The 43,731-nt window shown below is 52.0% G+C and carries 44 protein-coding genes and 1 riboswitch; of the genes, 7 read left to right on the forward strand and 37 right to left on the reverse strand.

Translation table 11 applies throughout. The features are described from left to right. Together HYT77_06815 and HYT77_06820 are read right to left on the reverse strand one after the other, a co-directional pair. Positions 1–824: M48 family metallopeptidase (locus HYT77_06815; GenBank protein MBI2067705.1), on the reverse strand; the 824-nt coding region annotated here is incomplete at its 3' end. A gap of 19 nt (positions 825–843) precedes the next feature. After that, positions 844–1,398: a LemA family protein gene (locus HYT77_06820; GenBank protein ID MBI2067706.1), complete on the reverse strand. Its 555-nt coding sequence runs from the start codon at positions 1,396–1,398 to the stop codon at positions 844–846. 127 nt (positions 1,399–1,525) lie between these two features. On the opposite strand from HYT77_06820, the gene HYT77_06825 reads away from it, so the two are divergent. From HYT77_06825 to HYT77_06835, 3 genes are read left to right on the forward strand one after another with little or no spacing between them, the layout of a single operon-like run. Continuing rightward, on the forward strand, positions 1,526–2,122 hold the full coding sequence (locus tag HYT77_06825; protein ID MBI2067707.1) for a DUF4412 domain-containing protein: 597 nt from the start codon (positions 1,526–1,528) through the stop codon (positions 2,120–2,122). 21 nt (positions 2,123–2,143) lie between these two features. After that, positions 2,144–2,758, forward strand: coding sequence for a hypothetical protein (locus HYT77_06830; GenBank protein ID MBI2067708.1), 615 nt, complete (start codon positions 2,144–2,146; stop codon positions 2,756–2,758). Between the two features lie 59 nt (positions 2,759–2,817). Then, positions 2,818–3,975, forward strand: a complete 1,158-nt coding sequence (locus HYT77_06835) for an ATP-binding protein (protein MBI2067709.1) — start codon at positions 2,818–2,820, stop codon at positions 3,973–3,975. A 33-nt stretch (positions 3,976–4,008) separates the two neighbouring features. Here HYT77_06835 and HYT77_06840 read toward each other — a convergent pair whose 3' ends face one another. Both HYT77_06840 and HYT77_06845 read right to left on the reverse strand, forming a co-directional pair. Continuing rightward, a complete protein-coding gene (locus HYT77_06840) occupies positions 4,009–5,163 on the reverse strand; it encodes a hypothetical protein (protein ID MBI2067710.1) in 1,155 nt (384 codons plus the stop codon). Between the two features lie 60 nt (positions 5,164–5,223). Further along, entirely contained in the window at positions 5,224–7,116 is a 1,893-nt protein-coding gene (locus HYT77_06845; GenBank protein MBI2067711.1) for a hypothetical protein, read from the reverse strand. Between the two features lie 96 nt (positions 7,117–7,212). Between HYT77_06845 and HYT77_06850 the strand changes: the two genes are divergently transcribed. Then, positions 7,213–7,506, forward strand: coding sequence for a hypothetical protein (locus HYT77_06850; GenBank protein MBI2067712.1), 294 nt, complete (start codon positions 7,213–7,215; stop codon positions 7,504–7,506). A gap of 164 nt (positions 7,507–7,670) precedes the next feature. On the opposite strand, the gene HYT77_06855 is transcribed toward HYT77_06850, so the two are convergent. From HYT77_06855 to coxB, 16 genes are all read right to left on the reverse strand, one after another. Further along, positions 7,671–8,810 carry a c-type cytochrome gene (locus tag HYT77_06855; GenBank protein MBI2067713.1) on the reverse strand — a complete coding sequence of 380 codons (1,140 nt, stop codon included), beginning with the start codon at positions 8,808–8,810 and terminating at the stop codon, positions 7,671–7,673. After that, the gene (nrfD, locus tag HYT77_06860) at positions 8,807–10,135 is read right to left on the reverse strand and encodes a polysulfide reductase NrfD (protein ID MBI2067714.1); all 1,329 of its coding nucleotides are present in this window, start codon (positions 10,133–10,135) and stop codon (positions 8,807–8,809) included. The genes HYT77_06855 and nrfD overlap by 4 nt, the downstream gene beginning before the upstream one ends. After that, positions 10,136–10,825, reverse strand: a complete 690-nt coding sequence (locus HYT77_06865; GenBank protein MBI2067715.1) for a 4Fe-4S dicluster domain-containing protein — start codon at positions 10,823–10,825, stop codon at positions 10,136–10,138. It abuts the gene before it with no gap. A 13-nt stretch (positions 10,826–10,838) separates the two neighbouring features. Further along, positions 10,839–13,073, reverse strand: a complete 2,235-nt coding sequence (locus HYT77_06870; protein MBI2067716.1) for a molybdopterin-dependent oxidoreductase — start codon at positions 13,071–13,073, stop codon at positions 10,839–10,841. Positions 13,074–13,076: 3 nt separating this feature from the next. Beyond that, positions 13,077–13,601, reverse strand: a complete 525-nt coding sequence (locus HYT77_06875) for a cytochrome c3 family protein (protein ID MBI2067717.1) — start codon at positions 13,599–13,601, stop codon at positions 13,077–13,079. Between the two features lie 105 nt (positions 13,602–13,706). Further along, positions 13,707–14,027 carry a cytochrome c gene (locus HYT77_06880; protein ID MBI2067718.1) on the reverse strand — a complete coding sequence of 107 codons (321 nt, stop codon included), beginning with the start codon at positions 14,025–14,027 and terminating at the stop codon, positions 13,707–13,709. A 224-nt stretch (positions 14,028–14,251) separates the two neighbouring features. Further along, the gene (locus tag HYT77_06885; protein MBI2067719.1) at positions 14,252–15,307 is read right to left on the reverse strand and encodes a cytochrome bc complex cytochrome b subunit; all 1,056 of its coding nucleotides are present in this window, start codon (positions 15,305–15,307) and stop codon (positions 14,252–14,254) included. After that, on the reverse strand, positions 15,304–16,122 hold the full coding sequence (locus tag HYT77_06890) for a cytochrome c3 family protein (protein ID MBI2067720.1): 819 nt from the start codon (positions 16,120–16,122) through the stop codon (positions 15,304–15,306). Before HYT77_06890 ends, HYT77_06885 begins: the two co-directional genes overlap by 4 nt. Next, positions 16,110–16,358: a Rieske 2Fe-2S domain-containing protein gene (locus tag HYT77_06895; protein ID MBI2067721.1), complete on the reverse strand. Its 249-nt coding sequence runs from the start codon at positions 16,356–16,358 to the stop codon at positions 16,110–16,112. Before HYT77_06895 ends, HYT77_06890 begins: the two co-directional genes overlap by 13 nt. Before the next feature lie 161 nt (positions 16,359–16,519). Next, on the reverse strand, positions 16,520–17,644 hold the full coding sequence (locus tag HYT77_06900) for a hypothetical protein (GenBank protein MBI2067722.1): 1,125 nt from the start codon (positions 17,642–17,644) through the stop codon (positions 16,520–16,522). Next, the gene (locus HYT77_06905) at positions 17,641–18,384 is read right to left on the reverse strand and encodes a cytochrome c3 family protein (GenBank protein MBI2067723.1); all 744 of its coding nucleotides are present in this window, start codon (positions 18,382–18,384) and stop codon (positions 17,641–17,643) included. Before HYT77_06905 ends, HYT77_06900 begins: the two co-directional genes overlap by 4 nt. A 260-nt stretch (positions 18,385–18,644) precedes the next feature. Continuing rightward, positions 18,645–19,196: a heme-copper oxidase subunit III gene (locus HYT77_06910; protein MBI2067724.1), complete on the reverse strand. Its 552-nt coding sequence runs from the start codon at positions 19,194–19,196 to the stop codon at positions 18,645–18,647. A 17-nt stretch (positions 19,197–19,213) separates the two neighbouring features. Further along, the gene (locus HYT77_06915; protein ID MBI2067725.1) at positions 19,214–19,477 is read right to left on the reverse strand and encodes a hypothetical protein; all 264 of its coding nucleotides are present in this window, start codon (positions 19,475–19,477) and stop codon (positions 19,214–19,216) included. Further along, positions 19,474–20,061, reverse strand: a complete 588-nt coding sequence (locus HYT77_06920) for a cytochrome c oxidase subunit 3 (GenBank protein MBI2067726.1) — start codon at positions 20,059–20,061, stop codon at positions 19,474–19,476. The genes HYT77_06915 and HYT77_06920 overlap by 4 nt, the downstream gene beginning before the upstream one ends. Then, the gene (locus HYT77_06925) at positions 20,058–21,623 is read right to left on the reverse strand and encodes a cbb3-type cytochrome c oxidase subunit I (GenBank protein MBI2067727.1); all 1,566 of its coding nucleotides are present in this window, start codon (positions 21,621–21,623) and stop codon (positions 20,058–20,060) included. Before HYT77_06925 ends, HYT77_06920 begins: the two co-directional genes overlap by 4 nt. 86 nt (positions 21,624–21,709) lie before the next feature. Continuing rightward, positions 21,710–22,393 (reverse strand): cytochrome c oxidase subunit II, encoded by a 684-nt coding sequence (gene coxB / locus HYT77_06930; protein ID MBI2067728.1) that lies wholly within the window; start codon positions 22,391–22,393, stop codon positions 21,710–21,712. Between the two features lie 240 nt (positions 22,394–22,633). On the opposite strand from coxB, the gene HYT77_06935 reads away from it, so the two are divergent. Further along, positions 22,634–23,182, forward strand: a complete 549-nt coding sequence (locus HYT77_06935; protein MBI2067729.1) for a DUF4143 domain-containing protein — start codon at positions 22,634–22,636, stop codon at positions 23,180–23,182. 6 nt (positions 23,183–23,188) lie between these two features. Here the strand turns inward: HYT77_06935 and HYT77_06940 are convergent, their stop codons facing one another. From HYT77_06940 to HYT77_07015, 16 genes are all read right to left on the reverse strand, one after another. Further along, positions 23,189–24,361 carry an acyl-CoA dehydrogenase family protein gene (locus tag HYT77_06940; GenBank protein MBI2067730.1) on the reverse strand — a complete coding sequence of 391 codons (1,173 nt, stop codon included), beginning with the start codon at positions 24,359–24,361 and terminating at the stop codon, positions 23,189–23,191. Further along, positions 24,358–25,656, reverse strand: coding sequence for a 2-oxoacid:acceptor oxidoreductase family protein (locus HYT77_06945; protein MBI2067731.1), 1,299 nt, complete (start codon positions 25,654–25,656; stop codon positions 24,358–24,360). The genes HYT77_06940 and HYT77_06945 overlap by 4 nt, the downstream gene beginning before the upstream one ends. Before the next feature lie 128 nt (positions 25,657–25,784). After that, positions 25,785–26,900, reverse strand: coding sequence for a pyruvate flavodoxin/ferredoxin oxidoreductase (locus HYT77_06950; GenBank protein MBI2067732.1), 1,116 nt, complete (start codon positions 26,898–26,900; stop codon positions 25,785–25,787). Between the two features lie 59 nt (positions 26,901–26,959). Next, the gene (locus HYT77_06955; protein MBI2067733.1) at positions 26,960–27,724 is read right to left on the reverse strand and encodes a sulfite exporter TauE/SafE family protein; all 765 of its coding nucleotides are present in this window, start codon (positions 27,722–27,724) and stop codon (positions 26,960–26,962) included. Between the two features lies 1 nt (position 27,725). Further along, entirely contained in the window at positions 27,726–28,631 is a 906-nt protein-coding gene (locus HYT77_06960; GenBank protein MBI2067734.1) for a bifunctional molybdenum cofactor biosynthesis protein MoaC/MoaB, read from the reverse strand. Between the two features lie 12 nt (positions 28,632–28,643). Continuing rightward, a complete protein-coding gene (moaA, locus tag HYT77_06965) occupies positions 28,644–29,648 on the reverse strand; it encodes a GTP 3',8-cyclase MoaA (GenBank protein ID MBI2067735.1) in 1,005 nt (334 codons plus the stop codon). Beyond that, a complete protein-coding gene (locus HYT77_06970) occupies positions 29,629–30,573 on the reverse strand; it encodes a molybdenum cofactor biosynthesis protein MoaE (protein MBI2067736.1) in 945 nt (314 codons plus the stop codon). Before HYT77_06970 ends, moaA begins: the two co-directional genes overlap by 20 nt. A 1-nt stretch (position 30,574) precedes the next feature. Beyond that, positions 30,575–30,820, reverse strand: a complete 246-nt coding sequence (locus tag HYT77_06975) for a MoaD/ThiS family protein (GenBank protein ID MBI2067737.1) — start codon at positions 30,818–30,820, stop codon at positions 30,575–30,577. Next, on the reverse strand, positions 30,817–32,049 hold the full coding sequence (locus tag HYT77_06980; GenBank protein MBI2067738.1) for a molybdopterin molybdotransferase MoeA: 1,233 nt from the start codon (positions 32,047–32,049) through the stop codon (positions 30,817–30,819). The genes HYT77_06975 and HYT77_06980 overlap by 4 nt, the downstream gene beginning before the upstream one ends. Beyond that, a riboswitch (molybdenum cofactor riboswitch) is annotated at positions 32,017–32,182 on the reverse strand. (Overlaps the previous gene by 33 nt.) After that, on the reverse strand, positions 32,182–32,364 hold the full coding sequence (locus tag HYT77_06985; GenBank protein ID MBI2067739.1) for a twin-arginine translocase TatA/TatE family subunit: 183 nt from the start codon (positions 32,362–32,364) through the stop codon (positions 32,182–32,184). It overlaps the preceding riboswitch by 1 nt. Before the next feature lie 123 nt (positions 32,365–32,487). After that, the gene (locus tag HYT77_06990) at positions 32,488–32,961 is read right to left on the reverse strand and encodes a hemerythrin domain-containing protein (GenBank protein ID MBI2067740.1); all 474 of its coding nucleotides are present in this window, start codon (positions 32,959–32,961) and stop codon (positions 32,488–32,490) included. Then, positions 32,961–33,542: a molecular chaperone TorD family protein gene (locus HYT77_06995; protein ID MBI2067741.1), complete on the reverse strand. Its 582-nt coding sequence runs from the start codon at positions 33,540–33,542 to the stop codon at positions 32,961–32,963. The genes HYT77_06990 and HYT77_06995 overlap by 1 nt, the downstream gene beginning before the upstream one ends. Further along, entirely contained in the window at positions 33,539–34,906 is a 1,368-nt protein-coding gene (locus tag HYT77_07000; GenBank protein ID MBI2067742.1) for a c-type cytochrome, read from the reverse strand. The genes HYT77_06995 and HYT77_07000 overlap by 4 nt, the downstream gene beginning before the upstream one ends. Next, the gene (locus HYT77_07005) at positions 34,896–36,095 is read right to left on the reverse strand and encodes a nitrate oxidoreductase subunit beta (protein ID MBI2067743.1); all 1,200 of its coding nucleotides are present in this window, start codon (positions 36,093–36,095) and stop codon (positions 34,896–34,898) included. The genes HYT77_07000 and HYT77_07005 overlap by 11 nt, the downstream gene beginning before the upstream one ends. Continuing rightward, positions 36,088–36,342, reverse strand: coding sequence for a hypothetical protein (locus tag HYT77_07010; GenBank protein MBI2067744.1), 255 nt, complete (start codon positions 36,340–36,342; stop codon positions 36,088–36,090). Before HYT77_07010 ends, HYT77_07005 begins: the two co-directional genes overlap by 8 nt. Next, positions 36,326–39,766 (reverse strand): molybdopterin-dependent oxidoreductase, encoded by a 3,441-nt coding sequence (locus HYT77_07015; GenBank protein MBI2067745.1) that lies wholly within the window; start codon positions 39,764–39,766, stop codon positions 36,326–36,328. Before HYT77_07015 ends, HYT77_07010 begins: the two co-directional genes overlap by 17 nt. 248 nt (positions 39,767–40,014) lie before the next feature. Here HYT77_07015 and HYT77_07020 point away from each other — a divergent pair, with 248 nt between their 5' ends. Continuing rightward, on the forward strand, positions 40,015–40,431 hold the full coding sequence (locus HYT77_07020; protein MBI2067746.1) for an Rrf2 family transcriptional regulator: 417 nt from the start codon (positions 40,015–40,017) through the stop codon (positions 40,429–40,431). A 3-nt stretch (positions 40,432–40,434) separates the two neighbouring features. Here HYT77_07020 and HYT77_07025 read toward each other — a convergent pair whose 3' ends face one another. After that, positions 40,435–41,721, reverse strand: coding sequence for an alginate export family protein (locus tag HYT77_07025; protein MBI2067747.1), 1,287 nt, complete (start codon positions 41,719–41,721; stop codon positions 40,435–40,437). Between the two features lie 168 nt (positions 41,722–41,889). On the opposite strand from HYT77_07025, the gene HYT77_07030 reads away from it, so the two are divergent. Beyond that, entirely contained in the window at positions 41,890–43,629 is a 1,740-nt protein-coding gene (locus HYT77_07030; protein MBI2067748.1) for an FAD-dependent oxidoreductase, read from the forward strand. The last annotated feature ends 102 nt before the right edge of the window (positions 43,630–43,731 follow it).

Raw genomic sequence — 43,731 nt, forward strand, 5'->3', positions numbered from 1 at the left:
GCCCGGAGCGGATTGACAATAAAAAGGTGCTGGGTTCCACGATTGGCGAGTTGCAACTCATCCGGATCGGTCGCAATCTTTTCGAGCGCATTGGCCAGAGCATTTGGGTTTCGTGTGAGCTCAACCGCCGTATTATCTGCCAACAATTCTCGATGACGCGACATCGCAAACTGGATCATCTTGGCAACAAGCGGCGCCAGAATCGCCAAGACAACAGCGAGGAGGATCATCACAATCTGCAACTGCCCACCCCCCTGCCCTCTCCTTCTCCCACCAAACCTCATCTGCCTCATCACCATGTCGCAAATCATCGCGACCGCCCCGACCAAAACCGCCATGAGGATGGCAAAGCGGGTATCAAAATTTTTAATATGCCCCATCTCATGCCCGATCACCGCCTGCAGCTCCTCACGATTCAGTCTCTCCATCAACCCGGTTGTAATCGCAATCGACGCCTTGTCGGGAGATCGCCCCGTTGCAAAGGCGTTGGAGGCAGGGGAGTGAATGACAAAAACCTTCGGTGGTTTTAAACCCGCGGCAATCGCCATCTCTTCCACTACATTCATCAATTGCTGGTTGGCTCCCGGTTCAGCAGGCTTCGCCCCCATCATAAAGAGGACGACCTTATCCCCCACAAAGAGAGAGAAAAGGGAGTAGACCAAAGAGCCCAAGAGCGCCGGGACAACACCAAAGAACGGATCCCCGTAAAAAAAGCGGCCGATCAGGTACCCGACAAAGACAAACAGGGCAATGACACCTAAGATAAGAAAATAGGTGTTCCGCTTGTTACGGGAGATCTGATCGTAGAGATGAGGAGCCGCCATAACGACGAGTCATCCGTTCTTAGAATTGCACCTTTACATTTTTTCGCTCTTCCGGATTCTCCACCACAAAAAACTCCTCGGCCTTAAATCCAAACATTCCCGCCAGCATATTCGCCGGAAAGGCCTGAATCTTGGTGTTGTAGGTTGCCGTGGTGTCATTATAAAACTGCCGTGCAAAGGAGAGCTTGTTTTCGGTTGAGGCGAGTTCCTCTTGCAAGCGGAGAAAGTTCTGGTTCGCCTTGAGATCAGGATAACTTTCCGTGACGGCAAACAACGTCTTGAGTGTCCCGGACAACATGTTTTCCGCCTGACTCGCCTCCTTCGGAGAGTGGGCTTGGGTCGCCATGTTTCGTGCCTGCATCACCTTCTCCAGGGTCTCCTTTTCATGCTTGGCATAACCCTTAACGGTTTCGACGAGATTAGGGATCAGATCGTAACGACGCTTGAGTTGGACATCAATCTGCGACCAGGCATTCTTGACCTGCTGCCTCCAGAAGACGAGGCGGTTATATAAAAAGATCGCGGCAACAACAGCAGCACCAATGACTAATAAAAGTATCAAACCTGTTCCCATGGTATCCCCCTTTTTCTTAAGATGAATGAGTGTAGTAAATTGTGGAAAAACCAGCAATCAAAATTCTTAAAATATTATTTCCTTCTCCCTCTAAAAGTGCTACCTTGCTCCAATCCAAGGGGGGGGTATGAAGAAACTATCTCTGATCGTTGTTTTTTTTGTGATTGGATTGCTCCGGTTGGCCTTAGCCGAGATTCCACCCCACCCTGAATACAACGCCGATATGATCTCCACGAACAAGAAGGGAAAAATCGTCAGTGAAGGAAAGATTTATATCGGAAAGGCTGCGGGGAAACTGGATATGACGATGGGGAAAAACCGTCAGATCCAGTTTTTCCGTTTCGACTCTTCAAAAATTACACACTGTATGCCGGAAAATCAATCTTGCATGGAGATGACGATGGATTTTAACGCCTTTATGAACCAAGATTGGAAGGGGTGGAATGAAAACTGCTCTGGCGAAGAGACGATTGACGGACATCCCTGCAAGGTTTGTCAGATTGAGGGAAAGTTTTTGGGGAAGACAAGGAAATCAACAATCTGGAAGGCCCAGGACCTCATGGGGACGGTTGTCAAGACGCTCGATGAAAAAGGTAATAAAATGGAACTCAAGAATGTCGCCCAAGGCCCCCAACCGGATGAACTTTTTATTCCACCCGCTGAATATAGAAAAATAGGTCTCCCGGGAGATATGGGGAAGGCCCTCAAGGGGTTGTTTCAATAGTTTAAAACGAAGGAGTCCATTATGAAGACAAGACAACTTTTGTTCGTGTTGCCTGCCACTTTTTTTCTGGGGCTCGGTTTAGTTCACGCCCAATCGGTCGCAGTCTATCCAGTCAAGACAGAAGGATTTGAGCTCAACCAGAGTGAAGTCCTGGAAATGCACCGGATTGCAATGCAGGCCTGTTATGACGCCGGCCTTAAATGCAGCGGACGTGGCCAGACAACCGCCTCCGTTCAGAGGGAACAACAGTTTACCGGTGGAGGTCAGATTGCCGGTGCCCAGTATATCTCCGAGTGTGTTTTGGTAGGAAAAACGGAAGATCGATTCAATGTCGGTCTAAAAAACAAGAGCCTCAAGGTATTGGGTGGAGGGTTTAAAAAGGTGGGAGGGATCACCCTCGGCGGAGGAACACAGCTTGAGACAAGCGGGCTTCACTTCGGCGGTGGTGGGATGAACCTCGCATGCCAGTTTTCAAGTACCGCTGACGGCACACTGGTCTATTCGGAATCGGAAGAAAAAATGGGATTCTCCGGCGCGCTTGTTCTTGCCGAAGGGAAATCCTCTAATGTAAAAAAGCTGCAAAAGTCCTTTAAAAAGATCTTCGAGCACGCCAAACCAAAACTGGCGAGTCAATGAATGGCCCCTGGTTAAAAGGCAATTGACTACACTTCAGGATTACTTTACAATCCTGAATCATGATACATAGATTATGTAGCTTGCCGAAAAAACAGTCTTTTTTCCTTTTTGGCCCTCGTCAAACCGGCAAAAGCACCTTGATTGAATCGATCTGGAGGGAACATGTCTGGCATATCGATCTCTTGCATTATGAAGAGTTCTTAAAATACTCAAAGGCCCCAGACCTTTTTCGAAGGGAAGCCATTCAAAAGATCAACAAGGAAAAAATTTCTACGATCTTCGTGGATGAAATCCAGCGAGTACCATTAATTTTAAACGAAGTTCACTCTCTCATGGAATCGGTTTCCTGTCAGTTCATCTTGAGCGGCTCCAGCGCGCGCAAACTTAAAAGAGGTGGCGCCAATCTCCTTGCAGGACGGGCTATCCAACGTTTCCTTTTTCCTTTTATTTACCAGGAAATCCATGATGAGTTCGATCTGGAGGATTGTTTACGATTTGGCTCCCTTCCAGCCATCTACAAAAAGACGGAGCGAGAAAAGATCGATATTCTCACAGCCTATACGGAAACGTATCTCAAAGAGGAGATTCAGGCAGAAGGATTAGTGCGAAATCTTGGAGGATTTTCCCGTTTTCTGGAAATAGCATCCGCCCAATCCGGAGAACTCGTTGATTTTACCGCCCTCGGAAGAGAGGCCCAGCTAACAGCACGCACTGTCCAGTCCTATTATGAAATTTTAGAAGAAACCCTGATTGGGTTGCGCCTGCCTCCCTGGAAAAAAAGTGTCCGAAAGCGCCTCACGGCTCATCCAAAATTCTATTTCTTCGATACCGGAGTCACTAATAGCCTCAATCGCCGTTTGTTGGCTCCACCCGATCCCCTTTTGCGAGGACGCCTGTTTGAACAATGGGTTATTCTCGAAACCCACCGTCTCCTTTCTTACAAGCAGAGCGAAGCCCGTTTGTTTTATTGGCGTACGAATACAGGTGCCGAGGTTGATTTGTTGATTGAAAAACATGGAAAAATCGTTGCGGCTTTTGAAATCAAGGCTTCTCGAAGCGTTAATCGTGCCGATCTTTCAGGACTGAGGTCCTTCAGTGAGGATTATTCCAGAACTAAATTTTTTGCCATTTCGAATGTCCCGAATGCCTATGAAATTGACGCTGTCCTTGTTCTTCCCTGGCAGGAATATCTTGAATCCCTCGAACAATTCCTTTGATAACGGTACCCACCGAAATTCACAGCTGGAGTATTATTCCGACAGGTTTCCAGGAACGACAAGCCGATGTAGCCCTTGACCGTAAGTTGGGATATAGAGTGTCTCATTAGAGGGATTGTAATGAAGAGTCACCACATTAAGATTTTCTTCTAAAAGCACCTCAAAGGTCTCACCCCCATTGGTCGATTGCCAAACGCGTCCCCGCATGCCGCAGGCAGGATTATCCACGCAGTTAGGGGGCATCAATTCCCCGCAGAACATCTGGGATGGATTTTGAGGATTGAGTGCTAATGTGTGGCAGAATAATTGATCTTGAATCTGCTCCCAGGTATCACCGTTATCCGTAGATTTCCAAAGACGGGGCCCTTCATCATCGGCATAAATAGTATTGTTAACGGGATCAATTTCAATGTCGGTAATATGTTTATTGTTCTCTTCAAGAAGGGTCTCCCATGTCCTCCCACCATCCCTTGATCTCAGGATGGGAGGGTGATAAGGGGCCCCTTCCAGAAGGCTTTTGGCTCCCAGTTCCACTCCTAAAAAGAAATGGCCGGATAAATTCTGGGCCACGGCCCAAACGATCCAGGTAGGATGTTCAATACCAAAGGGATAAAAGTTAAAGGAAAGTCGTCTCCATCGTGTATCCGAGACGTAAATCCCCGACTCCCCCTCATTGACCTGAGGCGCAACGAGCATGGTTCCCCGACGAAATTTAGATCGGTCGATCGCAATCGCACGGGCAAACCCCTCACTAAAGGTATAAATCAAATCCCAGGTTAACGCCCCATCGGTCGACTTGTAAAACTTTCCATCCTCACCACTCGCATAAAAATGACTCGGCATCTCTCGATCCCCTCGATGCATCGTCATCTGCAGGATATTGTCCCCCAACGTCTTTCGCCAGATACGTCCATCGTTGTCTGAGACACATACGATGTGACTCTCTCCTTCATCGATAATAGCAACCAATTTACCGGCAACCGATCGATCGATCAGAAATTCCCTGATATTGGATCGATCGGAGCAAGGACCCCTTTGAATTGGCAGATTGAGACGGGGCCGTGCCGCTTCTTGGAGTGGCGTCCTCCTGCCCTGCTGGACCTGAGGTCTTGGAAACATTTCTGTCGCATCAAGAGTTAAAGAAAAAAGAATGAGTAACAGGGACAAACGCCTCACGACAGAGATCATAACACCTTCCTGGAGGGGGTGTCCAGATTCCCAAGTGCTTGGTTCGCAAATGTCGAAGTACTAAGGTTCATAGCGAAACGTCACCAGAGGGAACGAATCGGTTATCGCACTTTTGTCATTGAGCATATTGAGGGCCAGCAGAGGGTGAATCGGAATTGGTGGCCCGCCCATTGCGCCCCGCAGAGTCAGGAAAAAGATCGCCCCCTCAACTCGAACCGGATCAGTGGAATAATCACTGAACAAGACCAATCCTGAAAAAGAGGTCCGGGCCTTCATATTATTACTATGCGCCAGATAGACACCATTGTTGCCCCGAAGATTGATCGATAAAGGGCCGATATTATCAAGCCGATGGAGACCTAAGGGGATCTTTCTTCGCTCGGAACCGTCTTGGGAGATCACCTGAACAAGTAGCTGATAGGTGTTTGGTCCATCGCCCAATACATCAAAGTATTGAACACCCTGATTTGTCTCGTAACCAGCCTTCAGATTTCGAGTAAAGCTGATTTTGGGACTTCTTAAGTCATCCTTATAGAAGTGAATTCCCCTCTCCCCCCGAATTGCAAAATTTCCGTAACAGGCTGCTGCCTTTTCTTCGGTTAAAAATCCGGCATTTTTCAATAACACAATCTTCACATAAGGAATAAGGGTTCGGTTATCGATTTCGTCGGTTGCATTTTGCATCCATTGGCAAACGAGGGGTAATCCTCTTGGTGAATACCGAGGCGCCTGAATTTGCTCCACATAGGTCGCCAGATCTTCTGCAGGAGCACTCCCCCCATAATTTCTGGCAAATCCCCCGCGAGCTGCGGCCTCATTTCCAAGCTGAGGCCAACCGTCTCCCACGTAGTCCCCTGCGACCCCAAATTGCTTTCCCTGCATCTGCATCATGGTCCACAGGCCGAGAAAGTCCTGATAAAGCCGGATCCCCAGGCGTTCGACAGTCCTCTGGGCCAGATCCCTGATCTCTGGAGGCCACTGGGCGATCGGCGATTCGTTACCCATCATTTCTCGCAGGGCGGCCTGACCGGGGTCTCTGGCTACAGAATAAAAGGTAAGCAAATGCTCATAAGCATGGGCCAGCTCATGAACCATATAGCCCTGACACCCCTGATTATCCATTTGCCACACGTTGATCAGGATAACGGAACCAACGGTTGAGGCGCACGCTCGTTCATTCGGTTTATAGTCGGCAAATCCGATTAAAGTTACGGCCGACAATGTGGGGGGAGCTGCCTCCCGCATCTGTTGTGCAATCTCTTGCACCCACTCCGAAGGGGGCGGGTCGTAAACCCTCTCGATCTTCTCCTGAAGCACCTGGGGCAACAAATTCCATGAGGCATCCTGTCCCAGAATCCTGACATGCTCGACAAATACGTTTGTTGCCTCCCCCTCCTGGGCAAAGACCTGGGGAATAATCGTTAAGAGACTGCTCTTTGTCGCCATCACGGAGGATAGCGGCGCTCCGTCTCCCAAGGTTGTTGTCTCCAAAACGACCTGACCTCTCGGACTCATAACGGTCAGTTTGTCGATCGGTTCATCAACCTTGATCCAGACATGGGTCGTTCGGTTCCCTGTGAATTTGATCGTCTGCGAAACGGGATTCCCCGCCTGATCCACCCCTTCCGAATGGATCTCGTCCGGGAAATAAAAGGGGTAGGCCGCCTTTCTTTTTTCTCCGCTCCAAACCACCACTGCAAAGTTTCCAACAGGCTGCGGTGTCAACTGAAAGGAAGAATCAACGCGCGATAATTCAACCGTACTCACTTGATCGCCGGAAAGCTTCAATACCCACTTCAAATAAACCCCCGGCACCCGCCATGATTCTGTTTTTACGGCTTTTGTCTTTGACTCTGTCTTTACTTGAGGAGACGGCTTGGAGGAACAGGCCTTACAACCGGAGATACCAAAGGCCAAGAGGGGGATGAGAAAAACGAGATACCTTGGCTGCACGGTTGTACCGTTTACCAAAATAATACCAGTTTAGCCATTTTATTTTCGACAACCCCCCCCCTCTTATGTTACACGCCCTTGAAAAAGGGGGACCCTATGGGACATTTCATGCCGTATCAGATGCATGTCGCACTGGCCTTGCAGTTCATCGCACTGGTTTCAGGAGTGCTTCTCTTGAACAAGGCGTGTGGAGACGGTTTCTTCTGCAAGAAAACCGGAAAGATCATTGGCGGATTCGTCACGATTGCCACGATCCTTTCAATTCTCTGCCTCTCCTACATCGGGATCAAACGGTGTTGCCACAAAGGTGACGCTGGCAGCTACGAAGGCTGGCATCACCCACCTGTTGAAGCGCCCGGCTTACCTGAAGCCGGAAAACCGACGAATTAACAGTACACTGATGGGTGTGTTGAAAAATGGCTTTTGGGGACTGTTCAAAAATGCCCAGCTGCAAGGCACCCCGAGGAAGCCGCGACGCAGGCGTACTTGAAGGTACGTCGAGGAGCCAGCGACGAGGGGAACGCAGCAGATGGCATTTTTCAACAGTCCCCTGATTACTTTTTAAGGGATTGGATGTACCCGAGCAGATCATTCAACTCCCCCTTCTCAAAACGGGGCCAAGGGATTTCTTTCTCCTGCATCACCGAATGCATGAAGGGGGTGTGGTTCCACATGGCGGCCACCATATCGATTGATGAGGAGGCCTTCGGACTGGCCGAAAGATCGGGACCAGCCCCCTGGATTCCTCCGCCGAGTGAGTGACAAGTATTGCACTGTTTATCGGCAAAAAGTTTTCGCCCCGCCGTTAAATCCGGCGAAGAATCAAAGTAGTTGAGAAAATAGATATAGGCGACAAGGTCGGCAATCTCCCTCTCGGAGAAGTGGGGCGCCTCCAGCCCCTGTTCACTCAATCGGGAAAACATCTGAGGGGCATGGTTCCAGAGTCGAGAGACCGTCTGCGTAAGACTCACCTGCAGGCCAAGAGCGGGGTTCGCCAGGTTCGGCTGGGAACTGTCGTTGCTACCCCCATGGCACTGGGAACATCCCTTGCTGCGATAAACCTTTCTCCCCTCATTGGGGTTTCCAGGAACTCCATACGTTGTTGCTGACTCGCTCCGTGCCGTTTCCCTCAGGTAGGCAACGAGATCCATCATCTCCACTCCCTCAAAGCGTGGCCAAGGGATACCAAGCCGTGACATTTGTGCCGACATCCGGGGGCCATGATTCCAGAGTGTCTTGGCGAGATAAATCGGTGTCATTCCTCGCGGGAAGGAAGAGGGATCGGTATGGCAGCGAATACATTGGCGCTCCTTGAAGAGCCCCTTTCCGCGTGTCGAGTTCCCCGGCTCATCAAAATAGTTTACATAATAAAGGAAGGCGATCAGATTCTCAATCTCGGCTCCGGTCAGATGGGGACGAATAATCTTCATCTCCCGCATCTTCCCCCCCATCGTTTGGGCATTGTTTAACATCGCGCTGGCGACATCAAGACGCGAGCCTTTCAGGTTGATCTTCCCGAGGTCATGACCGATACGACCCCCTTGGCCGAGGATTGAGTGGCACTTCGAACACCCCTTTTCAGAAAAGAGATGGTCGCCCTGCACGGGACTTTGCGGAAAATTTTGCTGTCCGAATCCGATGACAGGAGAAATCAAAATCGCCAACAGGAGCCAACTGACAGAAGAGATCCTCATTCCGATTTTCCTCCCATCCCTGGAAGATATCCCTTAACCCTCTCATGAACCTCTTGAAGAGAGGACTCACGCCCTTCCTCAATCTCCCAGATAGAGACGATCGGAAAGATCTTGGTAAAGATCATATAAAGCAGAATAAAGGCAGCGAAGCAGCCGGCGGTAATGGCGAATTCAACTAACGTCGGATGATAGATCCCCCTCACGTAAGGAAGACGCGGGTTGACGAGTGATGGGACGACGATCGTAAAACGCTCCAACCACATTCCGATCGTCACGGCGATTGAGGCAATGACCGTTCCACGCACCGTCCGTGTCTTGCGGTTTGCCAGGATCACAAACGGAATGACAAAGCAACAGCCGACCATCATCCAGAAATAAAAGGCGTAAGGACCGGACATCTTGGAGCGGAAAATTTCCATCTCCAGCGGTTCATTGCCATAGAAGACAGTCAGATACTCGCTGAATGTAAAATAAAACCAGAGGAGCGACATGACAAGCAGGAGAATGCCGAGATAATTAAAGTGGATCTCCTTTAAGTATTCTTCCAGGCGATAAACCTTGCGGATGATGGCCATCGCAATCATGAGGGCGGCAATCCCCGAGAAGATCGCCCCGACAACAAAGTAAGGACCAAAGATAGCGGAGTGCCACATCGGCTGGATCGTCATGGAAAAAACGTAGCTCACTACGGTGTGGACGGAGACCGCGATCGGAATCACAACGACCGCCATGATTGAAATGAGACGCTCGAGGATCCGTTTTTGTTTCGGTGTCTCTTGCCAGCCAAGCGCTAGGATCCGGTAGAACCGTTGCCATTTGACGCCGCGATCACGAAGGCGGGCGATATCCGGGATCAGGGGCAGATACAGGTAGATCGAAGAGGCGGTGAGATAACAGGTAATGCTCGTGACATCCCAGAGAAGCGGCGAGGTAAAATGGGGGTGTTTGATCACATTCAGCATCCGATCCGGGCGCCCCAGATCGATCAGGATATTCCCCACACCGAAAAGGAGGACCATGACCGTGATCACCTCAGCCGATCGGGTGATCGCGCGTCTCCATTCTGCCTGGGAAATCCTTAAGATCGCCGAGATGAGTGTCCCGGCATGAGAGATGCCGATGAAAAAAACAAAATTGGTGATATAGATTCCCCAATAGGTCGGTCGGGAAAGGCCGGTGACCCCAAGACCACTGTGAAATTGCCGGAGATAGGCCAAAAATCCGATAAACCAGATGGAGAAGAGGATCGCTGCAGTAATCCAAAATCGCTTCGTGGTCTGTTCCACCGGTTTAAGGAGAATCTGGTCCTGTTCACTGACCTTCATCTAGTCACCTCCTCCTTCTGAAAGATAGATCACCTTGGGTTCCGTTCCGAGATCCTCCATGAGGCGAAACGCCCGACGACTTCGAACCAGTTTGGAGACCTCACTCTCGGGGTCATCAAGATCCCCAAAAATCATCGCTTGTGAGGGACAGACCTCCACGCAGGCGGGGATATAGTCTTCAGGGATCATCTCCCGACCCTCCACGCGGGCCTTTTCACGCCCTTTCTGGAGGCGATGGGTACAAAGGGTACATTTTTCAACGACCCCCTTGGGACGAATCGATACATCCCGATTCCGGATCGGTTTCATTTCTTCCGGCCAGACCGGTTTTTTCCAGTTAAATTCACGGACGGTATAGGGACAGGCGGTTGTGCAATACCGGCAGCCGATACAGCGCGAAAAAATCTGACCGATAATCCCTTCCTCGCTCTTGTACGTCGCACTCACGGGACAGACCTTCGTGCAAGGGGGGTTATCACAGTGGAGACACGGCAACGGAAAAAGCCTCATCCGAAAATGGGGGAAGGTCCCCTCAAAAGTTGGAAGAACACGAATCCAGTGGATGGAACGTCCTTGCTCATGGAGTTCCTGATTCGGTGGGGCCACATTATTTTCCGACTGACAGGCTACCACACAGGCCTGACAGGCGCTGCACTTGTCGAGATCAATCACCATTCCCCATCGTGTCATACTCGTATCCCTCTCATACCTTATAAACCTTTACGCGGGTCATCCGAGGCTGGGGCAATTCCGTCGATCGTGAATCCCCTTCCTCAATATCACGTGGGTTTGCCCCAATCCCCTTGGCCCACCGTCCCATCCCCTTATGACCAAACCCGACAGGAACACCGACGGCAGCCGGGTCTATCCCTTCATAAAGTCTGGCAACTCCGCGAATCCTGCCGCTTGAGGATTCAACCCAAATTTCGTCGTTCTCATCGATCTTTAACTGATGGGCCGTTATCGGGTTCAGTTCAAACCAGGTCTTCCAGCCGATTTGAAGGTGGGAGCCGGCGATATCGGCAAGCCAGGACTGATTTGCATTTCTTCCACCGGTCATCGTCATCAGAGGATAGCTGATCAGGGAAAAGGGGAAGTCCTTCTGAACGCCCGGAGGGATTGTCGGGAGATCCTTCAAGCCGGGGAATTCAAATCGTCCCAGGTTATTCCGAAAGACCCGCGCCCAGTCTTCGTAAAAATAAACCGGATCCCACCATCCTCCCTTTTCTCGAAGCATTTTTTGAAACTCATCAAGATTGCCATAGGAGGGGGAACGCCAGCCACCACGAGAGAGGAAAGAAGTCCAGGTCGCCTCAAATTCGGTTCCAAACAGATCTCCCTTTTGCGATTCGAAGAGTTGTCGCATCCTCTCCCAGAGGGCCGTCTCAAAATCCTTCCACGGGAGCGCCTTGGAGATCGGATTCCCCAAAAGGCGTGACAGTTCCAGAAGAAGATCACCGGTATGTCGTGTCTCATAGAGTGGGGGGCGCACCGGCGCTGCAAGACCGACGAGTGGAAAACCCTGTATCGTGGAGACTGGGAGATCCTGCCATCTCTCCAGATAGGTATGATCCGGCAGGACGAGATCGCAGAAGGCAGTCGTCTCATCGAGAAACGGGGAGAAACTGACGAGAAGCGGAATCTTGGCAAAAATTTCACGCAGCCTTCCCGACTGCGGATTCGAAAAAAGCGGATCGGTGTAATAAAAAAAGAGGGCCTCTAAAGGATAAGGGGTTCGGGCAGTCCATTGGAATTTCCCGTGCCCAAGTCCCTCGAGGGCAATCGCATCTCTCTCGACAGGCGGAAGTTGTCCTGTGTCGGCCTCACGCGGGATGAGGACACCACCCGGAATATTGATGCTTCCGACGAGGGCATTCAAGGTATGAATGGCGATCTGGTCTCTTGGATCGAGTCGGGCCGAAACGGCCAAGGCCGGCTTTGTGGCAGCGAACTCACGCGCCAATCGGATGATGGTGTCGATCGGGACACCGGTCAGTTCCGAAATGATCTGATGGGAGTAGTTCTCCAGGACAAGGTTTTTGAACTGACCGAACCCGGCCGTATGCTCACCCAGGTAATAGCCATCATAGAGATCCTCCTTCAGGATGACATGGATGATCCCCAAGGCGAGCCACCCCTCGGTCCCTGGATGGATCGGGACCCATTCATCCGCCTTGGCGGCAGTTGTTGAGAGACGGCTCTCGACCTGTATGACCCGTCCGCGATGTGCGACATTGCCACGTCGCAAATTCGCCCAACCTCGCAAATTTTCGACCGGCGAACTCGCCGCCTCCAGGAGCGGTGTTGAGAAGGAAAGGAGAAAGCGTGTCCTTTCCAGATCCCATTTCGGTTCGCTTCGAATACCGTGGGTCTTTTCGAGCGCCTCGATCGGCCCCTGCCATGGTGCAAAGCTGTTATCGAGATAATTGGGGGATCCATAAGCCTCTAAAAATCTTTCGAACAGGGTCCGCATCAGTCCGTGATAACGTCCTCCCATCACAGCAACCTTGTGGGTTTCTTTCGCTTCCCGAAGCCGTTTCAGCTCCTTGGAGACCGTTGCCAACGCCTCTTCCCAGGTGATCTTTTCCCATTTTCCTTCGCCTCTTTCGCCGACGCGCCGCATCGGGCCACGCAGCCGATCCGGATCATAAAAAGACAAGAGGCCGGCAACTCCCTTGGGGCAAAGGGTCTTGTGATTAATCGGATGGATCGAATTTCCCGTAATGGAAACCGGCCACGAGCCGATCATCCGAACACGAATACCGCAGGCGCCGGGACATTGCTGACAAACCGACGTGACCCAGCTCTCCTCCCCACGCGCGAATGCCTCCTCAATCCCGGCCAGTTCGGAGGCCGAGAGGAGGCCTGACTGCCAGGCAAAAAGAAGGAGAGAACCGATCCCCGCATCCTTCAAAAATTCTCTACGAGAAATCGTCATAAGTCACCGATGACACGAGATACAATCCACAGAGGCTCCTTGCCTCTGATGGCACTCAAGACAGTTTTCCATTAAAAGATCCTTTGGCGCCGTCGTCGGAGGTTTGTTCCTTTCCTCCATTTTGCCGTGACACTCCTCACAGGAGACCTTTCCAAATGTGACATGTCTTTGATGCGAAAAGTAAACATGGTCTGGCATGCGCGTGAGACGACGCCAGGGGATTTTCCCCTCTTTCTCGGCATACTCGCGCACCTTGGCCTCCTCGGGTTTTTCGGAAAGAGGTGCCGCATGACACCCGAGACAGATCTCTACAGGAGGGAGGGTTGCGAAGGCTTGGGTTTCCACCCCTGTATGACAGTGGTTACACTCCAGTTTCAGCTCCGTTACGTGAAGCCTGTGATTGAAGGCAATCGGTTGCACAACCCGTTGTTTGAATCGATGCACCCCTGCCAGAATGGCGAGAAGAGCGATCAACACAATCACCACAAGAACGATCTTCCCCTTTAATTTTCTTTGACTATCAGACATTATACTTAAAAATAGTGGGCAATGGCGGGAAACAACATGACCTCACTCATCGACCTGTATGAGAGAGATCATGCCCAATACAGCAAGTGGGTCTTTATCAACCTGTTAGAGTCCCTTGAGGTATTGGACAACCTCGGCAATCAATCCATCATCAAGTTTTCCCTTAAAGGCGGGCATTTTTCCGCCAATGCCGTCGGTAACGCTCTTGATGAGGTCAGCATCCACTTTGGCCTTGGTGTCGTCCGTAAGATCGAGTTGTTTCAGCTCCACCTTCATCCCTTTGACCATCGGGGCGCTCCCCTTGCCATCAATACCGTGACAGACCTTGCATTTGGCCTCGAAGGTTGCCTTCCCATCGGCAAAAGCCGAAGGGGTAACGGCGGTGAGGAACCAGAGAATCCCAATGATCAGTGATATCTTTTGCATGAACCCTCCTTGGTTTGTTTTCAAACCCCTTTGTCAACAGACCGCTAAATAGAGAGCTTTTCCCGTCTTTTGAATATGATCTTCCTCGCCTCAGGGGATGATTATTATCAGGAGCACCTCTGATATCAGTGATGTGTCTCAAAATAGGCGATCACGAGGAGCGATGCCAGAAAGAGGATCGAGACGATAATCATGACTCGACGTTTGGCATTGAGTGACATCATTTAAACAAGCGCCTCCCACACGGTTAAGATGATTAAGGTCACGACGGCTATCACCCCGAGCCAGATGGAAAAATCCCGGTTTGGAAATTTTTTGGCAAGACCGCTCTCAATAAATGGCCAAAAGATGAGAAGGGCGTAGGCGGCACCGGTCCCCAACACCCCAACCTGGAGCGAGGTCAGTTTCAACCACCGAAAGGTAAAATAAAAGTACCACTCCGGCTTGATATGTTCCGGCGTCAAGAAAGGATCGGCAGGCGGCCCGAGCCGCGCGGGAAAAAACACCACCAAAAAGGTAATCAGGAGCGTGAGACACATCCCGATAATCACCTCCATCAGGAAGTGATTTGGAAAGAACGGAAAGTGCCTCTCCGGCTTTCCCTTGTCCTCTTCAAACTGAAACTCGGTCACTCCCAACAAACGAATCAGCGTGATATGAACGACTAACAGAAGCGTCAGGCCGAGCGGCAAGAGCATCGTGTGAAAGACGAAAAATCGCGTCAAGGTATTCTCCTCCACACTATCTCCACCTCGCATAAAGCGAGCCAGAAAATCGCCAAGTAACGGCACATTCTGCGTGATGTTAGCCGCCACCGTTGCCCCCCAGTAAGAGAGCTGCTCGTAGATAAGGGAATAGCCGGTAAATCCAAAACCGAGCGTACAACCCAAAATCAGGCAGCCAATCATCCAGTTGAGTTCGCGCGGCTTCCGATAGGCCCCCGTAAAGAAAATACGAAAGACGTGAAGGATGACTGCAATGATCATCAGATTGGCCGCCCACTTATGGACACTCCGGATAACCCAGCCAAAGTGGATGTCGTAAGTGATCCGTTGAATGCTTGAATAGGCATGGCCCGGTTCTGGAACGTAATAGAATGTGAGCAAGATGCCTGTGACAACCTGGATCATAAAAAGGTACGCCGGCGTTCCACCGAGTGCAAACCACCAGCGCTTGAGATGGTGTGGAACCGGCTCGCTCGTCACCTTGGTAAAAAATTCACCCGGAATGGGGATCGAGACCTTCAGCCAGTCGGTTAATTTTTTGAAAATCGGTTTCACTCTTCCTCCAGTGATCGGTGAAGCTTGATCAAAAGGAGAATGAAGAGAATGAGAAAAAGTCCGACCAGCGATCCAATGGCCCATCTCTTCTTGACCTTTTTCCAAAGTGCGGCCGTCTCCTGTTTCATCACCTCGAGATTGGTGAGGACCAACTCGGTTTTTTTCTCGATCTCCATCACATCAAGCGTGTGTGTCATTTGATGGAGTGCGTTGCGCTCGGCAAACAGTTTCTCTTCAAATTTGCGGACCGGCATTCCACGACGGTCAAGCTTGTGGAACGTCGATTTCATTTTTTGAAGCTCCAGCTCGGCTGAGATAAACGCCTGTTTCATTTTTCGACCGTTCTCATACGAATGACATTGCGAACAGAGCGTCTCATCGATGAGATCAAAGGAGGCCCGTTCCACATCGTGACTCTTATGGCACGTGACACAACTTGGCCCAATCCCTCGGCGAAATGCTGAATAATGAGGGCTCTTTTTGTAGTTTTCCATGACACCGACGTGACATTTGCCACAGAAATCCGGGATTTCTTCAGGTTTTGGCGAACCGACAAATCCCTTTTCAGGATTCATCGCCAGAGCCTCGTCGTTGGGATCTCCACCATGGCACCCTTCACAGTTGTTTCCCAGCTGGGCGTGAATGCTCTTTTCCCAGAGGCTGACCGGTTGCGCCAGCTCCCCCCCCATCTCACGATGGCAGGAGAGGCAGACGCTGACTTTTGCCGGTTCTTCAGCGAAACTCAAGTTAGGCAACAGAAGCAGGAGAACGAATATCGCCCCCCTTAATTCAAGGGGAGATATCACGAGACCCATACCTCATCCTCCTTCTCTTCCAATCGAAGTCGTTCCAACCCCTTGGGCGGTGGCCCAGAGACCACGCTCCCGTTCACATCAAACCGGGCCCCATGACAGGGGCAGAGAAACTCATTTTTCACCCCTTCCCAGGTCACAAGACAACCCAAGTGGGAACAGACCAGCGAAAAAGCGGCGTACCCCTCGGTACCATGGATCACCACCGCCGGCCCTCCCCGGATATGAAATCGCTTCATCCCGCCGGGTGGGAGTTCGTTCTTGAGAATCTTAATGGTTTCACCCCCCTTCTTTTTTGAAGGAGGGATCAGATAGGAAAGAACGGGATAGAGGATACTCCCGGCAAAGATTGAACCAAGGAAACCGAGCGAGATTCCCAAAAATCGGCGGCGTGTCGGTTTCACGGTAAGATCAGGCTCCCACCCCCGAGATCGACCCTCATCTCGGTCTCCTGGATCAATCGGGGTTGATAAAGATAATAAAGTCTTGCCGAGATCTCCAAGGCTCTTTCCTGTGGAACAAAAAAGGTGAAATGTTCAATCTTTTCCTCTCCCGGTTTGAGACGGTTATCCTCCTTGACCTTAAACGCCTTGAGAAAAAGATCGGAGTCTCGCGTGATCCTGTTCCCTGCCTTGTCAACCATGATCTTCTGGTAGATTCTTTCCTCTGAAACCAATGTTGTCCCGCCGCTTGTCACCTGGAGTTGGAGGATCAGTTTTCGTGTCGGCATGCCAGTCGGAACCTTGTGCCCCGAACCGACATTCTTGAGCCTCACCACCGCATGGACCTTATCGCCCGAACGCCTTGCCTCACCGATCGTGATCTCCACCGCCTTTTTCACCTGTTCGATCGAATGCCCCCCGACCGCCTCGTGACTATTAATATAAACCTCTTTAACCGGTTTAACACGCAGAGGGACGGGTGACCCTTCAATCGCAGGCATATGACACGACTGACATTCCCTCCCCTCGCGGCCGAATGAACTCTCCCTCCATTCGGAATAGGTCTCAAAGATCGGGGCGCCGAGGTCGTTGGTGTACTCGTGGCAACCGGCGCAAAAGACAGATTTTTCGAAATGGGGAGCGCTCTCGATCGGGTGAAACGGTGAACTGATCCCTTTGAGAGGACCCCATTTCTTTTGGGTCAACTCTAAAACAAACGGATCTTTGGCACCCAAACGAACCTCTCGGACCCGGTGGCAAAAATCACAGCTGACCCCCTGTTGGATCATCGGCTCTTCGATGTCCTGACCTTTGATAAGGCGCGAAAAAGGGGCATGGCAGGAGAGGCAAAGAGAGTCACTCTTTCCCCTCGTCTCCCTCGAGGTCTCAATAAAAATAGGATAAAAGATCGGGTCCGAGACGGCGTTGGCATGCATCGATCCCTTCCATCCTTCATAGATCGCCTCATGACACTCACCGCAGACCTTGGCAGAGGTAAACCCTCTTTCCTTAAGTTTTGAAGAGCGTTCTTCCCCCCACGAGGGAATCGCGAGGAGGAGGAGTATAACGAATAGGGGTTTCATTGAATCCTCCATCGGTGTGGTGCGTGACAAGCGGTGCAACTCAGCTCCTTGGAAAAGAGGGGATGCCCTCCCTTCAGATCAGAGTGGCATGTCATGCAAAGCTCGCGATCTGGGCGGATTTTTTCATGAGGCTTATGACAGGTGGAACAGTCAAAGGTCGACATGGGGGCTTCTTCGGGAAAACTCTCTTTCCCAACCTGAATTTTTTGATGACATTCAAGGCAAGTTTTCCGATCGGGTCGGAGTTCCTCTGACTTGGCCAAAAAGTGATGACAATCGGTGCAGTGCATAAAGGCCATTTTTTTGCCAGGTCCTTCCACCTTGTCGGTGTGACAATCGATACAACGATCGGTCGGTTTAATAAAATTATGAACGCCTCCCATATGACAATCCAAACAATCAATCCCCGCCTTTTTAAAGTGAACCTGATGCCCCGCCGTTTCACCAATCAACTTCCATTGAGGATCCTGACTCAAGTGACACCGGGAGCAGACCTTATGATCGAGTTCCGGATGGCGAACAACCTCTTTGGGTTGCTGTGTAAAATAAAACCAGACTTGATGAAGACTCGCTGAAAGTGGTTGTTTGTGACATTCATGACAAGAGACAAGATGATGAGGAGAGGTGCTCCATTTTTCAAACGGCTTTTGCATGATGTGGCACGACTGGCAGAAGCGTGCATCGTGTTGAACATAATCATAGGAACGATAGATAAATAAACTCGACAGGGCGATGAACATAGCGATTCCTGCTAAAAGGATTTTTCGCATTTCACAAATTCCACAGCATTATTCATTTTGCATTATGATTGTCATCATACAATTTTTCCTTTGAGATTTCACATCCCTTTGTATGTCTGATCCACCACAGAAATGCAGCAATAAAGAACAAGGGTAACAAGGTAAGCAAAATCGTCGTGCCGTAATAGGCCATCCGCGACTCCTCTTTTGACGAGAAACAGACGGCACAGGCCCAAAGAGGAGACGAGACAAAAAAAATGCTAAAGAAGGTAAAGGGCCACATAGATGACAGGCCACAGTAACACAACAAAGAACCAATAGATCCGGCAAAGGGCGAGTAGGGTTCCGGCGTTTCCCCTCTCAATCCGTCGGAGCCTCCAAAGGACAAAGAAAAGCAACAACAGCGCCACGACGACATGAAGCCCATGCATGCCGACAATCATATAAAACGTCCCCCCGTAAACATTCAGGGCCGTCGTAAGTCCGAACTGGATCAAACGGACCCATTCAAAACCTTGCAGGCCGAGAAAGGCAATCCCGAGCAACGCTGTTATCCCAAGAAAGGTCGAGATTTTTTTGATCCCTGCCTCGCGAAACGAACGGACGGCCATGTTCATCGTCCAAAGGCTTGCAAGAAAAAGTACTGTATTGACCGCGGTGGTGCCAACGGGGAGTCTCGGCTGTCCTACGGGGGGCCACGGATGAACCGACTCCCTCAAGATCCAGTAGGAAGAGAGGAGCCCCGCAAAAAACATGATCTCCGTAAGAATGACAAGAACGAGGCCAATTTTGGCCGATTCTTCCTTGATCATTTCACCCTCCCTCCTGGTTATCGACCTCTAATAATGTCCGGTACGAGTGCAAAATAAAGGATGAAGAGACAAACAACGCCACCCAACAGTATCCAGAGGATATACCAGGGTTCCCACTTGAGACGCATGTAGTAGGCCCCCACCAAAAACGCCTTGGCAACCGCGATCACAAAAATCAGGATCGTCGACAGGACGACATTTCCCCAAAAACCGAGGAGGAGACTTAGACTTAAGAGAAAAAGGAGAACGGCCCAGAGCGCGACGAGGATTTTTGGTTTCACGACGCCCCTCCTTGAGAAGCAAGATAGAGGAGCGGAAAGAGAAAAATCCAGACGACATCAACAAAGTGCCAATAGAGGCCGATCGATTCGATCCGGTGAGGAGTCCTTCCCTGACTCAAACCCCCCAAAATAACACCGTTGGCAACAAGCCCTCCAATGACATGAAGTCCATGAAGGCCTGTCATCAAATAGTAAAAACCCCAAAAAAGGCTACGGGACGGAACAAGCCCCGCATGAATCTCATGAGAGTACTCATACCCTTTGAAGCAGAGGAAGAGGAGGCCCAAGAGGATCGTCACTCCGAGATACCGTCGGCCCAAGGCAAGATCCCCTTTTTCAACAATAGAATAATGGGCCAGTATCATCGTAAGGCTGCTCGTCAGCAGGACAACCGTATTCACTGACCCGACCCACAGGAGAGTTCGACCGGCCTCCATTCCCCACTCAGGATGATTAAAGCGGTACAGGATGTAACAAACGACCAACCCACCAAAAACGACAATCTCGGAGGCAAGAAACCACCAGATTCCAAGACGCCAGACCGGAACCTCTACGGACGAATTGTGAGAGACGGCGTGATTCACGAGGCCTCCCCTTGGGAAAGCCAATCTTTTGCAGCCCCGGGAACGCTGTACTCATAGGGACCTCGGACAACAACAGGATCGGTCTCAAAATTTCTATGCCCCGGAGGGGAAGGAGCGATCCACTCCAGCGTGTTAGCCTGCCAGGGATTCGCCTCCGCAAGACGCCCCCGCCTAAGACTCAGAAAAAAATTAAGGATAAACGGAATCTGTCCCGTCAAAAGAATGATCAGCCCCACCGTCGCCAGGACATGGAGATGCTGAATGCGATGCAAAAATTCAAAGGCACTGGGATCGAAGATACGCCGGTGATGACCGGCAATCCCGACAGAGAAAAGGGGGAGAAAAGCGAGGTTAAAACCAATGAGCGTCAGCGTGAAGTGGACCTTGCCCCAAAATTCGCTCAGAAACCGGCCAAACAACTTGGGGTACCAATAATAGATCCCGGCAAAGGTGGCGAGAAACGTAACGGGGAAGAGGGTGTAGTGAAAATGGGCGACGACAAAATAGGTGTCATGAACGTAGATGTCCGCCGCTGTCGATCCATTCACGATCCCCGTAACCCCCCCCAACAAAAACTCGGCGATCATTCCGAGGGCAAAAAGCATCGCCGTCGAAAAGGAGATCGACCCTTTCCAAAGGGTGGCAATATAGGCAAACAGGGAAAATGCGAACGGAACGGAGATAAGAATCGTCGTGATACTAAAAGGCATCGCAAGCCTCGGATCAATGCCGCTGATAAACTGGTGGTGGGCCCAGACGACAAAACTCAAAACCCCGGCAATCAGTGTTGAATAGATAATCGGCCGGTAACCAAAGAGCGGCTTGCGTGAAAAGACCGGGAGGATCTCGGCAATGATCCCGAGCGCCGGAAGCAGCAGAACGTAGACCTCCGGATGGCCGAAGAACCAGAAAAGATGCTGGAAGAGGAGCGGATCGCCACCGGCGGCCGGAAGGAAGAATCCAACCTGCAGGGTCCGATCAGCGAGCAACATGAAGGCACCGGCAATCAAAGGACCAACCGAAAACATGAAGAGGATCGACGCCACATTGATCATCCAGACGAAGATCGGCATCCGAAAGAGGGCCATCCCCTTGGCACGCAGACTGAGCGTCGTCGTCATAAAGTTGATCCCTCCCATGAGCATCGACACAAACTCCAACGCGACGGCCAGGATCCAGAGATTCCCTCCCCAGACAACCCCCGTATAACCCGGTTCGGCCGAGAGGGGGGGATAGATCGTCCAGCCACCCGCAAACGCCCCGCCGGGGACAAAAAATGAAACAATGAGAACAACAGTGCTGAGGAAAAAGGTCCAATAGGAGAGCCTGTTGAGCCGCGGAAATGCCATATCCCGCGCGCCAATCATGAGGGGCAGCAGAAAATTGCCAAAACCCGAGAGAAGGATCGGCATCGCAACCCAAAAGACCATGATCGTCCCATGCATCGTGACAAACATGTTGTATTGATCCGGACCGACCTGTCCAAAGCCGGGGACCGGTTCATTCGGCCAGGCGAGTTGATGACGAAAGAGGTAGGCGAGATATCCCCCGACAAGGGCCATCAAAAGGCCGGTGATGAGATACTGTTTCCCGATCGTTTTGTGATCGAGAGAGAAAACATACCTTCTCCAGAAACCCTGTTTTTCCGTCACGGCACCTCCAAGAGAGCGGCTGTCTCTTCTTTAACCCACTTCTCAAAATCCGGCTGATTAAGGACATGCAATTCACCCTTCATCATTCCATGCCCGCTCCCGCAAAGCTCCGCACAGGCGAGTGGAAAAACGCCTGTCTGCGTCGCCTCAAACCAGCCCCGGATCGTTCTCCCGGGGACTGCGTCCTGTTTTAAGCGGAGGTGGGGAATCCAGAGACTGTGGATCACATCAGCCGCCTCCAGTTCAAAAACAATCTTCCGGTTCACAGGAACGACCAACTGATTAACAGCCTGGATGTCATCGGCGGAATCAAACTGCCCATCCGCCCCCGGGTGGGTGATATCCCAGACAAACTGCCTCCCGCGAACCCGGACCTTGTAGTCCGCAATCGGCAATTGCTGTTTAATCTCCTCCCAGACAGGGGCCTGAACAACCTCGATGGCAAGATCAAATCCGAGGATCAGGGCCACAGGGAGCAGAATCCAGGCTAGCGCCTTGAGGGAGGTCCCGGGCTGGTAGGTCGCCGATCGGCCGGGGCGCCGCCGATACTTGAAGATAAAAAAGAGAAAAACCACTTCCGCCAGGACAAACCAGGCACCGACGATATAATAGATGGTCCGGATGACATGATCGATCGCGCCGCCGTAGGTTGAGATGTTTTCGGGTAGCCAGTCCAGCATAGAGTCGTGTATTGATAGGTGATTTTACAAAAAACGATATGATTTAGATCATGAGAGGATGTGAGTTTTTATGATAATTTTTTTACCTTTAAAACTCCAAAAAAGCATGTAAAATGGAGTCATGTACGCCAGATTACTTCATCCGCCGAAGGATAAAAGCCTGTTCTTGTTAGGTCCTCGGGGGACCGGTAAAACGAGTTGGGTCAAGTCAACTTTTCCTTCCGCCATCTATCTTGACCTCTGAATATTTCGAACGTTGCTCGAGAATGTGCCATTGAGAGAAAGGTTGTTGAAAATTATTTTTCAATCCTCAAGGACTTGCTTATTTCTTATGAGCTTCCTGTTTTTTCCAAGAGGGCCAAGAGACGGGTGGTCTCTCATCCCAAATTTTATTTCTTTGATGTCGGCGTCTTTCGCACACTACGCCCGATGGGGCCACTGGATTCCCCCGAAGAGGCTGAAGGCCCCGCACTCGAAACTCTTTTTTTACAGGAGCTGATAGCCTTGAATGATTATTTGGACCTTGGGTATACCATCAACTATTGGCGCACTTCCAATGACCTCGAAGTCGACTTCGTCCTCTATGGAAAAAGAGGGATCAAGGCTTTTGAAATCAAACGAACCGGAAAACCCTCTCCCTCACACTTCTCCAGTTTGAAGGCCTTTCTCCGAGATTACCCGATGGCCCAGGCCTATTTTGCCTATGGTGGTGAACGAAGGATGAAGGAGAGAGAGATCCAGATCTGGCCAATCGCTGATTGTTTGCGGGATCTCCCTGGAATCCTTTGATCCAATTCACTTGAATGCAGAAATTCCTGTAATCTCCTGCCCTAAAATCAGCGTGTGGATGTCATGGGTCCCTTCGTAGGTGTAGACGCTCTCGATATTCATGAGGTGACGGATCACGGGATATTCGTCGATGATCCCGTTGGCACCGAGGGTCTCGCGGGCGAGACGTGCGATCCGTCGTGCCATCGCGATGTTGTTCCTTTTGGCAAGACTCACCTGCGTGTGATGAAGTTTCTCCTGCTCTTTCAGACGTCCGAGCTGGAGGGCCAGCAACTGAGCCTTTGTGATCTCGGTCAACATCTCCACCAATCGCTCCTGAACAAGCTGAAAGGAGGCAATCGGTTTGCCAAACTGGATCCGTTCCTTTGAATAGTTCAAGGCGGCCTCATAACAGGCAACGGCCGCCCCGATCCCGCCCCAGGCGATGCCGTAACGGGCCTGATTCAGGCAGGTCAGTGGCGCCTTGACCCCGAGCGCCTCAGGTAACCTGTTTCTCTCCGGCACAAGACAATCACTGAAGACAAGTTCGCCTGTATCCGAGGCTCGCAGTGAAAACTTCCCCTTCATCGCAGGTGCCGTAAAACCGTTCGTCCCTTTTTCAACGAGAAAACCGCGGACCTCCCCCTCCTGATCCTTCGCCCAGACAACCGCAACATCCGCAATCGAACCGTTCGTGATCCACATCTTGGCACCATGGAGCACCCACTGGTCCTTTTTCCTGACCGCCCGGGTGATCATGCCAGAAGGATCCGAACCATGATCCGGCTCCGTCAATCCAAAACAGCCGATCGCCTCTCCTTTGGCGAGCCGCGGGAGCCATCTTTTTTTCTGCTCCTCCGAGCCGTAGCGCCAGATCGGGTACATCACGAGCGAGCCGGTCACCGAACAAAAACTCCGGATGCCACCATCTCCCCGCTCTAACTCCTGAAGCAGGAGGCCATACGCCACACTGCCCAATCCCGCCCCTCCGTATTCCCTCGGAAGGCTCGCACCAAGGAACCCGAGGGCCGCCATTTTGGGAATCAGCTCACGCGGGAAAGTCCCCTCACGGTGATGCTCCGTAATAATCGGCAAGACCTCCTTCTGTACGAACTCGCGTGCCGCGTTCTGGACGAGGATCTCCTCTTCACTCAAGAGCCCCTCCATCTGGTAAAAATCAGGACAGGATAGTCTTGTCATAACCAGCTCCTTGCGATTTCCATCGCCTTTAAGTTTTCATTTCGAATCGCCTCATTTCTGATTTCACCGATCACCTCAAAAAACGCCTCTTGCGGGACCAACGGGACCAAACGGATCAACGATTGGAGTGCAGCCGTTATCAAGCTCTTGTTGGAAAACCGCTTGGGATCAATCGCGATAACCTTGGCCGGTGTCTCCAACGAAAGCCCCTCCCTCGCAATAACCAGTGAATTCTTCTCCATGACCGGCAGGACTTTTCGGACCTTCGCCAGACCCTCTTCCGAGAGGATAATGACGGCATCCGGTTTATCAACCCCCAGATATTCAACCTCCTCGGAACTCAAAATCATCTCCGAGACGGAGTGCCCCGATTGGACGGTGATCGGAAAATCATCCTTTTGCGAGACATGAAGCCCGCACTTGAGTGCGGCATTCCCGAGATAACCGGCCGAGGAGACGATCTTCATGCCGGCGCTCCCGGCAAGGATGAGTCGAAACGGCTCCTGGGGAAGACGATGTTCAAACTTCTTTGCGATCACAATCGGTCTCGTGACAGCGGTTTCCCCCTCCGATCCTTTTCTGCCGGCACGGAGTGTGCAACTGTATTCCGGCAGACACTCCTCCCTCAAAACGCCCAACTTCATCCCGAGCTTTTCAATCTCCGCCTCCATCGCCGGTTTTTTAAAATCGTTCATCGGCATGTAATAGGCGGTGCAGACCTCCCAGACATCGAGAAAAGCAAACCCCTCAGACCGCATCGCCAGGGCGATCGTTTCATCGAGGTCTTTGTCGAAGGCGAGTTTTCGCGCAACGAAAGGAGAACCGGCTGCCTCAACCAGTTTGGCCAGATCAAACCCACGTTCCAGATGCCCCCCCGGTGTCGTTCGCGTCTTTGATCCAAAAAATGAGGTGACGCTATGCTGGCCACCCGTCATCCCAAAGTTGAAGTTGTTAAATGCGATCACCTTGATGCCGATATTCCTCCGGGCGGCGTTGATGAGATGATGCCCCCCGATGCCACAGCCGCCATCTCCCACCATCACAAAGACATTGAGGTCGGGGTTGGCGAGCTTGATACCGGCGGCGTAGGTAAAGGAGCGACCATGGAGGCCATGAAACGTGTGGATGTTGAAGAAGCTGTCGACGAGCCCCACACACCCGATGTCGGAGACCATCACCGTTCGTCGTGGATCGGCCTCGACCTTTTGAAGCGCACGGTTGATCGCCTCGATCACCTGGACATGCGAGCAACCAGGGCAGAACGGATACGGCTTTTTCTCTTCATTAATGTACATAACTTAGTAACCTCTCAAAAAGGACCAGATGCAAGGCAGGCCGCCGAGGCGCGACCGGAGCGTACTTTCGTGGTACGTGAGGATCGCGACCGAGGCGGACAACACCGCAGATGGGCCTTTTTGAGAGGTTACATACATCTCATTAACTCCTCGGGGGTGATCATTTTACCATCAATACGCGTCACCGACTGGACCTTCTTGTCAGGCAGAACGGACCTGATCTCGGAAAAATACTGACCGAGATTGTGTTCCGGAACGATAATGTTTTCACAAGAGGCGGCTGCCTTTCTTATCCCGTTCTGCGCGACGGGCCAGAGCGAATGTACGACAAGAAGAGACACCTTCTTCCCCCGGCGACGCAGCTGTCTCACAGTCTCCCGGGCCGTTCGGGCCGCCAACCCATACGCAATAATCAATGTCTTCGCCCCCTCCTCCAAGTCTTCCTTGAGATACTCCAGTTCACTCCGATGCGACTCGATCTTCTCACTCAGATGACGGAGTGCCCGTTCCTTCTTTAACGTATCGGTCGCCAGAAATCCGCGCTCATCATGAATCGAGGTGTTGACACGTGAGTGAAGGTCTCCTCCCATTGCAAGGAAAGGGGGAACCTCTGAACCCTCCTTATAATGGTAAGGAAGAGACGGCTCTTTGCCGACCGTTCGATAGAGCGTCAAGGGAGCTTTATAATCCGAAGCAGAGACCGTCGCCTGGTTCATCACAAGCTCCTTGCAAGTCATGAGAAAGACCGGTGTCCGAAACTTCTCCGCCAGATTGAAACACTCCATCGTGAGAGAGTAGGACTCGGCCAGGCTCGAGGGGCAGAGCGCAATCACGGGATATCCCCCCGATGTAACCCACCGCACAAACTGAATATCCCCCTCGGCGCTTGTCGTTGCCGCACCGGTTGCCGGCCCCATTCGCTGCACGTTCACAATCACGATCGGAAGCTCCGCCATCTGGGCAAACCCGATGTTTTCGGAATAGAGAGAGAGGCCTGGTCCACTGCTCGCCGTCATCACCTTCATGCCCGTCGCCGAGGCCCCGAGACAAAAACCGATCGAGGCGATCTCATCCTCTCCTTCAATCACAACCCCTTGAACCTGGGGGAGAAGTTTCGTCATCGCCGCGAGGATCCCTGAGGCGGGTGTGATCGGATAGCCGGCAAAAAAGCGACAGCCGGCATCGACCGCCGCACGGGCAATCACCTCACTACCGGTAACAAGTTCAAGCCCACTCGAGGTCATTATCAATTCCCCCTTAAGGCATTACACCGATGACACAGGATCAACCAAACCTCAATGTTTTACGTCATCAAGAGAAAACCTTGATGAAGCAATCTCAATGAGACCCAAAAAATCAGAGCGGAGGTGACCCGTTGAAGAATCAGTTTGGGTAGCCTCTGTGAACCAAGACGGCTTCCAATCGCTCCCCCCACGAGGACCGCCAAGGCCAACGGCAAAAGGAGTTCGAGGGGAGGAACGGTCGCCTCCTTGGCAAACTGACCGATCAGGCCAGAAACCGAATTAACCAGGATAAAGACGCTCGACGAGGCGGCCGTCTGCTTGGCATTGGTCCATCCCAAAAAGTAGAGGATCGGTGAGAGAAAAATCCCTCCTCCAATACCGACCAGACCGGCAAGCCCCCCCAGCAGAAAACCAAGCGGAAGCCCTACGAGCCAAGAACTCTTCCAGGAAACATTACTTCGAATTGTAAAGGCCGACTCCGAAAGAAACATCCGGAGCGCAGCGGCAAGTAATGAAAAACCGAGCAGGAGTTGGAACATTTCCTTCTGAACAAGGACCGTCCCTCCCCAATAGGCGGCCGGAATCGACGCGACAATAAACGGCACTGTCTTCTTGAATGAAAAGTGCCTCTCCTTGATAAAAAAATAACTGCCGCCCGTAACGACAACCAAATTACAGAGAAGGGCAACCTTCGGGATCATGATGTGAGGAAGCGAGAAGAGAACGAGTAAGGCGAGGTAGGTCGATCCACCCCCAAAGCCGGCCATCGAGTAGATGAAGGCGGTTGCAAAAAATAAAGGGACAAGGGCCCACAAAGAGTCCATTTTAGTGACCTCCCCCCCTCATCATATTGTAGAGGTGCAGCACATTGGGAAAGATTGCCTGGATCGATTCGACGACTCCCTTGGAGGAGCCGGGGAGCGTAATAAAAAGCGTTCCCCCTCGTACCCCGACAACCCCGCGGGAGAGCATCGCGTACGGCGTCCTCCTCTGGCCAAATCCCCGCATCGCCTCGGCAATGCCGGGGACCTCACGCTCGATTATCTCGCTGACCGCCTCAACCGTTACATCTCTTGGGCCAAGCCCCGTCCCGCCCGTTGTCAGGACCAGTTGAATCCCCTCCTCGAACCATCCTAGAAGCTTCTGGCGGATTTTTTCCCGATCATCCGGAACAATTTCATAATGAAGAACCTTGACGGGAAACCGTCCCATCTCCTCCACAATCATTTTGCCGGATTTGTCCGATTTCTTGCCATCCGAGACACTGTCTGAAGTAACCAAAACGGCTGCGGTCAGCGGCTTAAGAAAGGTCTCCCCATAATCACTCTTCCCTCCCCTCTTCTCGACAAGTTTGGTTTCACCGATCACGACCTCCTTGTCGATCCCTTTGAGCATGTCGTAGACCGTCAACGCCGCAATCGTGGCAGCGGTGAGTGCCTCCATCTCAACACCGGTTTTGGCAATCGTTTTGGCCTCCGTTCTGATCCGAATCTCGTTTTCGCCTTTGTTGAAGGTGACACCGACAAAGTCCAGATGAAGTGGATGGCAATAGGGAATCAGTTCGGCAGTCTTTTTGGCGGCGAGAACCGCCGCCGCCCTGGCGACATTGAGGACATCCCCCTTCGGTGTCTCTCCCCTAAACGCCTTTTCAATCGTCTCGGTGCTGGCCAGGATCCGTGACTCAGCGACAGCCGTCCGGAGCGTCTCAATCTTTCCAGAGATATCGATCATGAATAACCTCCTTTACCCTCCAATCCCGTACATGCAGGGCGTCCTTTCTTCTTCCCACTGAGCAAAATTAAAATGGCTCTCCCGTTTTCCCTGCATAAGGTCCGCGATTTGTCGGGCAATCGCCTCATCGGAACAGTCCGGATCCCTCAACAGATCTCTCAAGGAGAATCTCCCGTCATAGGCCAAACAATCCTGGAACCTTCCATCGGCCGAGATCCGGATCCGGTTACACCGCTCACAAAACGGCTGTGAAACGGGAGAGATGAAGCCGATCTCTGTTTCAAGTTCAACGACCCGATAATAAACAGCCGGGCCGCTTCCCCTCCGAAGCAGAATGGGGAGAAGTGTGTATTTTTCCGCAAGCCTTTCCCGAATCTCTCCGCAAGAAATGAAAGCTTGAGTCCTCTCACGGGCCGGGCCGATCGGCATCAGTTCGATCAGCCGCAGGATAAACCCTCGATTGACACAAAAGAGAAGGAGATTTTCGACTTCATCATCATTGAAACCTTTTTGGAGAACCGTATTGATCTTAATTGGAAAAAATCCAACCTTGCGAGCTACTTCGATGCCCTTCAGCACCCCTGAAAGATCGCCCCAACGGGTCACTTGTCTGAATTTTTTGGCATCGAGTGAATCGAGGTGAATATTGATTTTTTTCAGTCCTGCACCTCTCAGATCCTGGGCATACCTTTTTAAAAGAATTCCATTGGTTGTCATCAGAACTTCCTCCAACTGAGGAATTTGGCAAAGTTTGCGGACGAGATCTGGAAGATTTTTTCTCACAAACGGCTCTCCTCCCGTGAGCCTTACCCGGCGGATCCCGAGCGAGACGAGGATTCGAACGAGCCGTTCTATCTCCTCAAAAGTAAGAAGGTGGAGAGAGGGGCTTGCCCTGAGCGACGACGAGCGAAGCGAGGAGGAGTCGAAGGGCATGCAATACTCACAACGCAGATTGCAACGTTCGGTGACCGAAAGGCGAAGATAATCAATCTTTCGTTTAAAGAGGTCCGATAACATCGGTTGCCTCCAGTTCTCGCAAATCACCCTCGGTGTTGACATTCCAGGCCAATTTCCCGTCGATCGGGACCCAAACGATGTTATTAACTTCGCCGCAAAGCCCTCTCAAGGAGAGTCGTCCCTCTCGGAGAAAGCGACCGAACAGTGGCAGAAGTCTCCGCGAATAGAGGGCCATCAGATATTCCCGATTGTTCTCCCAAACCGGGACCGCCGCATCCGCCCCCTTTCCCTGTTCAATGATCTTGCGAATCACCTCTTCACTGAGAAGCGGCATGTCACACCCCACGACAAAGAGGGTGTCATTAGAGGTCTGACGAAACGCCGTGTAAATTCCACCGAGCGGACCTTTGTAAGGTTCAAGGTCGCGTAGTAATGGCAGGTGGAGACGCTCGTACTCGGCAGGGTTGTTGGTCACAATGACCAGTTTCTGAAACAAGGGTGACATCACATTAACCACTCGATCGATTAACGGAATCCCCTCATACGTGGCGAATGCCTTGTTCGAACCGAACCGGCTGGAACGCCCCCCCGCGAGGATGACGCCGGTGATCGGGACGACTGGAAGGTTTCTCTTCCAGATCGGGACCTTTTGTTTGATCTCTTCAATCAGAAACCGACAGGCCTCAAAAGCCTCGTGACGATGGGCCGAAGAGACCGCGACAACAACCGACACCTCACCGATCGGCACCCAGCCAACCCGATGAACAACGGAGACCTTTCGCAGGGGTGATCTTTTTTTGGCCTCTTCCACAATCTCACAGAGCAATTTCTCCGTCATCCCTTTGTAGTATTCATAACGGAGCCCTTTAATCCCCGGCTCCTCCCGGACCGTCCCGATAAAATGAACGGAGGCACCCGCCTTCTGATCAGCCACAGAGGCCAGAACGTCAGAGACATCAATAGACCCTTCAGTAATTTGAATCATCTTAACCTCCGCTTGTGGGCGGGATAAAGGCCAGTTCATCCCCGCCTCTGATGACCGTCTCCGGAGCAACGTATTCGTTGTTCAAGGCAAAACGGGTCGATCTCAAAAACTGGCAGGCAAGTCTTGAATCTTTAAAAAGAGAGAGGAAGAGCGTGCGGGCTTGCACAGGCTCATCCATTTCAATCTCCTTCTCGGATTCATGAAAATAATCCCGCAGGATAGAAAAAAACAGCAGACGGACCTTCATGCCCCCTCCTTAAATAATTCAAACAGAACCGGTTCACCTGTCCGAATCGTCCCCCTGGAAACTGGAATGATGAGAGTCGCATTCGAGCAGGCGAGCGTCTTGAGTTGTGCCGATCCCTGCACACCCGCGGAGATCGCCTCGTATCGGCCGTCTTTGTACGCCACGACGCCGCGGAGATAGGTCTCGCGATCGGAAGACCCTTTGAATTCTTCCATCGCGATCGCCGTCTTTCTCACGGGAAAGCATTCGTCCATCCCCATCATTCTGAGGAGGGCCGGACGAACAAATCGCTCAAAGACGATCAAGGCCGAAACGGGATTACCTGGAAGTCCGAAAATGAGTTTTTCCCCAACGGTCCCGAAGAGGAGTGGCTTGCCCGGCTTGATCGCCACCTTATGAAAGTGGATTTTGGCACCAATCTCGTCCAGGATTTTTGGGACAAGATCAAGATCCCCTGCCGAGACACCGCCGATCGTGAGAAGAACCTCTCCTTCTAATCCCTCCCTGATTCGGCTTGTCAGAAGGTCCGGCTGATCGGAGACGACGGCAACAGACTCCGGCGGAACACCCGCTTCACGAAGCGCCGCCACGAGGGTCGGCCCGTTACTGTTATAAATTTTTGCTCGTTGCAGGGGGGCACCGATCTCGACCAGTTCATTTCCGGTCACAACGATTCGAACCCGCGGCCGCCGGAAGACCGAAACTTCGGCAATCCCCAACGCAGCAAGAAGTGATATCGTCCGTGAGGTTATCAAAACCCCATGCCGCAAGACCACCTCGCCTCGTCGAACATCTTCCCCCTTTTTTCGGATATTCTCCCCCTTGGAGACCTCATGATCAATCACTAGAGAATCCCCGTTCGATACTGACTCCTCAAAAGGAACGACGGCATCAGCCCCCTCGGGTACCGATGCCCCTGTCATGATCCGAACCGCTTGGCCTAAACGAACCCGAGGGGGCTCTACATTACTGCCAGCCTCTACACTTCCAATCACCTTGAACAAAACCGACGTCCTGTCGAAGGTTTCTTCACTACGAACCGCAAAACCATCCATCGCTGCGTTATCAAAGAGTGGCAGGTCAACAGGAGCCTTTACCGGGAAGGCGAGGATGCGCCCTAAAGCCCGATCCAACGGCAGAACCTCGGGGCCTGATGATAAAACAAAACTCTGAATTGTTCTCTGTGCTTCTTCGGCAGAGAGCATGGCGACGTTCCTTTCCAATTCCATCCACCTTAATCCCGCTTGATGCGGAACCTCGGCGCGACTTCGGGAGGCGGGACCGTTTCCAATCCCACCCTGCCCCACCCTTCATGCCAGATCAAAGACCCGGTTTAGAAAGATGGAGTCGGATTCGTTTGATTATGAAAGACCTACCTTCTTCTTAACCTCGTCGGTCTCCTGATCGACCTCTTTTACTCCCTTTTTAAAATTTTTGAAAAACTCAGCAATACTCGATCCCAGTTTCGGCAATTTGCTCGGTCCAAAAATCAACAACGCAATCGCTACGACAGCGGCTATCTCCCAAGGTCCAAGGCGCATAATTTTATCCTCCTCATCAACTAGCTAAGTTTAATAAAACAAGCACCCCTCCAAAATGACTCCTGACAGCAGGAGAGGTGATCTTCGTCAGGTACAATCTCAAGGAATCACAATAACTTTGAGCCATTAGCAACAATGTTCATACCGTTCTGGGGGCACCTTTTCCATCTGGCGGTAGACCTCCGCAATCTCCCCTGCACTCATGAGGTGGTCCATCGCCGGATAGAGAATCTTCTCTTCCTTGAGGTTATGCTGGGACAGAACGGACAAAAGCATCGCCTCCTCGGAGTCGGTCTCAGGACTCCCTTTGGCCACCTGCGCATGGATTGCATCGAGCGCCTCGTGGATCTGCCGGTGCTCCGCACGCATGACTGACGTGGGGCCTGTCTTGGGGTTCACCCCGCTTTTTCTTTCAAAGAGCGGGAATAGGATATCCTCTTCCCAAATAATGTGACGTTGGAGGCCGAATTTGAATTCGACGAACGCCCGTTTCGCTTCCGTGAAATTTTTCCTCTTCAGTTCCTGAAAAGTTTTGAACAGAGAGCCCAATCGGTCATGATCCGCCTCGAAATATCCTTTCACCGTTATTTTTGTGTTCATCAACAGCCTCCTTGTTCCATGCCGCATTCAAAATCGGTCGCAGAAACCGGGATTGGTTTCCATGCGGTCACCTTCTCCGGTGTCACTTCAAATCGCGAACATTCCTCGTCAATAAACTGTTGCAAGGTCTCACCCAGCATCCGATAAAAGGGATGCCGCGCCTCCTGCTTCAGAAGGTTCCCTAAAAACGGGGCCCAACGGCCAAGATGATCGTGAAGAAATTTCGCCGCCGCCTCATGGCAAAGCTCTGCCTCTTCCGTTCGACCATTCTTCCGCGCATGCTCTTCCTTCAGAACGATCCAACTCATCCATTCAAGCTCGGCGCCGATGAAGTCGATTCGTTGGTGCGCCTCCGGCGCTACTTCAAACCCGAACGCCCTATAAAAACCGGCGATATCCGCCAGACTTTGTGTTTTGGCAAAAACCTCCTGATCGCCGTACTCAGTTTCATAAGGGGAAATTCCTCCGGCGACCGTGAGCGAGAAGAGCCGGGCCTGTTCCGAACGGAGTTCTTCCAAATCCGGATCGGGAAGATGAAAGGAGGCGGCGAGCAATTGATACATCTCTGCCTTGGAATTCATTGGAGCCTCCTCAAATATTCCGCAAGATCCTTGAAATCCTGCTCGGCCACCTGACCTTCAAAGGAAGGCATTGTCGAGGTGAGAGTCTTCGGGTCAAAATAACCGGGCGCCGGAACAACCACAGCACTCGGATTTTTAACCGACTCCAACAGATATTCAGCGCGATGAATCAACCCCGCGTAACTTAAATCCGGACCGACGTCATTCATCGCCGCTTGGTTGGGGAAATTGTGGCACAGATTGCATCCCATCTCGGCCGTCAACTGTTTACCATGTTCCGGATCAGCGCCCGGGATCGGACCGATCATGAACGATTGCAGATAATCTTTGTGAACCGATTCCCCCTCCAGTTTTAGAAACCGCCAGCGACTTAATCCCTTCATTCCGTTCCGCTCACCGCCGGAGCCGTCCCAAACGGCAAAGGTGATCGGGATCACACCTCCCTTGGAGGAGCTTAGATCAACCGCCGTCTCTTGTACCGATCGGGATCGCTTCAGAACAACTGACCAGCGTCCATCTTTCCAGATCCCTTTTCCGTTCAACTGTTTGGAGGAAACCGATGTAAGGGTTCCAAAACCTTCCGAGACGAGATTCTCGACAGGACTCCTATGTTCATATGCCGACAGGGGATTACCGGCCTCTTCTCCGGTTCGATGATTAACAGGATAACCAGCTTCGAGGGGATCGCGGCGGAGGATCGGGCTTCGCCCGTCCGAAGCCGAGGGGTTAGGGGGGATGGGGCCCTCGTCCCGCGAAGCGGGATGGGGCAGCGATCCCCCCTCCCAGGATGATTTCCAATGCCAGATATTGACCGGATGCCCCGCGCTTCCCATCCCTATATAAGGAATCGGTTTCCCCACGCCAAAATCGATCGGAAATCCCAGCGCAACCGCATCTCGAAACCGAGTCACACCCGATTCGAGGGTGTCGCGGGTCGGATCATCCCAAGAGATTAGAAAGCCAACCTCTTTGCGGCTCACTAGAGAGCGAACAGTGATCTCCATTTTTTTCATCGAGGAAGCTCGGGGAGCGACTGAAACCTGCGACCCAAGCGGGATCTGAAAACCCGTCGCCGTCTGCCAGGCCGGGTCAAACGGATCATTCGGAATCTCACCCTCAAACGACTTCGCTGAAATCAGATCTCCCTCTTTTTGAAGTTTCTCCAGCAGGAGTTGTACCTCCGGATCCACCTTGGTTGGATGACACCCACCCAGCAGTAGTGATAAAAAAAGATTGCTGAGAATGATCCTAGATGCAAGGCGCCTGACAAAAAAGATCCGAGGCGTACTAGAAAGTACGTTGAGGGTTTTTTGAGGAAGGCAACGAAGCAGATGGGGCATTATCAGCAATCTTTTAAACAGCATTGGTTCTCTCCTTGGGCCGTAGATAAGTTGGTTCTTCGACCGTTGTTCGAAAAATCTCTTTTCCGTCCTCTCCAAAGGCGATGACCGTATCGTTATAGAGTGTGAACGGCTTGCCATGGACTATCGTCTCAAAGAGCTTCGGCCCCTCTTCAATGTCGTAACGAAAGACGATCTCCTGACTTCGGCGGAACAGTTGCAACACCGCCAACAGTTCGCGATCGGGCGCGAGATATCGGTCAACCGCCTCGTCGACACCCGGTCCAAACATTTGATGCAGGTAGTTTTTGGGGACCCAGCGCGGCGGAATGTAATAAATATTCGGTTCAGTGCCGAATTGCGGGTAGAGGGGCAAGGCAATCTTTGCCACCTTGATCAAGTAATACAACGGGTGTTGCCGATTTTCAGCCCAAGAGCCATCCGGCTGAACATCGACTAGTCCTTGCAGTCGGATCTGCCCGACACAGGCCGACATGCACCGGGTCTCCATCCGTTTTCCTTTCAGGAGTGGATCCTTCCCCTCAATCCGGGGATAACAGCCGATACATTTTTCGGTCACCCGAGTCTCGGCGTTGAACATCGGTTTCTTGTAGGGGCAGGCCTCCATGCATTTTCGGTAACCCCGGCACCGTTCCTGATCGACCAAAACGATTCCGTCTTCCGGTCTTTTGTAGATCGCCTTGCGCGGACAGGCGGCAAGACAGGCGGGATAGGTGCAATGATTGCAGATCCGCTGGAGATAAAAGAACCATGCCTTATGTTCGGGAAGAGAAACCCCCTCCCCTGAAAGGCCTAACGAACCACCTGAATTGTATTTTGTGGAGGTATCTTCGTACAGATTGGGGGCCTTCCACTCCCGATCCTCCGGAAGATACCCCAAGACCCGTTCGCCATGAGGAGCCGCCTCGAAGATTGTCTTTTGTCCTTCCGGATCCGCTTTCGCGAGCATCGCAAGAAGTTTGACGTCCCAATTGCGCGGGTAGCCGCCGTACGGTTTGGTTTCGACGTTGTTCCACCACATGTACTCTTGCCCCTTGGAAAAGGTCCACGTCGACTTGCAGGCCATCGAGCAGGTTTGGCAAGCGATACAGCGGTTGATGTTAAAGACGGCAGCAAATTGCCGCTTGGGATGGGCCTCCTCATACGGGAAATCCATCTCCCGGCCTATCTGCCAGTTGTAGACTTTAGCCATGGCGCACCTCGTCGATGATGTTTTTCACAAATGTCTCTCCCTTCTTCTGAAGGATGTCGTATGTCCCCCGATAATAAGGCTCGTGGAAGAGGGCGAGGATCTCGTCATCCGCCCAGCCGATCATCATGTATTCCTCAATGAAGGTCCGTGCCATTTCACGGTAGAAACTGTTGTCCGCCGGCACGTCGAAAAATGCCTGCACAATCTCAAGGGGGTCGTCTGATTCGACCTCAGATTTTTTTGACAAATCCGCCATTCAAATACCTCCGCATTTCAACGTTCTCATCGCCCGGTGTGCGACCGGTCGTTGCCCCTTCCCATTTTCCATGTCCCCCCAAGCCGCCGTCCTCCGCCTTGACGACCCGGACAAGTGTCTCCTTCGGGACGGTATTGATCATGTGGTTGTCCGCCTCGCCCCCGAACAAAAACCGCTGTCCGATCTTTGCCTTGTGAAAAAGCGTGTCTGTCTGATGCATCGGCATCGCCCACTCGCGCGTGATGCTCTGCTGAGAGCCATAGCGAAAATTCGCCTGATAACCGGTCTCCGAGAGGGCACGGCCGTCCGGTCGAGACTCATGCGCCTTGACCGTCTTTTCCGTCGCGATCCAGGTTCCATGCTTGATCATCACCACATGGTACGGATAGGCCGGGTTGTATTTCGCGCGAAGCATCAGCCGGGCGACCTTGTAAAACGGATCGTCCGGTTTCCAACCGATGTACGGTCGGTCAGCCGGGTTCGCATCGACATAGACATAATCGCCGTCGCTGATCCCAAGATCCTTCGCCGCCTGCGGGTTGATGTGAATCTGGTGATCCGCCGCATCCGGTTGTCGTTTGTCCTCCCGCAACTGGTCGGCAAAATTACTCGCCCAAACCCGGTTCCAAGTGACGTTCGACCACTGTGAATGGACGGTATGCCGGGTCTTCGGAGTCACACAGTAAAAATGAAAACCCTGTTTCCAGAGAGGATTGACAGTCGCCTTCACTTGTTGCCAAGGCAATTTGATATTCCGGACATGCCGCGCCTCCGCATCCATCTCATCGGGCGACAATCCGTAATTTTCGGGACGGACCATCGGGTTCGATGAGACAATCGCATTCGGCAGATATGGCGTCGCCTCCGGCCCTTCACGATGCACAATGAAATTCTCGCCATATTCGATCGCCTCCGGAATATCGCAATAGCTGTTCAGCCGGCCGGTATCGGTGAAGAAAGGCTTATTTTCGTTCACCTGTTCCCAGAGAGGAATGCGCGGGTAGGTTCGGAACAACATCAACGCAGCACCCGGTTCACCGTATTTACCGGAGATAATATCGTCAAACTTGTAGCCATGAAGTGTCATTGAGGCATCGAGCAATCTTTGGATATAAACCTCCGTCTTCCCCTCAAGGGCAAATTTCCAGTAGTCGGCAAATCGATTGTCTTTCAGTATTTCTCCTAGACGTTTTGCAACACCCGCCAGAATTTGGACATCATCACGGGTGTTGACGGGCGGTTTTAAGGAACCTTTCCAAATTTGCAGGAACGGATTCGAGCAGGAGGAGGTGACTTCAAAATTTTCGATCTCCGCCCACCAGCTGGCCGGAAACGCGATATCGCAATATTCGATCGTGCCGTTCAGTTCGATGTCGGTCACCGCAATCATGTTGCAGGTGGGGAGAACATTTTTGATCACCTGATACGCCCACTTGGAATTGTTGATGTGATTGACGTTCGTGAACCACATCCCCTTGGTCGGCGTCGGCATATGCGTCTTGCCTGTAAACATCTTGCGACCGAATTTCGGGGTTTCGACAACCAGCGGATGATCGCCATGCGCCCAGTAGGAGGCCCCTTCATCAAGGGCATAATTTTTGACGGGCACTTCTTTGCCCGGCGTGCGCGAACTGAGGGCAGGATGAAACGGATCTTCAGCGACCCAAACTCCAAGCCCGGCACCAACACTCGGCGCGGCCTGAAAATTGGCCGATTTGTAGTTCCCCGCCCAGGTGAATGAACCGGCCCCATGCTGGCCGATGTTCCCGGTCAGCATCAGCGGGAGAAAGGTTGCTCGATTTACCTCGGTCGCGTGAAACCAGTGATTGATTCCTTCCCCGATATGAATCGCAACCGGTTTGATCGTCGCAAAATCTTTCGCCAATTGTTCGATCAGCCGTTTCGGCGCCTGCGTGATTTCAGCGACGGACTCCAGATCATAATCTTTAAGGTGGATCTTGTACGCCTCCCAGAGGGTCATCGCCTCCACCGTTTTCCCGTCGACCAGATTGATCTCCCCTTTCCACTCTAGCAGGGGATCAATCTCTTTTTTCTTTAAATGATTTCCAACATCATCCCGCGTAATCGCCTTGAACTCATTCGAGGAGGCATCCCGCACAACGTAATCTCCAAGTTTCTCGTACTGTTCTTTCGTTAAGCCCTGTTCCTTGAAACTTGCTCCCTCAGAACTTAAACCCGGCTTGTAACCAGCAAACACCTCAGAGGCGTGCAGGCGTTTTAAATTGTCCTTTCGAACAAGCAACGGCAGGTCTGTAAATTTTTTTACAAAATCTTCATCGTACCACTTTCGATCGATCAGGATCTTTGAGACTCCTAAAAAGATCGCCGCATCCGACGCCGGCCGGACCGGAAGCCAATAATCCGATTTGGTCGCAGGCGGGCTGTACTCCGGCGTGATTGTCACGACCTTGGCACCCCGCTCGATCGATTCGATAAACCAATGCGACTCCGGCATCTTGTTCTCGACCAAATTTTTCCCGCACTGGATGTGGAGCTTGGTAAACCGGAGATCGTTAAAATCGCAGTCTGTTGTCTGCAAGCCATGAACGAACGGGTAGCCAGGCGCCTGATCGCCATGCTCCGTGTAGTTATCCCAGCTTCTGCCGCCAACTGCCTTTTCTTCACCGACCCCGCGCACATGGCTGTCGAGGAGCGCCATCATGTTGGAGAATCGAAACATCCCGAATTTGCCGATCACCCCCAAGAGCCCCATGCCGCCGCGGAATTTGAGGGTTCGAATCCCCGCCCCCTCCGTCCGCTCGATCATCTCCGGGACATACCCCTCTTCTTGAAGCCGTCTCTTCCCCTCCTCACCGTTGTACATTTTGGCGATTGCCATCATCGCCTGCGCCGCCAGGTCAAACGCCTCATTCCAGTCAATCACCTGAAGTTCATCAGAACCGCGGCTGTCGAATTTGTACTTCTTCTTCAGCTCCGGGGTCAGATACGGAAAACTGTCTTTCGCCCATTCCCTCCAACCTTTTCTTACAACGGGGTTTTTAAGACGGTTCGGGCCGTACATCCGTTGCGCAAGCGTGTACCCTTTCGGACACATCCGAGGATTCCAGTTGCAGGACGCCTTGTTGCCGTACAGATCGCCGTATCGCTGAACATCGTAATTCTGTTCCGTTCGTATTAAGACTCCGTTCCGGACAAATGCGCGCACCCGGCAGGCATGGGTGTCGTTGGGAGAGCAGACAAAGGTAAAGCTCGAATCGTACTTGTATTGGTTCCGATAAACCTTCTCCCATCCGCGCTCCGGATAAAATTCAAGGGGATTATCAACACCGACAATCGGCTTTAAAAAAGAGTACGCCTGAGACGAAAGAAAGAGAGTGGCGGCTCCGCCGATTCCGACTTTTTTAAGAAACGCGCGTCGTGTGATCGGATCCATGGGGGCTCCTTTGTTTCCTGGGTCAAGATTTTCATAATAGACATTTTTTATTTTTGTCTATTATGAGATCCTGGTCATGTTATTAATGGACCTTGCCATCTATTATTAGGAAAGAGGCGTTGAGATTAATGACCGAGATCAATGGCCGACATGATTCTCATCAGGTGCCGGTTTTGTGATGAAGCTCCCCGCCGCAAGACAGCAGGGTTTTCTGGCGGAGGGGATAAGGGAGGAAAGGAGAAGGGAATATGATCCAAATTTCGCAAACGGCCGTTTACGCCCTGCAGGTCATCATAGAACTCTCCCGCCTTCGTTCCGATCATGCCGTTCGCGCTAAAGACATTCGCGGGAAAACAGGGGTCCCACTCCCCTTTCTCTCCAAGATCCTGCGACGGCTCGTCGAAAAAAAACTGCTCCTGGCCCAAAAAGGGCCTCATGGCGGATTTCTCATGGCGCTCCCCCCTGAAAAGATACATTTGAGCGACATCTTCCACGCCGCCGGCTACAACATAGAGAAGGAACGCTGCCTCCTTGGCCTGAAAAAGTGCGGCTCCGCCAACCCCTGTGCCATCCATCACTCCTGGAGTTTTGTGAAAGAGACCTTTATCTCCTGGGCCGAGAACGTGACCGTTGCTGATGTTATTGGCCTTCGCAAAAATAAATGAGTTCTAAAAATTCACCTGGGTCTGTGTGTACAGGAAGTGGGCGGTTCCGTTTGTGCCGGTCGTGCTGAAAAATTCCCCTCCCTTGAAGAGCGAATACCCGAGCAGAAAATTCACTGCCTTATTCCACTGATATTTGCCGAGCAGATCAACCTCATGACCTGCCAGACGCGAGGCCCCGCCGGCCCCCGCACGGAGCTGTGTTCCCGCAGCACGAAACAGACCGTCGATCACACGTGGGAGCAGAAAGAGATGATAGTCCAGGCTCACAACCGCCCCGTTAAACGGCTTGAGGCTGAAGGTCGGACCGGCATCGATCACGTTTTGCCAACCGACAAAATCGATGTAACCATACTTGGTGTGATTTGTCGGGAAAAGGTTATGAAACCTCTCGATCCGTGCCGTGGAAGCGTCATCGCCCGAGGCATAGTTCGCCTCCAGACCAAAACGCGGCCTTGTGGAAGTTTCAAAATTGTAACCGGCGGCCGCATGGACGGCATGTGCCAGATGATTGTTCGGTTCCGTCTTGCCGACCTGCATCGCCATCTCCGTGTTGTAGTCGATCCGGTTCTCCAGAAGATTTCCCACCATCCGGTGACCGACCGTCGCGAGCGTGAGCCCCAACCCCTGCAACGCCGATCCGTCGCCGTCGTTATCCCGGAGCAACAAGGCATATCCCTCCATCGTCATGGAACTGTTCATCTCCGAGCTCCCATAGAGGCCTGAAAAATATTCGTTCCCCCCTGCCTTTTCATTCCAGGCAAAAAAGCCATCGAGCCAGAAATGGTCCCATTCCAGGCGGAGTTTTCCGGCGTCGAACGATCGACCGATATTGCTCCAGCCAAAGGCGCCGACGAGTCGTTCGTCACCGTAGACAAGCTCCTGCCTTCCGACCTTGAGCGAGAAAGGTGATCCACCGATCTTCTGAAAATTCAGGTATCCCTGGTGAAGATCAAACACGTTGTTGCCATTGGCGGCATCACCATTGTTGGCAATCGTCGATTCCTCCTGCGCAAAGATCCGGGAGAACTGCGGCTGAATAAAGACCTGCAGCCCGTCGAGCGGTCGGGCATCGAGATGCGTTCTGGCACGTGAAAGTACAAATGAGTCGTTGTCAACCCCTCCCGTGATACCACCGTAGGCGAGCTGGCTCTCACTGCGCAAACGAAGCTCACCACCGACCGAAACCTTCTCATGCCAGGCAGACGCCTTTCCTTCGGCCTTCTCGGCAGTCCACACGAAATGCGGCATGACAAGGACCGCGAGGATCGTAATGATGATTTTTTTAGTCATAAATTCCTCCTGTTTTGAAATTCAAATTAATGGATCTTGCAGTCTATTAATCAAAAAGAGAACTTGGATAATGATCCGGATCATAAAAGCAACATGATTCTCGTCAGATCGATTAAAATTATTTCATTTTGAACAGAAATTGATATATAAGGGAGGCTCTTTCTATCTATGGGAGCCTCAAAAGAATATGACCTTGTTATTGTAGGGGCGGGATTGGCGGGGCTCACCGCCGCCTACACGCTCAAGAAACTCAAGCCCAAGACAAGCATCCTCGTGATCGAGCGATCGGGGACGGCCGGGGGACTCACGGGCAACTGGGTCGATCACCGCCTTGGGACCAACAAAAAACTCCAGATGCCGATGCATATGATCTTCAACAAGTACGTCAATCTTGTTCCTCTCGTCGAGGAGATTGGCGGCGAGATGACACCGGTTTTTCCTGGATTTACCATCATCACAGGAGATGAGGTGCGACACCGCCTCGAGATGAACGACTGGACCTCCCGTCATCTCCCTCCCCCTTTCCACTCCCTGGGGATGTTTGCCAAACTCAAACTCCCGCTCCGTTCCAAATGGGGGATGATGAAGTTGGCCGCCGTAGCCACCTATTGTGCCGACAAAATTTCACACGGAATCGTTGAACCGCCTGCCGTCCCGAATACCTTGAGCCTGGAAGGGCTGGGCCTCCTGCTTCACATGGATGCCCGCTCACGCCATTTCATGGAGGCGGTCACCCCGAGCATCTATAATACGCACCCCTGGTATACAAGCGCGCCTCGTATCGCAACGGTCATGGCGGGGACAATGACGCTCCATCGCAACGCCCTCCACTATCGTGTCTTCGCAAAAAACTATAACAGTGCCTTTATTGACCGGTTCGTGGAAAAAATCCGTCGAATCGGTGTCGAGTTCCGCTTCTGGACGGAGGCACGAAGGCTGGAAAGCGACACCGAAGGGCAGAAGATCAAGTCGGTCTGGATAAAATCATACGGCCCTGAGGCCGCCGGTTCTTCCCGTTATATGTGCGATAACTGCGGCGCCGAGAACTACAGCCTGGACCGCGCCTTTTGTACGCGTTGCGGTGTGAATACGACGCTCTCCCGAACGCGAGCCGGCCAGATCAACAAGCCGGCCAGTGAAAATCTCTGGGAGAATCCGGCAGAGGCGGGGTGTGAAGAGATCCGCTGTCATGATCTTATCACGGCGGTCTATCCCCACATGATCGCCCCTCTCCTGCCTGATAATTCTCCTCTAAGACGCCACGCGGTTGTCCGGTCCTATTTCTCCTCACGGGGGAGTCAGACCCAGCTCTCTATTGCCCGTGTCTACTATGGAAAGAGCGTCACCGATGAGCGTGAGATTACGGGGACACATAATCCGAGTTTTGCCTTTAACGGTTGCCAATCGGTCTTCAACAATTTTGGGGCCGAAGACCTCGGACATCGGGGAGACGTAATCGACGTGCTCCTCGATGTCGGTATTATCCAGGATGCCTGGAATCGCGAAGAGATCGTCCAGAGGATCATCAAAGATCTAAATCGTGTCTACCCCGCGGCAAAGCCGTCGCTCGTGGAAAATGTCTCTTTCGCAAAAATCCATCCAAAGGTTCTTTACTTGACAGAGCAAACGGCCATCACGGGGCTTCATCGATCCTTCAATACCCATCGAACCGGCGTCTCCAACTGGTATGTCGCCGGTTGTCACAGCGGCATGATCGGAATCGGCATGGAGTCGGCCGTTGAAAGCGGATTGGCGACGGTTAACTGCCTGCTTGAAGATGCCGGTCAGGCTGAAAGGGCGGAGATTCGACCTTACACCGTTCCGCTTGGGAGCCATCTCCTCGGCCTGTTCGGCCGCGCCCTCCTTGTCTGGAAGGGGCATGCCCTGGGATTGCAAAGGCTCCGCTGAATCCCGTCACCCCCCCAACACCCATCGGGTATTTTCCCACCCATTTTCTTTTCTGACCCCTCAATTTTCTGATTGATTTTATGGGGATAAGAATAGAGGCTC

This window comes from Deltaproteobacteria bacterium, assembly GCA_016180855.1.
Lineage (GTDB): Bacteria > UBA10199 > UBA10199 > JACPAL01 > JACPAL01 > JACPAL01.

Excerpts from the sequence above, each read along its gene's own strand:
- HYT77_06820 (MBI2067706.1), bottom strand. The coding sequence starts at position 1,398 with ATGGGAACAGGTTTGATACTTTTATTAGTCATTGGTGCTGCTGTTGTT.
- HYT77_06825 (MBI2067707.1), top strand. The coding sequence starts at position 1,526 with ATGAAGAAACTATCTCTGATCGTTGTTTTTTTTGTGATTGGATTGCTC.
- HYT77_06830 (MBI2067708.1), top strand. The coding sequence starts at position 2,144 with ATGAAGACAAGACAACTTTTGTTCGTGTTGCCTGCCACTTTTTTTCTG.
- HYT77_06835 (MBI2067709.1), top strand. The coding sequence starts at position 2,818 with ATGATACATAGATTATGTAGCTTGCCGAAAAAACAGTCTTTTTTCCTT.
- HYT77_06840 (MBI2067710.1), bottom strand. The coding sequence starts at position 5,163 with ATGATCTCTGTCGTGAGGCGTTTGTCCCTGTTACTCATTCTTTTTTCT.
- HYT77_06850 (MBI2067712.1), top strand. The coding sequence starts at position 7,213 with ATGGGACATTTCATGCCGTATCAGATGCATGTCGCACTGGCCTTGCAG.
- HYT77_06855 (MBI2067713.1), bottom strand. The coding sequence starts at position 8,810 with ATGAGGATCTCTTCTGTCAGTTGGCTCCTGTTGGCGATTTTGATTTCT.
- nrfD (MBI2067714.1), bottom strand. The coding sequence starts at position 10,135 with ATGAAGGTCAGTGAACAGGACCAGATTCTCCTTAAACCGGTGGAACAG.
- HYT77_06865 (MBI2067715.1), bottom strand. The coding sequence starts at position 10,825 with ATGACACGATGGGGAATGGTGATTGATCTCGACAAGTGCAGCGCCTGT.
- HYT77_06870 (MBI2067716.1), bottom strand. The coding sequence starts at position 13,073 with ATGACGATTTCTCGTAGAGAATTTTTGAAGGATGCGGGGATCGGTTCT.
- HYT77_06875 (MBI2067717.1), bottom strand. The coding sequence starts at position 13,601 with ATGTCTGATAGTCAAAGAAAATTAAAGGGGAAGATCGTTCTTGTGGTG.
- HYT77_06880 (MBI2067718.1), bottom strand. The coding sequence starts at position 14,027 with ATGCAAAAGATATCACTGATCATTGGGATTCTCTGGTTCCTCACCGCC.
- HYT77_06890 (MBI2067720.1), bottom strand. The coding sequence starts at position 16,122 with ATGGGTCTCGTGATATCTCCCCTTGAATTAAGGGGGGCGATATTCGTT.
- HYT77_06895 (MBI2067721.1), bottom strand. The coding sequence starts at position 16,358 with ATGAAGCGATTTCATATCCGGGGAGGGCCGGCGGTGGTGATCCATGGT.
- HYT77_06900 (MBI2067722.1), bottom strand. The coding sequence starts at position 17,644 with ATGAAACCCCTATTCGTTATACTCCTCCTCCTCGCGATTCCCTCGTGG.
- HYT77_06905 (MBI2067723.1), bottom strand. The coding sequence starts at position 18,384 with ATGTTCATCGCCCTGTCGAGTTTATTTATCTATCGTTCCTATGATTAT.
- HYT77_06910 (MBI2067724.1), bottom strand. The coding sequence starts at position 19,196 with ATGATCAAGGAAGAATCGGCCAAAATTGGCCTCGTTCTTGTCATTCTT.
- HYT77_06925 (MBI2067727.1), bottom strand. The coding sequence starts at position 21,623 with ATGGCCCTTGTCGGGGGATATCTCGCCTACCTCTTTCGTCATCAACTC.
- coxB (MBI2067728.1), bottom strand. The coding sequence starts at position 22,393 with ATGCTGGACTGGCTACCCGAAAACATCTCAACCTACGGCGGCGCGATC.
- HYT77_06940 (MBI2067730.1), bottom strand. The coding sequence starts at position 24,361 with ATGACAAGACTATCCTGTCCTGATTTTTACCAGATGGAGGGGCTCTTG.
- HYT77_06945 (MBI2067731.1), bottom strand. The coding sequence starts at position 25,656 with ATGTACATTAATGAAGAGAAAAAGCCGTATCCGTTCTGCCCTGGTTGC.
- HYT77_06950 (MBI2067732.1), bottom strand. The coding sequence starts at position 26,900 with ATGACCTCGAGTGGGCTTGAACTTGTTACCGGTAGTGAGGTGATTGCC.
- HYT77_06955 (MBI2067733.1), bottom strand. The coding sequence starts at position 27,724 with ATGGACTCTTTGTGGGCCCTTGTCCCTTTATTTTTTGCAACCGCCTTC.
- HYT77_06960 (MBI2067734.1), bottom strand. The coding sequence starts at position 28,631 with ATGATCGATATCTCTGGAAAGATTGAGACGCTCCGGACGGCTGTCGCT.
- moaA (MBI2067735.1), bottom strand. The coding sequence starts at position 29,648 with ATGTTATCGGACCTCTTTAAACGAAAGATTGATTATCTTCGCCTTTCG.
- HYT77_06970 (MBI2067736.1), bottom strand. The coding sequence starts at position 30,573 with ATGATTCAAATTACTGAAGGGTCTATTGATGTCTCTGACGTTCTGGCC.
- HYT77_06975 (MBI2067737.1), bottom strand. The coding sequence starts at position 30,820 with ATGAAGGTCCGTCTGCTGTTTTTTTCTATCCTGCGGGATTATTTTCAT.
- HYT77_06980 (MBI2067738.1), bottom strand. The coding sequence starts at position 32,049 with ATGGAATTGGAAAGGAACGTCGCCATGCTCTCTGCCGAAGAAGCACAG.
- HYT77_06990 (MBI2067740.1), bottom strand. The coding sequence starts at position 32,961 with ATGAACACAAAAATAACGGTGAAAGGATATTTCGAGGCGGATCATGAC.
- HYT77_06995 (MBI2067741.1), bottom strand. The coding sequence starts at position 33,542 with ATGAATTCCAAGGCAGAGATGTATCAATTGCTCGCCGCCTCCTTTCAT.
- HYT77_07000 (MBI2067742.1), bottom strand. The coding sequence starts at position 34,906 with ATGCTGTTTAAAAGATTGCTGATAATGCCCCATCTGCTTCGTTGCCTT.
- HYT77_07005 (MBI2067743.1), bottom strand. The coding sequence starts at position 36,095 with ATGGCTAAAGTCTACAACTGGCAGATAGGCCGGGAGATGGATTTCCCG.
- HYT77_07015 (MBI2067745.1), bottom strand. The coding sequence starts at position 39,766 with ATGGATCCGATCACACGACGCGCGTTTCTTAAAAAAGTCGGAATCGGC.
- HYT77_07020 (MBI2067746.1), top strand. The coding sequence starts at position 40,015 with ATGATCCAAATTTCGCAAACGGCCGTTTACGCCCTGCAGGTCATCATA.
- HYT77_07025 (MBI2067747.1), bottom strand. The coding sequence starts at position 41,721 with ATGACTAAAAAAATCATCATTACGATCCTCGCGGTCCTTGTCATGCCG.
- HYT77_07030 (MBI2067748.1), top strand. The coding sequence starts at position 41,890 with ATGGGAGCCTCAAAAGAATATGACCTTGTTATTGTAGGGGCGGGATTG.